Origin of the sequence: Cognatiyoonia sp. IB215182 (genome assembly GCF_033963905.1) — a bacterium.
Classification (GTDB): Bacteria; Pseudomonadota; Alphaproteobacteria; order Rhodobacterales; family Rhodobacteraceae; genus Yoonia.
This window is the reverse complement of record NZ_JAXBMB010000003.1, coordinates 114,406-169,748: the sequence shown is the minus strand read 5'-3', so window position 1 is coordinate 169,748 and position 55,343 is coordinate 114,406. Positions and strand designations below refer to the sequence as shown.

At 58.5% G+C, this 55,343-nt stretch carries 57 protein-coding genes and 1 tRNA gene (2 of these 58 only partly in view); 22 read left to right on the top strand and 36 right to left on the bottom strand.

Annotated features, from left to right (window positions below):
• Together SLH47_RS06995 and SLH47_RS06990 are read right to left on the bottom strand one after the other, a co-directional pair.
• Positions 1 to 384, bottom strand: partial view of a TIGR02281 family clan AA aspartic protease gene (locus tag SLH47_RS06995; protein WP_320238751.1) — the 5' portion only. It extends 195 nt beyond the left edge of the window; the window shows 384 of its 579 coding nt (coding positions 1-384); it begins with the start codon at positions 382 to 384; the stop codon falls past the left edge of the window.
• A gap of 16 nt (positions 385 to 400) precedes the next feature.
• Positions 401 to 1,030 carry a MarC family protein gene (locus SLH47_RS06990; protein ID WP_320238750.1) on the bottom strand — a complete coding sequence of 210 codons (630 nt, stop codon included), beginning with the start codon at positions 1,028 to 1,030 and terminating at the stop codon, positions 401 to 403.
• A 141-nt stretch (positions 1,031 to 1,171) separates the two neighbouring features.
• Here SLH47_RS06990 and SLH47_RS06985 point away from each other — a divergent pair, with 141 nt between their 5' ends.
• Positions 1,172 to 2,320, top strand: coding sequence for a hypothetical protein (locus SLH47_RS06985; protein ID WP_320238749.1), 1,149 nt, complete (start codon positions 1,172 to 1,174; stop codon positions 2,318 to 2,320).
• Positions 2,321 to 2,383: 63 nt separating this feature from the next.
• Here the strand turns inward: SLH47_RS06985 and SLH47_RS06980 are convergent, their stop codons facing one another.
• Genes SLH47_RS06980 through SLH47_RS06970 form a run of 3 tightly spaced genes read right to left on the bottom strand, consistent with a single transcriptional unit; the run spans position 2,384 to position 4,981 of the window.
• Positions 2,384 to 2,722: a hypothetical protein gene (locus tag SLH47_RS06980; RefSeq protein WP_320238748.1), complete on the bottom strand. Its 339-nt coding sequence runs from the start codon at positions 2,720 to 2,722 to the stop codon at positions 2,384 to 2,386.
• The gene (locus SLH47_RS06975) at positions 2,715 to 4,562 is read right to left on the bottom strand and encodes an ABC-F family ATP-binding cassette domain-containing protein (protein WP_320238747.1); all 1,848 of its coding nucleotides are present in this window, start codon (positions 4,560 to 4,562) and stop codon (positions 2,715 to 2,717) included. Before SLH47_RS06975 ends, SLH47_RS06980 begins: the two co-directional genes overlap by 8 nt.
• 35 nt (positions 4,563 to 4,597) lie before the next feature.
• Positions 4,598 to 4,981 (bottom strand): DUF1304 domain-containing protein, encoded by a 384-nt coding sequence (locus SLH47_RS06970; protein ID WP_320238746.1) that lies wholly within the window; start codon positions 4,979 to 4,981, stop codon positions 4,598 to 4,600.
• A gap of 164 nt (positions 4,982 to 5,145) precedes the next feature.
• Between SLH47_RS06970 and SLH47_RS06965 the strand changes: the two genes are divergently transcribed.
• Positions 5,146 to 7,314: an esterase-like activity of phytase family protein gene (locus SLH47_RS06965; protein WP_320238745.1), complete on the top strand. Its 2,169-nt coding sequence runs from the start codon at positions 5,146 to 5,148 to the stop codon at positions 7,312 to 7,314.
• On the opposite strand, the gene SLH47_RS06960 is transcribed toward SLH47_RS06965, so the two are convergent.
• Positions 7,311 to 8,621 carry an MFS transporter gene (locus tag SLH47_RS06960; protein WP_320238744.1) on the bottom strand — a complete coding sequence of 437 codons (1,311 nt, stop codon included), beginning with the start codon at positions 8,619 to 8,621 and terminating at the stop codon, positions 7,311 to 7,313. The two genes, SLH47_RS06965 and SLH47_RS06960, sit on opposite strands and share 4 nt — an antisense overlap.
• Positions 8,622 to 8,730: 109 nt before the next feature.
• Here SLH47_RS06960 and ndk point away from each other — a divergent pair, with 109 nt between their 5' ends.
• A complete protein-coding gene (gene ndk, locus SLH47_RS06955; RefSeq protein WP_320238743.1) occupies positions 8,731 to 9,153 on the top strand; it encodes a nucleoside-diphosphate kinase in 423 nt (140 codons plus the stop codon).
• On the opposite strand, the gene SLH47_RS06950 is transcribed toward ndk, so the two are convergent.
• The 4 genes from SLH47_RS06950 to SLH47_RS06935 all read right to left on the bottom strand — a co-directional run bounded on the left by SLH47_RS06950 (position 9,150) and on the right by SLH47_RS06935 (position 11,616).
• Entirely contained in the window at positions 9,150 to 9,569 is a 420-nt protein-coding gene (locus SLH47_RS06950) for a DUF4112 domain-containing protein (RefSeq protein ID WP_320238742.1), read from the bottom strand. The genes ndk and SLH47_RS06950 overlap by 4 nt on opposite strands.
• Before the next feature lie 41 nt (positions 9,570 to 9,610).
• Complete coding sequence (locus SLH47_RS06945) at positions 9,611 to 9,943, bottom strand: TfoX/Sxy family protein (protein WP_320238741.1); 333 nt, start codon at positions 9,941 to 9,943, stop codon at positions 9,611 to 9,613.
• A gap of 633 nt (positions 9,944 to 10,576) precedes the next feature.
• A complete protein-coding gene (locus tag SLH47_RS06940) occupies positions 10,577 to 10,960 on the bottom strand; it encodes a hypothetical protein (protein WP_320238740.1) in 384 nt (127 codons plus the stop codon).
• A 2-nt stretch (positions 10,961 to 10,962) separates the two neighbouring features.
• Complete coding sequence (locus SLH47_RS06935; RefSeq protein ID WP_320238739.1) at positions 10,963 to 11,616, bottom strand: alpha/beta hydrolase; 654 nt, start codon at positions 11,614 to 11,616, stop codon at positions 10,963 to 10,965.
• 164 nt (positions 11,617 to 11,780) lie between these two features.
• Between SLH47_RS06935 and SLH47_RS06930 the strand changes: the two genes are divergently transcribed.
• From SLH47_RS06930 to SLH47_RS06890, 9 genes are all read left to right on the top strand, one after another.
• Positions 11,781 to 12,245, top strand: a complete 465-nt coding sequence (locus SLH47_RS06930) for an Rrf2 family transcriptional regulator (protein WP_320238738.1) — start codon at positions 11,781 to 11,783, stop codon at positions 12,243 to 12,245.
• Positions 12,242 to 13,276, top strand: a complete 1,035-nt coding sequence (locus tag SLH47_RS06925) for a cysteine desulfurase family protein (protein WP_320238737.1) — start codon at positions 12,242 to 12,244, stop codon at positions 13,274 to 13,276. The genes SLH47_RS06930 and SLH47_RS06925 overlap by 4 nt, the downstream gene beginning before the upstream one ends.
• Before the next feature lie 13 nt (positions 13,277 to 13,289).
• Positions 13,290 to 14,813, top strand: a complete 1,524-nt coding sequence (gene sufB, locus SLH47_RS06920) for a Fe-S cluster assembly protein SufB (RefSeq protein WP_320239084.1) — start codon at positions 13,290 to 13,292, stop codon at positions 14,811 to 14,813.
• A 115-nt stretch (positions 14,814 to 14,928) separates the two neighbouring features.
• Positions 14,929 to 15,447 (top strand): hypothetical protein, encoded by a 519-nt coding sequence (locus tag SLH47_RS06915; protein ID WP_320238736.1) that lies wholly within the window; start codon positions 14,929 to 14,931, stop codon positions 15,445 to 15,447.
• Positions 15,448 to 15,546: 99 nt separating this feature from the next.
• Positions 15,547 to 16,302, top strand: coding sequence for a Fe-S cluster assembly ATPase SufC (gene sufC, locus SLH47_RS06910; protein ID WP_320238735.1), 756 nt, complete (start codon positions 15,547 to 15,549; stop codon positions 16,300 to 16,302).
• Positions 16,303 to 17,589: a SufB/SufD family protein gene (locus SLH47_RS06905; protein ID WP_320238734.1), complete on the top strand. Its 1,287-nt coding sequence runs from the start codon at positions 16,303 to 16,305 to the stop codon at positions 17,587 to 17,589.
• Positions 17,589 to 18,092, top strand: a complete 504-nt coding sequence (locus tag SLH47_RS06900; protein WP_320238733.1) for a YIP1 family protein — start codon at positions 17,589 to 17,591, stop codon at positions 18,090 to 18,092. Before SLH47_RS06905 ends, SLH47_RS06900 begins: the two co-directional genes overlap by 1 nt.
• Positions 18,089 to 18,682 (top strand): YIP1 family protein, encoded by a 594-nt coding sequence (locus SLH47_RS06895; RefSeq protein ID WP_320238732.1) that lies wholly within the window; start codon positions 18,089 to 18,091, stop codon positions 18,680 to 18,682. The genes SLH47_RS06900 and SLH47_RS06895 overlap by 4 nt, the downstream gene beginning before the upstream one ends.
• On the top strand, positions 18,682 to 19,902 hold the full coding sequence (locus tag SLH47_RS06890; RefSeq protein ID WP_320238731.1) for a cysteine desulfurase: 1,221 nt from the start codon (positions 18,682 to 18,684) through the stop codon (positions 19,900 to 19,902). Before SLH47_RS06895 ends, SLH47_RS06890 begins: the two co-directional genes overlap by 1 nt.
• Positions 19,903 to 19,928: 26 nt before the next feature.
• Here SLH47_RS06890 and SLH47_RS06885 read toward each other — a convergent pair whose 3' ends face one another.
• Positions 19,929 to 20,261, bottom strand: coding sequence for a hypothetical protein (locus tag SLH47_RS06885; protein WP_320238730.1), 333 nt, complete (start codon positions 20,259 to 20,261; stop codon positions 19,929 to 19,931).
• 185 nt (positions 20,262 to 20,446) lie between these two features.
• Complete coding sequence (locus SLH47_RS06880; protein ID WP_320238729.1) at positions 20,447 to 21,931, bottom strand: peroxidase family protein; 1,485 nt, start codon at positions 21,929 to 21,931, stop codon at positions 20,447 to 20,449.
• Positions 21,932 to 22,099: 168 nt separating this feature from the next.
• On the opposite strand from SLH47_RS06880, the gene SLH47_RS06875 reads away from it, so the two are divergent.
• A tRNA-Arg gene (locus SLH47_RS06875) sits at positions 22,100 to 22,176 on the top strand.
• A 1-nt stretch (position 22,177) separates the two neighbouring features.
• Here the strand turns inward: SLH47_RS06875 and SLH47_RS06870 are convergent.
• The 12 genes from SLH47_RS06870 to SLH47_RS06815 are packed head-to-tail and all read right to left on the bottom strand — an operon-like array spanning position 22,178 to position 32,322.
• Positions 22,178 to 23,230 (bottom strand): glycosyltransferase 61 family protein, encoded by a 1,053-nt coding sequence (locus tag SLH47_RS06870; RefSeq protein WP_320238728.1) that lies wholly within the window; start codon positions 23,228 to 23,230, stop codon positions 22,178 to 22,180.
• A gap of 54 nt (positions 23,231 to 23,284) precedes the next feature.
• Positions 23,285 to 24,208, bottom strand: a complete 924-nt coding sequence (locus tag SLH47_RS06865) for a dihydrodipicolinate synthase family protein (protein WP_413785629.1) — start codon at positions 24,206 to 24,208, stop codon at positions 23,285 to 23,287.
• Positions 24,195 to 24,866: an aspartate/glutamate racemase family protein gene (locus SLH47_RS06860; protein ID WP_320238726.1), complete on the bottom strand. Its 672-nt coding sequence runs from the start codon at positions 24,864 to 24,866 to the stop codon at positions 24,195 to 24,197. Before SLH47_RS06860 ends, SLH47_RS06865 begins: the two co-directional genes overlap by 14 nt.
• Complete coding sequence (locus tag SLH47_RS06855) at positions 24,863 to 25,252, bottom strand: VOC family protein (protein ID WP_320238725.1); 390 nt, start codon at positions 25,250 to 25,252, stop codon at positions 24,863 to 24,865. The genes SLH47_RS06860 and SLH47_RS06855 overlap by 4 nt, the downstream gene beginning before the upstream one ends.
• Positions 25,253 to 25,260: 8 nt before the next feature.
• The gene (gene hydA, locus SLH47_RS06850) at positions 25,261 to 26,676 is read right to left on the bottom strand and encodes a dihydropyrimidinase (RefSeq protein WP_320238724.1); all 1,416 of its coding nucleotides are present in this window, start codon (positions 26,674 to 26,676) and stop codon (positions 25,261 to 25,263) included.
• Between the two features lie 58 nt (positions 26,677 to 26,734).
• On the bottom strand, positions 26,735 to 27,031 hold the full coding sequence (gene mnhG / locus SLH47_RS06845; RefSeq protein ID WP_320238723.1) for a monovalent cation/H(+) antiporter subunit G: 297 nt from the start codon (positions 27,029 to 27,031) through the stop codon (positions 26,735 to 26,737).
• Positions 27,024 to 27,326 (bottom strand): monovalent cation/H+ antiporter complex subunit F, encoded by a 303-nt coding sequence (locus tag SLH47_RS06840; RefSeq protein ID WP_320238722.1) that lies wholly within the window; start codon positions 27,324 to 27,326, stop codon positions 27,024 to 27,026. Before SLH47_RS06840 ends, mnhG begins: the two co-directional genes overlap by 8 nt.
• Positions 27,323 to 27,802, bottom strand: a complete 480-nt coding sequence (locus tag SLH47_RS06835; RefSeq protein ID WP_320238721.1) for a Na+/H+ antiporter subunit E — start codon at positions 27,800 to 27,802, stop codon at positions 27,323 to 27,325. Before SLH47_RS06835 ends, SLH47_RS06840 begins: the two co-directional genes overlap by 4 nt.
• Positions 27,799 to 29,292: a Na+/H+ antiporter subunit D gene (locus SLH47_RS06830; protein ID WP_320238720.1), complete on the bottom strand. Its 1,494-nt coding sequence runs from the start codon at positions 29,290 to 29,292 to the stop codon at positions 27,799 to 27,801. Before SLH47_RS06830 ends, SLH47_RS06835 begins: the two co-directional genes overlap by 4 nt.
• Positions 29,289 to 29,648, bottom strand: a complete 360-nt coding sequence (locus SLH47_RS06825) for a Na+/H+ antiporter subunit C (protein WP_320238719.1) — start codon at positions 29,646 to 29,648, stop codon at positions 29,289 to 29,291. Before SLH47_RS06825 ends, SLH47_RS06830 begins: the two co-directional genes overlap by 4 nt.
• Positions 29,648 to 30,067, bottom strand: coding sequence for a Na+/H+ antiporter subunit B (locus SLH47_RS06820; RefSeq protein WP_320238718.1), 420 nt, complete (start codon positions 30,065 to 30,067; stop codon positions 29,648 to 29,650). Before SLH47_RS06820 ends, SLH47_RS06825 begins: the two co-directional genes overlap by 1 nt.
• A complete protein-coding gene (locus SLH47_RS06815; protein WP_320238717.1) occupies positions 30,064 to 32,322 on the bottom strand; it encodes a putative monovalent cation/H+ antiporter subunit A in 2,259 nt (752 codons plus the stop codon). The genes SLH47_RS06820 and SLH47_RS06815 overlap by 4 nt, the downstream gene beginning before the upstream one ends.
• Positions 32,323 to 32,554: 232 nt before the next feature.
• Between SLH47_RS06815 and SLH47_RS06810 the strand changes: the two genes are divergently transcribed.
• Positions 32,555 to 33,487 (top strand): hydrogen peroxide-inducible genes activator, encoded by a 933-nt coding sequence (locus tag SLH47_RS06810; RefSeq protein WP_320238716.1) that lies wholly within the window; start codon positions 32,555 to 32,557, stop codon positions 33,485 to 33,487.
• Positions 33,488 to 33,494: 7 nt separating this feature from the next.
• Here SLH47_RS06810 and SLH47_RS06805 read toward each other — a convergent pair whose 3' ends face one another.
• Complete coding sequence (locus tag SLH47_RS06805; RefSeq protein WP_320238715.1) at positions 33,495 to 34,064, bottom strand: YcbK family protein; 570 nt, start codon at positions 34,062 to 34,064, stop codon at positions 33,495 to 33,497.
• A 343-nt stretch (positions 34,065 to 34,407) separates the two neighbouring features.
• Here SLH47_RS06805 and SLH47_RS06800 point away from each other — a divergent pair, with 343 nt between their 5' ends.
• The 4 genes from SLH47_RS06800 (at position 34,408) to SLH47_RS06785 (ending at position 38,661) form a co-directional block, all read left to right on the top strand.
• Complete coding sequence (locus SLH47_RS06800; RefSeq protein ID WP_320238714.1) at positions 34,408 to 36,021, top strand: L,D-transpeptidase family protein; 1,614 nt, start codon at positions 34,408 to 34,410, stop codon at positions 36,019 to 36,021.
• Positions 36,022 to 36,050: 29 nt separating this feature from the next.
• The gene (gene lpxD / locus SLH47_RS06795) at positions 36,051 to 37,112 is read left to right on the top strand and encodes a UDP-3-O-(3-hydroxymyristoyl)glucosamine N-acyltransferase (protein WP_320238713.1); all 1,062 of its coding nucleotides are present in this window, start codon (positions 36,051 to 36,053) and stop codon (positions 37,110 to 37,112) included.
• A gap of 76 nt (positions 37,113 to 37,188) precedes the next feature.
• Positions 37,189 to 37,449, top strand: a complete 261-nt coding sequence (locus SLH47_RS06790) for an acyl carrier protein (RefSeq protein ID WP_320238712.1) — start codon at positions 37,189 to 37,191, stop codon at positions 37,447 to 37,449.
• A complete protein-coding gene (locus SLH47_RS06785) occupies positions 37,450 to 38,661 on the top strand; it encodes a beta-ketoacyl-[acyl-carrier-protein] synthase family protein (RefSeq protein WP_320238711.1) in 1,212 nt (403 codons plus the stop codon).
• A gap of 3 nt (positions 38,662 to 38,664) precedes the next feature.
• Here SLH47_RS06785 and SLH47_RS06780 read toward each other — a convergent pair whose 3' ends face one another.
• Positions 38,665 to 39,267, bottom strand: coding sequence for an invasion associated locus B family protein (locus SLH47_RS06780; protein ID WP_320238710.1), 603 nt, complete (start codon positions 39,265 to 39,267; stop codon positions 38,665 to 38,667).
• Positions 39,268 to 39,675: 408 nt separating this feature from the next.
• Here SLH47_RS06780 and SLH47_RS06775 point away from each other — a divergent pair, with 408 nt between their 5' ends.
• On the top strand, positions 39,676 to 41,211 hold the full coding sequence (locus SLH47_RS06775; RefSeq protein ID WP_320238709.1) for a helicase HerA-like domain-containing protein: 1,536 nt from the start codon (positions 39,676 to 39,678) through the stop codon (positions 41,209 to 41,211).
• Between the two features lie 241 nt (positions 41,212 to 41,452).
• On the opposite strand, the gene SLH47_RS06770 is transcribed toward SLH47_RS06775, so the two are convergent.
• The 6 genes from SLH47_RS06770 to SLH47_RS06745 form a co-directional block, all read right to left on the bottom strand.
• Positions 41,453 to 42,454: a hypothetical protein gene (locus SLH47_RS06770; RefSeq protein ID WP_320238708.1), complete on the bottom strand. Its 1,002-nt coding sequence runs from the start codon at positions 42,452 to 42,454 to the stop codon at positions 41,453 to 41,455.
• 385 nt (positions 42,455 to 42,839) lie between these two features.
• Positions 42,840 to 44,645 carry a gamma-glutamyltransferase gene (ggt, locus tag SLH47_RS06765; protein WP_320238707.1) on the bottom strand — a complete coding sequence of 602 codons (1,806 nt, stop codon included), beginning with the start codon at positions 44,643 to 44,645 and terminating at the stop codon, positions 42,840 to 42,842.
• Positions 44,646 to 44,706: 61 nt separating this feature from the next.
• Entirely contained in the window at positions 44,707 to 46,008 is a 1,302-nt protein-coding gene (locus SLH47_RS06760; protein ID WP_320238706.1) for an HlyC/CorC family transporter, read from the bottom strand.
• Positions 46,009 to 46,060: 52 nt separating this feature from the next.
• On the bottom strand, positions 46,061 to 46,981 hold the full coding sequence (locus tag SLH47_RS06755) for a site-specific tyrosine recombinase XerD (RefSeq protein WP_413785628.1): 921 nt from the start codon (positions 46,979 to 46,981) through the stop codon (positions 46,061 to 46,063).
• An 8-nt stretch (positions 46,982 to 46,989) separates the two neighbouring features.
• Positions 46,990 to 48,378, bottom strand: a complete 1,389-nt coding sequence (locus tag SLH47_RS06750) for a hypothetical protein (protein WP_320238704.1) — start codon at positions 48,376 to 48,378, stop codon at positions 46,990 to 46,992.
• A 115-nt stretch (positions 48,379 to 48,493) separates the two neighbouring features.
• Complete coding sequence (locus SLH47_RS06745) at positions 48,494 to 48,646, bottom strand: hypothetical protein (protein ID WP_320238703.1); 153 nt, start codon at positions 48,644 to 48,646, stop codon at positions 48,494 to 48,496.
• 151 nt (positions 48,647 to 48,797) lie between these two features.
• On the opposite strand from SLH47_RS06745, the gene SLH47_RS06740 reads away from it, so the two are divergent.
• Both SLH47_RS06740 and aroB read left to right on the top strand, forming a co-directional pair.
• Positions 48,798 to 49,358, top strand: coding sequence for a shikimate kinase (locus tag SLH47_RS06740; RefSeq protein WP_320238702.1), 561 nt, complete (start codon positions 48,798 to 48,800; stop codon positions 49,356 to 49,358).
• Positions 49,355 to 50,467 carry a 3-dehydroquinate synthase gene (gene aroB, locus SLH47_RS06735; protein WP_320238701.1) on the top strand — a complete coding sequence of 371 codons (1,113 nt, stop codon included), beginning with the start codon at positions 49,355 to 49,357 and terminating at the stop codon, positions 50,465 to 50,467. Before SLH47_RS06740 ends, aroB begins: the two co-directional genes overlap by 4 nt.
• Here the strand turns inward: aroB and SLH47_RS06730 are convergent.
• Together SLH47_RS06730 and ssb are read right to left on the bottom strand one after the other, a co-directional pair.
• Complete coding sequence (locus SLH47_RS06730; protein ID WP_320238700.1) at positions 50,464 to 50,778, bottom strand: hypothetical protein; 315 nt, start codon at positions 50,776 to 50,778, stop codon at positions 50,464 to 50,466. The genes aroB and SLH47_RS06730 overlap by 4 nt on opposite strands.
• Positions 50,779 to 50,781: 3 nt before the next feature.
• Positions 50,782 to 51,282, bottom strand: coding sequence for a single-stranded DNA-binding protein (gene ssb, locus SLH47_RS06725; protein WP_320238699.1), 501 nt, complete (start codon positions 51,280 to 51,282; stop codon positions 50,782 to 50,784).
• Positions 51,283 to 51,419: 137 nt separating this feature from the next.
• Here ssb and SLH47_RS06720 point away from each other — a divergent pair, with 137 nt between their 5' ends.
• On the top strand, positions 51,420 to 52,001 hold the full coding sequence (locus SLH47_RS06720) for a lytic transglycosylase domain-containing protein (protein ID WP_320238698.1): 582 nt from the start codon (positions 51,420 to 51,422) through the stop codon (positions 51,999 to 52,001).
• 10 nt (positions 52,002 to 52,011) lie between these two features.
• Here SLH47_RS06720 and SLH47_RS06715 read toward each other — a convergent pair whose 3' ends face one another.
• Both SLH47_RS06715 and SLH47_RS06710 read right to left on the bottom strand, forming a co-directional pair.
• Positions 52,012 to 54,093: an ABC transporter ATP-binding protein gene (locus SLH47_RS06715; protein ID WP_320238697.1), complete on the bottom strand. Its 2,082-nt coding sequence runs from the start codon at positions 54,091 to 54,093 to the stop codon at positions 52,012 to 52,014.
• 46 nt (positions 54,094 to 54,139) lie between these two features.
• Positions 54,140 to 55,343: the 3' portion of an ABC transporter permease gene (locus SLH47_RS06710; RefSeq protein ID WP_320238696.1), read on the bottom strand. 242 nt of this gene lie beyond the right edge of the window; 1,204 of the gene's 1,446 nt are visible here — the last part of the coding sequence; its start codon lies off the right edge, out of view; its stop codon occupies positions 54,140 to 54,142.

The following is a 55,343-nucleotide window of genomic DNA, read 5'->3' as shown; positions in this document are numbered from 1 at the left end:
CGCACCAAAATAGCTAAGCGTATCAGGGTCGATCCCAATGCGCCGCGCGTCGTCCCGGCTGAGCACCACCTGGCTCGCCCCGGTATCAACGACGAAGCGGATCGGGACGTCGTTAAGGTCCAATGTCAGATAATAATGCCCGTCCGGGCTGCGCGGCACCGCGATCTGTCCGTCATCCATCACGGTCTGGCGGGCTGCGACGTCGCCACTGATATCCTCCCACAAGCCGTAAGCGCCGATCACACCGATGAAAATCAGCGCCCAGATGGCGGCTTGCTGGGCCATTTTGCCCATATTGTTGCGCCCCGCGACAATGGCAGAACCGCCAATGGCTGCGCCCAGCAGGACGAGGTAGGTCAATTGCATGATCTGATCTGTACTCATGACGGTGATATAGGCGCTAGCCGCCGATCCCAAAACCCCTGAGCCCATCGAGCACGAATTGTACAGCGAGTGCGGCCAGCAACATGCCGAGCACGCGCGTGACGATGTTGAGGCCCGTCTTGCCCAAGGCCCGTTCGATGGATGGGGCGGCCAGGAAGGCCATGAAGACGATGAACAGAACGGCCAGAAGGACGCCCGCTATCGCGCCGAAATCCGCAGCACCTTGCGCCTCACCCGCCAGCAGGATGATGGTTGTGATGGCGCCCGGCCCGACGATCAGCGGCAGGGCGAGGGGAAAGACTGACGGGTCATCGTGATGGTCTGCCTGACCCTCGGCGGCGTTTTCCTCACGGCGCGCCTGACGCTTCTGGAAAAGCATGTCGAGAGCGGTCAGGAATAGAAGGATGCCGCCCGCGATGCGGAATGCGTCCATCGAGATGCCGATAAAGCCGAGGAGCGTTTCGCCGAGGAAGAGAAACAGTACCATCAGCACCGCTGAGACTACGCAAGCCCGCACCGCAATCGCCCGCCGCTGCGCCGCGCTCATGCCTTGCGTCAGCGCAATGAACACAGGCGCCAGCCCCGGCGGGTCGATGATGATAAACATCGTCGTGAAGGCTGCGATGAGCGCGGGGAGTTCGGTCATGGAATGGATGATTGGTGGGTTTTCGCATCGGGGGCAAGTGGGCAATGCGTTGAACGGCTTGGCGCCCTGTCCCATACTCCAACTATGGAAAGATTTCAGGCTTCAATTCTGCGAGTGTTCGCATTTGCGTTTTTTTGCGTAGTGATCGCCGTTTCGCCCGCCAAAGCAGAACCTATTCCGGGAGCAGACGATCCCGCACTGCGTGAAGCTGCCTTGATGTGGTTGGCGGAGGATCAACCAGAATCCGCGTTGCGGACGATTGGGGAACTCGCTGCTGATGGGAATGTTGCTGCGCGACTGTTTTTGAATCAGGTTTTCGTGCGGCGGACTTTCCACAACGAAGGACTAACGCGAGAGGCATTTCTCGCACTGCTTCCAGCAGTCTCGTCAGAAGACGAGCGTCGTTTGCGTCCCTTCAATGTGGATCATGAAAGCTATCCGGCCCTGCGCGCTTTACGCCGCATTGCACAGGCAGAGACTTCGGAAGAATGGATCGACAACGCTGAAGTGATAATCGCCGCTGGAATGAAATCGCGGCTCGCCCCATTTGTCGAATTAGGCATCGTAAACAATGATACGATTGATATCGAACTGGCCAAGTTCGCTGCGGAAAACCTCCAGGATGATCCTGACGTGTCGCGTATTGTGACATGGTTTTTTGGCTATTCCCATGTAACTGCAGATTTAGTCGCGGAGATGAATCCCGCAAAAGCCGAGGAAAATACGTCCCGTTGGAAAGGGGAGTTTTGGACAACTGAACGTGCAGAGGCGTTTCAGCAGGCATTGATTTCGCGCAATTGGATGGCGTTAGAAGTAAGAGGCATGTTGCGCTGGTTTGATGAGGGCAAAAGAGGGCTCGCAATGCAATCCGAGATAGGCGAGCATACGCTCCGATTGGCCGAACTGATCAGTATCGGGCCTTATGGACCGGACTATGCGCCTCAGCCTCCGACCACTGAGGAGATTGACACCTTGGCGACCAACTACCGTCGATATGCGGAAGGATATCCCTGGGCAACGCCGAACGTCCGACTGTGTGAAGAGCATTGTCAATCACAAGCCGCGACATGTGTGGCTATGCTTGGGTTGCTTGGTGATGCTGGCCTGGGCACACAACCAAATTACACCCCGGTTCTGACGGTGGGAGAATACTATCAGTCAGATCGCGCAGCTGCAGAAAGGCTTATTGCATTAGGCTTGGTTGATCTGCCGCCGCCACGTTATCCAGAGTGGTTGGAATTGCCACGATGCCTGATGGAGCCAGCGCGCAGGGCAGCGGGTACAAGGTGAACTGAAATCAGATTTCCAGAAATCTGAAGTCTCCGGCAGAAGATATTGTCGGATGACAAAAAACTAATTGGACTGTCCTGACGCTGTGCTTTTCTGATACTCAGAAACAAGATCAAAAAAGACATCCAAGTGCGGCGCAGTTTCTCGCGTATTCTCTTCAATTGCAAAGCTAAAGCCGAGATTGGTACTCCAACCCTTCGTTTCGTACAGCCACTCTGAGAACGAGGAGACGGTAAACCGCCTTCCGTGATGCTCTTCAACAATGCCGTGGTTGTTGAGGGCGACTTCATAGCCGAATAGTAGGTTTTCAATAGGAGCTAGAGAGCCGCCTGTGAACATCTCCGGACGTTGACGCATCTGTTCAATGTAATCGTAAATGCTGATGCTCTTGCTTTCAGGCATTTTCCGCCTTCTCCAGTTTCTCAAGGGCTGCCATCCAGAGCCCCTCGGCCCGCTCAAGCCCGTCCATGACTTCGGCGTATTTCTTGTTCCAGGTCTCCAGCTCGCCTGCCTTGCCGTCCTCGTAGAGCGCGGGATCGGCGAGTTTTTTGGCGAGTTTGTCGCGCATCTCGTTGATTTTATTCACGCGGTCTTCGCTTTTGCGGACTTCTGCCCGCAGGGCGAGGATCGCATCGCGGCTGGGTTTGGGGGTTTTGGCCGGTTTGGGTTTCTCCGCAGGCTTTTCGGGCGTCAGTAGCATTTTGCGATAAGCCTGCAGGTCGTCCTCATAGGGTTTGACCCGGCCGTCTTTCACCAGCCAAAGCCGGTCGGCGACCATGGACAGAAGGTGCATGTCGTGGCTGACAAGGATCACGGCGCCGGAATAGGCGGTCAGCGCCTCGACCAGCGCCTCGCGGCTTTCGATGTCGAGGTGGTTGGTTGGCTCGTCGAGGATCAGAAGGTGCGGCGCGGGCAGGGTGGCGAGCAGGAGCGACAGGCGGGCCTTCTGGCCGCCGGAGAGCCGACCGACCTCGGTTTCGGCCTGATCGGCGCCGAGGCCGAACCCGGCGAGGCGGGCGCGGAGTTTGGCCTGGCCTTCGTTCGGGCGTTCGCGGAAGAGGTGGTCGAGCGGGGTTTCTTCGATCCGCAACTCATCCACCTGATGTTGCGCGAAGAACCCGATACGCAGTTTGTTTGACCGCACCATTTTGCCGCGCGCGGTGGGCAGCCGGTCAGAGAGCATCTTTGACAGTGTCGATTTACCCTCACCGTTGCGGCCCAGCAGGGCGATCCGGTCGTCCTGATCGATCCGCAGGTCGAGATCGTGCAGCACGATGTGGTTGCCATAGCCCACAGCCGCTCCTTCGGTCGCGATGATCGGCGGCGAGAGCTCTTCGGGTTCGGGGAAGGTGAAGACCGTCCGCGCGGCGTCTTCGGGCGCGCGGATCGTCTCCATCCGCTCCAGCATCTTCACGCGGGACTGGGCCTGTTTGGCTTTGGACGCCTTGGCCTTGAATCGGTCCACGAAGGCTTGCAGATGGGCGCGCTGCGCCTCCTGTTTCTTGGCCGCTGCGGCCTGCACGGCGCGCTTGGCCGCGCGCTGTTTGGCGAAGCTGTCATAGGGGCCGGTGTAGTAGGTGAGCGATTTGTCTTCGAGATGCAGTATGCCGCCGACGGAACGGTTCAGAAGCTCGCGGTCATGGCTGACGATCAGCACTGTGTGGGGGTATTTGACGAGATAGGCCTCAAGCCATAGCGCGCCTTCGAGGTCGAGATAGTTGGTTGGTTCGTCGAGCAGCAGAAGGTCCGGTTCGCTGAAGAGGACCGCGGCGAGTGCGACGCGCATGCGCCAGCCGCCGGAGAAGGCGGAGCAGGGCATTTTCTGTTCGTCGTTCGTGAAACCAAGTCCGCGCAGGATCGTGGCGGCGCGCGCCTCTGCCGACCAGGCGTCGATATCGGCGAGGCGGGTCTGGACCTCGGCGATGCGCTGCGGGTCGGTGGCGGTTTCGGCCTCGGCGAGGAGCGCCGCGCGTTCTGTGTCGGCGGCGAGCACGGTGTTGATCAGGCTGACCTCGTTACCCGGCACTTCTTGGCTCACACCGCCGATCTTCCAGCCTTGCGGCAGACTGACAGAGCCGGTGTCGAGCACCATCTCACCACGGATGACCCGAAACAGCGTCGTCTTGCCCGACCCGTTCCGGCCCACGAGGCCCACCTTGTGCCCGGTCGGGATCGTCACGGTCGCGTTTTCGACCAACGTGCGGCCTTCGACAGAATAGGTGATGTCGGAAATCTTGAGCATGGGCGGGCTTTGCCTGATCAGCTCTGCAGGGTCAATCAGACAATTGCGGTTTTCCGGGGTGCTAACAAGAGCAGGATGAGTGCAATCAGCGCAGGCACCGATTGCACAAAGAAAATGCGGATCGATACGGTCGCCATACCCATCAGCCCTGCCGCGATCACAAAGAGCAGAAAGCAGGTTGCCACATTGCGTTGCCAGACATCATCGCGGATCAACAGCGCCCAGAGCAGCCCGGTGGCAAGGAAGGCATTGTAGACGCCCTGATTGGCGGCGATCGCTGTGGTTTGGCTGAAAAGCTCTGGCGGGAAGGACGCGAAGACACGGGGGCCGGTCACCTCCCAAGCGAAGATCTCGAAATAGGCGATGTAGACATGCAGGGCGGCGATCAAGGCAATGAGGACAAGGGCCAGAATTCGCATGGTATTTGTCCCAAGTGTTGCTGATCCTCCGACCTTAGCCCACCACGGGCCTCCGTTCAAATGGCGGTCCGCACGGGTCTCTGTCACAAAATCTTCATTCCTTTGTTACGTTATCGTTGCCCCCACGCTGCATGGGATGCGGCACGAGAAATTTGGGGACCTTCATGACTTATCGTACCATTGGCCTGACGTCTGTCTTGGCGCTTACTGCTGGTGTGGCACAGGCGGACGCATTCAACCGCATAGCATCCTTTCCAACCCATCTGAATATCGGCGACGGTGATCAAGCCGTTGAAACCTCAGCCGAAATCATCGCAGTAACCGCGGATGGCATGACGTTGGTCTATACGGACAGCCCGCTGGGGGTGATCGGGCGGATTGAAATCACTGATCCTGCGAACCCAGCGCCTTTGGGCAATGTTGCTCTGGATGGTGAGCCAACCGCTGTGGGGATCGCCGGTGCGACGGCCTTTGTCGGTGTGAACACATCCGAGAGCTATACGGATCCATCCGGTCATCTGGTTGCCATCGATGTGGCGAGCGGCGACGAGCTTAGCCGCTGTGATCTGGGCGGTCAGCCGGACAGCATTGCAGTCGCGCCCGATGGCAGTTTTGTTGCCGTCGCCATCGAGAATGAGCGGGATGAGGACTTGGGCGATGGCCGCACGGGTCAGCTGCCTGCCGGCGCATTGGTGATGGTTGATGTCAGCGAAGCGGGGGCCGATTGCGCAACTTTGCAGACGGTCGCGCTGACGGGCCTTGCCGAGGTTAGCCCCGAGGACCCCGAGCCTGAATTTGTCGACATCAACGCGGCAGGTGATGTGGTCGTCAGCCTGCAGGAAAACAACCACATGGTGGTGGTGAACCGTGCGGGCGAGGTGACCTCGCATTTCAGTGCTGGCGCAATTGATCTGGAGAATATCGACGCGACCGACGAGAGCGGCGCGCTGATCTTTACCGAAAGCCAGACGGGCGTTGTGCGCGAGCCAGATGCGGTGAAATGGGTCGATGAAGACCACTTTGCCACTGCCAATGAAGGTGACATGGACGGCGGCTCTCGCGGCTGGACGGTCTTCAACCGTGACGGCACGGTTGTCTACGAAAGCGGTGTCAGCTTTGAACATGCGATCATTCAGGCGGGGCACTATCCAGACAAACGCTCTGACAGCAAAGGGGTGGAGCCGGAAAGCATCGAGACGGCCACCTTTGGCGATACGCGGATGATCTTTGTGGGGTCTGAGCGTGGGTCGATGGTCGGTGTCTATGACGCGACTGACTTGGCGAGCCCGGTGCTGACGCAGCTGCTGCCATCGGGGATCGGGCCAGAGGGCTATGTGTCGATCCCGGAGCGGAACCTGCTGGTCTCGGCCAATGAGGTGGACCTGATCGAAGATGGCGGGGTGCGCAGCCATGTGATGATCTTTGAATATTCTGACGCCGATCCGGTTTACCCGCATCTGACCTCGGCTGGCGCGGATGAGCTGATTGGCTGGGGCGCGATTTCCGGCCTTGCCGCGGTGGGTGACGAGACGCTGGTGGCCGTGAACGACAGCTTTTATGGCTATCAGCCGACAGTCTTTACCATTGATGTCAGCGCAACGCCTGCGCGTATCACAGATGCGCTGCCGATCACACGTGCGGGGCGTCCGGCGCAGAAGCTGGATATGGAAGGGATCACCTCGGATGGTGAGGGTGGTTACTGGGTCGCCTCGGAAGGTCGGATTGATCGGATGGTGCCGCATGGTCTCTATCATGTGAATGCTGATGGCGAGATCGCGCAAGAGATTGGCCTACCCAATGAATTGCTGGCGGTTCAGCGCCGCTTTGGCTTTGAGGGGCTGACGCTGGTCGGTGATACGCTCTGGATGGCTGTGCAGCGGGAATGGGAAGATGATCCGGCAGGGTTGGTGAAACTGGTGGCCTACAACCTGGAGACTGAGGAATGGGGTGCCGTGCACTATCCGCTCGACGCACCGACCGCCGGTTGGGTTGGCCTCTCTGAGATCGTGGTCCAAGGCGACCATGTCTACCTTCTGGAGCGTGACAACCAGATCGGTGCAGCGGCAGTGACCAAGCAGATCACGCGCGTCTCGCTCGACCAAATGGTGCCTGCACCGCTGGGTGGTGACCTGCCGGTTGTGACCAAAGAAGTTGTCCGCGACCTGATCCCCGATCTGACAAGCACCGGCGGCTATGTCCTCGATAAGGTAGAAGGTCTGACCTTCACCCCGGATGGCCGCGCCTGGGTGGCGACGGACAATGACGGGGTGGATGACCATTCCGGTGAGACGATGTTCTTCGCTGTGGAGGGCCTGACCGACAGCGGAAGCTAACCGTTTGTCGGCCACGCATGGTGTTCGTCATCAATGATCAGGGGGTGGGCATGGCTGTGCCCGCCCCCTTTCAGATGCGGATGATCGTCGGGCAGGTCCGGATGGCTATGTGCCACGATCACCGGATCGCCTGCAGGCCAAAGCCTCCATGCGAGTGCGACGCCGGTCAGCCCAAGGACACCCAGCGCGGCAAAGGTCACCTGTGCGCCGTACTGCGTCATCAGCGTACCGGCTAGTGGATAGGTCACCAGCCAACAGGCATGTGACAATGCGAATTGCGCGGTAAAAACTGCGGGCCGGTCATCAGCATGGGCCGACCGGCGGATCAACCGCCCTTGCGGAGTGATCGTCGCGGAATAGCCAAGACCCATCAATGTCCAAAGACCCAGAAACAAGGGCCAACTCGGGGTGATGGCGGTTTGTAGCCCCATCAGCAGCGTCAGGAGCGTGGCACCGGTCAGCATCACCGGGCGGTCATTGCGGTTCTGCAGCAGGCGCGGCAGGGCGAGCGCGGCCAGCATTGACCCTCCGCCAAAAGCGGCAAGTGCGATGGCCACGTCGCGGTCGCTTCCGGCATAAAAACCGCGCACTACAACAACAGTGTTCACGATGACAAAGGCGCTCGCCGCAGCGGCAGGCAGGGTGAGCGCCAAAAGGCCGCGCAGGCGTGGTGTGGCCAGATAGATCCGGACGCCTCGCGTCAGCCTTTCAGAGAACGAACGGTCCTTGCCCGCGCGGCGCATAGGCAGTGCGGTGGCTTGTATCAAAAGGGCAGAGATCAGAAATCCGATCACCGTACCTCCGAACAGCCAGTGATAGCTGATCAGCAAGAGCAGGAGACCAGCGAGCGCGGGGCTCAGCAGGTTTTCCAGATCATAGGCGAGGCGCGAAAGCGAAAGGCCCTTGGCATAGTCATCCTCGTCTTCCAGCACGTCGGGGATAGTTGCCTGAAAGGTCGGGGTGAAAGTGGCGGAAGCGACCTGCAGCAGGAATATGGCCAGATAAATCTGCCAGACCTGCGTGATGAAGGGCAGCGACAGCGCGACCACGGCCCGGACGATATCCGCCCCGATCAGCACCCGTTTGCGCGGGATCTTGGCGACCAAAGCGCCGGCAATCGGCGACAGCCCCACATAGGAGATCATTTTGATCGCATAGGCCGTGCCCAGAACGGCACCTGCAGCCGCGCCCGCCAGATCGAAGGCCAAAAGGCCAAGCGCCACGGTCAGAAGGCCCGTGCCCAGAAGTGCCACGACCTGTGCCGCAAAGAGCCGCCCGAAAACAGGGTGGAAAACCAGCTGCCACATAGGCCAAGGCTAGCGCCCCGATCTGCCCTGCGCAAAGCCCCTTTTCTCTGCTTGGGCACCATGCTAGGGGCGACGCAAATGTAAACCTATCAAGGAAAGACCAGAGATCATGGCAATCCAGCGCACATTTTCGATCATCAAACCTGACGCCACCAAGCGTAACCTGACCGGTCAGATCGTCGCCAAATTCGAAGAGGCTGGCCTGCGCGTTGTCGCCTCCAAGCGCATCCAGCTGACCCTGGCGCAGGCGCAGACATTCTATGGTGTGCACAAGGAACGTCCATTCTTTGACGAACTGTGCGAATTCATGATCTCGGAGCCGATTGTGGTGCAGGTCCTCGAGGGCGAAGACGCGATTGCGAAGAACCGCGAAGTGATGGGTGCCACGAACCCCGAAGACGCGGCCCCCGGCACGATCCGCAAGGAATTCGCCTTGTCGATCGGCGAAAACTCCGTTCATGGCTCGGACGCGCCAGAGACCGCAGCCGAAGAGATCGCCTTCTTCTTCTCCGGTCTCGAATTGGTTGGTTAACCGATTAGCGTGGGTTTTGCCCACCTCACAGGATCATGGGTCGTCCGCACCGTTTTGGCGCGGGCGACTTTTTTGTTCAGATTGCGCTCAAGCGCGCGGTAGTTGCGGATATTGGCGCAATAGAAAACGTCGAAGACGTCACCAACGACCGGGAACATGCCAATGGCCGTATCAAAGGCCGTATTGAGCACCATGTAAGCCAGCGTGCCGGGTGAGGCGCCCAGCCTGCGCGCCTGATTGATCGTCCAAAGGCCGGGCAGGGCGGTCAACAGGTCACCGACGACCGGCATGAGGCCTATCAGGTTGTCAAAACCAATGCAGATCCGCGTACCGGGGATCGTGACAAGGGCGTCCATCCGAAAGGCGAGCTTGCGCAGGCGGTCGAGTTCGAAATCAATATCCTGTTCTATGTTCATACCTTTTACATACACGATTTCCATCGTTATGTGAAGGGTATTCACTTTACTTTGCGATCAATGACACCAATTTGGTTCAGTATTCTCTCAAGTTCCGACCGATTCTGGTCGAAACTGCGGGCCTTGATCGCGTCGAATTGCTTGCGCAGAGCCTGTTTCTCGGCCCCCTTGCAATCGTTCCAGGGACGGCCTTGCAACGCCATGTGCAGAACGTAATAGCCGATGAAATGAGGTTTGCTGCCGTTTTCGAGCAGTTTGGCGTAGGCCGCATCGGCGCCGAGTGCATGCAGCTCTTCTGCCGATGTGATGCCAACCGCGGTCAACGCCTCTGCAAAAGCGGGACCAATGTTGCGGATCGTTGTCAGTGCTGCCATGCGGCCAGTCTATGCGGCCTGCGAAAAAAGGGCCAGTGAGGGGCAAGGCGGGATCGGGGAGGACGATCCTGGCAGCAACGACCTCACCGGCCATCTGCAACTATGTTAACCGTTAGATACTCGCAAAATCAGTATAAACGGGTGTCTGCGGCTTGCTTTGCCCCTGTTGTGCAGGGGTGGCTGGTTTTGCCGCCGCGGCGGGCTTGGGGATATTGGGTTTTGCGCTGGCCATTTCATGGTCCTTTCGCTTGCTCGTACATTTACTCTATCCAGCTTACCTTTGATCTGACGAGGCGGCTGTGGCCTGAACGGGCTTGTGACGTGACAAAAATGTGACGAATAGATCCGGTTTTATCTGTGCTGATCGTCACATTAGTTTAAGAGTGTATCGGAGGTATTTGAAAAAGAATAATAGTTTTCTGCGCTTGCCTAGTCGGCTTACCCTGATTTCATGTAACGCTTGGCAAGTTTGGGGCGATTTTGCAGGGCAGACCGTCGCCGCTATGTGTCAGAACTGAAACCTGTTTGATCAAGTATTGCAGCTTTCTGCCTGAGGGATGACAGCGATGAACCAGGCCGAGAGGTCATGTTTGCGCAAATAGTACAGAGATTTTTGCGAACTGATTCCCCGGATCAACGCCGCCCCGGCCGGGTCGGTTTGATCAGGTTGTCGATTTCTTCCATCACCGCCTCGGTGTCGCTGTCGCCTTGTGCAACGGGGGCCGTGTCTTCTGCGGGCTCATCAACCACCTCGGCATCTGATGCCTCATCCTGCGAGATGAGCGGCGTGGCCTTGTTCATTTGCTCGGCGGCACGTTCGGCCAGCATTTGCCGGGCGCGGGCTTCGGCCCGGCGGACACGCACGGCGGTCAGAAACGCCTCTTGCAGTGTTTGCGACGAGGCGCCGACGATTTCACCAATCTCATCAACGATCCGATTATCGGCACTGCGCCTTTCGTCGGCCAGCGCAAGATCGGCCAGTTCACCCGCAACACGCTCAAGGTAATCATCAGCCATGGTTAGCGCGTGGTCTCCGTCAATCGCCGCCGGACATAGGTTTTCACGGTCTCGATCATCGGATCCATATGCGGATCTTCGAAGAAATGCCCGGCACCTTCCATGCATTCATGGGTGATGGTGATGCCCTTTTGCTCGTGCAGTTTGTTGACGAGGTTGACGGTGTCCTGCGGGGGCGCAACACGGTCATTGGAGCCATTGATGATCAGCCCCGATGATGGGCAGGGGGCCAGAAAGCTGAAATCATACATGTTGGCCGGTGGGCTGACCGAGATGAAGCCGGTAATCTCGGGCCGCCGCATCAAGAGTTGCATGCCGATCCAAGCGCCGAAAGAGAAACCGGCAACCCAGCAATGCTTGGAATTGTTGTTCATCGATTGCAGGTAGTCGAGCGCGGAGGCCGCATCGGAAAGCTCACCAACGCCTTGATCATACTCACCTTGGCTACGGCCCACGCCGCGGAAATTGAACCGCAGCACGGTGAAGCCCATGTTGTAAAAGGCATAGTGCAGGTTGTAGACCACGCGATTGTTCATCGTCCCACCAAATTGCGGATGCGGGTGAAGCACGATGGCGATGGGGGCGTCACGGTCTTTTTGGGGGTGATAGCGCCCTTCGAGGCGCCCTTCGGGTCCGGGGAAGATAACTTCGGGCATTCGTATTCCGTCTGTTCTGGCCCGATTGCATTGTTGACGAAAATGCTCAGGCACTTTAGAAGAATTCTAAACTTGGGGATTGGCCCAGATTCAGTTTTCACGGTGAAGTAATGACGTGAGGCTGCGCCGTCAATGGAATTGCGTCGTGGTCTGGGGGAGGCTTTATGAAACTCAGCACGAAAGGTCGTTATGCGATGGTTGCCCTTGCAGATCTGGCGCTGCAAGAGAGTGATGACCTCGTGAACCTGACAGAGATTTCCAAGCGCCAGGATATCTCGCTGCCGTATCTTGAGCAGCTTTTTGTCAAGCTGCGTCGGGCCGGTCTGGTGGAGTCGGTGCGCGGTCCGGGTGGCGGCTACCGTCTGGCGCGCCCGGCTTCGGATATCCGTGTGTCGGAAATTCTGGGTGCGGTGGATGAGACGGTGTCAGCCATGCACAAGGGCGCCGGCGCGTCGGGGGCAACTTCTGGCAGTCGCGCGCAGTCCATGACCAACAGGTTATGGGAGGGGCTGAGTGCCCATGTCTATGTGTTCCTGCATCAGGCCCGGCTGTCTGATGTGGTCGGCAATGAACTGGCGCCATGTCCAGCCGTGCCCGCCTTGTTCGAAGTTGTGGATGCGGACGCGTGAGCCGCGTTTATCTGGATCATAACGCGACGGCTCCGCTGCGGGCCGAGGCCCGCGCTGCGATGCTGGCGGCAATGGATGTTGCAGGCAACCCATCTTCGGTGCACGCCGAAGGTCGTGCGGCGAAGGGGGTGATCGAGAAGGCGCGCGCGCAGGTGGCCGAGGCGGTTGGCGCATCCGGTGCGGATGTCGTCTTTACCTCTGGCGCGACCGAGGCGGCGGCGCTGGCGCTTGCGGGGCGCGGTTTGAAGGCCGCACCGATTGAGCATGATGCGGTGCATGCCTGGATTGATCCTTGCCTGCCCGTTGTGGACGGGGCGGTAATTGTCGACGATCCGGCATCGTCCGTTGTGCAGTTGGCCAACTCGGAAACGGGGATTGTGCAGGATTTGCCGCAGGAGCTGGCGGTGTCAGACATCACTCAAGGGTTCGGCCGCATCCCGTTTGCTTTCAACTGGTCCGGCGTCGGGATGGTGTTTTTGTCCGCTCACAAGTTTGGCGGCCCAAAGGGTGTGGGTGCTTTGATCTTCCCGCAAGGCACTGATGTTGCTGCACAAATAAAGGGCGGCGGGCAAGAGATGGGTCGCCGCTCTGGCACGGAAAACGTGGTGGCGATTGCCGGAATGGGTGCTGCTGCCGCGGCGGCACAGGCTGATCTGGCGGCTGGAAAATGGGACCGCGTGCAGAAACTTAGAAATATTCTAGAAAGTGCTATTGAGGCTGCCGAAAACAGGACTATTTTTGTCGGGAAAGACGTTAAGCGGTTGCCGAACACAAGTTGCTTCATCACCGAAGGGTGGAAGGGCGAAACCCAGGTAATGGCGATGGATTTGGCGGGTTTTGCTGTTTCAGCGGGGTCCGCCTGCTCCAGCGGCAAGGTCAAGGTCAGCCGGGTTTTGCGGGCTTTGGGCCTCGAAGATGATCAGGCGGCATGCGCTTTGCGCGTCTCGCTGGGTCTGGAGACAACAGAGGAGGAGGCCATGCGCTTTGCGCAGGCCTGGACGGAAAAACATGCCCGCAGGCGGGCTGCTTGAACGAGAGGATGCCATGAACGCGATGGATACAGTCGAAGTCAAAGAAGGTGTCGATCAGGAAACGGTTGATGCGGTAAAAGAGCTCTCGGGCAATTACAAATACGGCTGGGAAACCGAGATCGAGATGGAATACGCGCCCAAGGGCGTGAACCCCGAGATCGTGCACCTTATTTCCGAGAAGAACAATGAGCCGGACTGGATGACCGACTGGCGTCTGTCGGCCTTTTCGCGGTGGGAAAAGATCGAAGAACCGACCTGGGCGATGGTCAATTACCCGGATATCGATTTTCAGGACATCTATTACTACGCGCGCCCAAAGAGCATGGAGGAGAAGCCGAAGTCTTTGGACGATGTCGATCCGAAGCTGCTCGCCACCTATGAAAAACTCGGCATTCCGCTGAAGGAACAAATGATCCTTGCCGGTGTGGAGGGTGCTGAGGAGGCACCCGCCGAAGGTCGCAAGGTTGCTGTGGATGCGGTGTTTGACTCTGTCTCCGTCGGGACGACCTTTCAGAAAGAGCTTGAGAAGGCCGGGGTGATCTTCTGCTCAATATCAGAGGCGATTGAGAAACATCCGGAGCTGGTGAAGAAGTATCTGGGCAGCGTCGTGCCGCCGTCGGATAACTTCTATGCGACACTGAACAGCGCTGTCTTCTCGGACGGGTCGTTTGTCTATGTCCCGCCGGGCGTACGCTGCCCGATGGAGCTGAGCACCTATTTCCGGATCAACGCAGAGAATACGGGCCAGTTTGAGCGGACGCTGATCATTGCCGACAAGGGATCGTATGTCTCTTATCTGGAAGGCTGCACGGCGCCCCAGCGTGATACGGCGCAACTGCATGCAGCAGTTGTTGAGATCATCGTCGAGGAAGATGCGGAGGTGAAATACTCCACCGTCCAGAACTGGTATCCGGGCGATGAGAACGGGAATGGCGGGATCTATAACTTCGTGACCAAACGCGCCGATTGCCGGGGCGACCGGGCCAAGGTGATGTGGACCCAAGTTGAGACCGGTTCTGCCGTGACCTGGAAATATCCAAGCTGCATCCTGCGCGGCAATGACAGTCAGGGTGAGTTCTATTCCATCGCCATCGCCAACAACATGCAACAGGCCGATACGGGCACGAAAATGTTGCATCTGGGCAAGAACACGAAGTCGCGGATTGTGTCGAAGGGCATCAGTGCGGGCAAGGCGCAGAACACCTATCGCGGGCTTGTCTCAATGCACCCGAAGGCCAAGGACAGCCGCAATTACACGCAATGCGACTCCCTTCTGATCGGCGACAAATGCGGGGCGCATACGGTGCCCTATATCGAGGTGAAGAATAACTCCTCGCGTGTGGAGCATGAGGCGACCACGTCCAAAGTGGATGATGACCAGCTTTTCTACTGCCGTTCCCGCGGTATGGACGAGGAAGAGGCGGTTGCGCTTGTCGTGAACGGGTTCTGCAAAGAGGTCCTGCAGGCCCTGCCCATGGAGTTTGCCATGGAGGCGCAGGCATTGGTCGCGATTTCGCTGGAAGGCTCCGTCGGCTAGCAGATGTCGCGACAGTTCCGCATACATCGTCGCGAGACGGTCATCGGGTGGCCCCGATCTTGCCGCAGTTGGATGGCAATTGAGATGTATTGGAGACATCTCGGGGTTGCCGCCGATGGCGAACACAAAGCAGGACATCAACGACTTCAATCGGCGGATCAAGAAGATCAACAATCCGCGCAACAAGTCCTACTACGACCCCGATCTGAAGATGCACATCCCCAAGCGGGTGCCGCGCGACAAGATCAAGAAGCCGAAAGTGGCCGACGACGAGAATGTCATTGGGCCGTTTATCGTGTCAGTCGTGATCGGCGCGTTTTGCCTCGCGGTCGCGCAGCTTTTCCGCGTCCGGTATTTCGAGCTGATCGAGACGACGCCGATCACGATTGCGATCGATCTGATCGCGGGGCTTTGGGTTCTTTTGGTTTTGACCGCGTTAATCAAACGCAATTCATGGGGTGCACGGTTTTCCCAGATCGTCGGCGTTTGCGCAATGCTGGCGGCAGGACACAATCTGTTCTGGCGCTGGCCCGAACAGATGGCGACGATCTACACGCCCGAATACGCGGCCTATATCGAACAGACAACACAACCGCCATCGGTCGTGATCGGGTCGACGGTCTACAACTTTTAGTCCCTAAACGTCCAAACTCTGCAGGCACCACCCTTTGCGCGACCGCGCGCAAGGGGCCAACTGGCGTGCCGCAATCATTCGCATTCTGAGGAGAGAACAATGCTGGAAATCAAAGACCTGAAGGTCCAATTGGAAGAAGAAGACAAGCAGATCCTCAAAGGCGTTGATCTGACGATTGAACCCGGCACGGTCCATGCGATCATGGGGCCCAACGGATCCGGGAAATCCACATTGTCTTATGTGCTGTCGGGGCGCGATGGCTATGAGGTCACCGAAGGATCGGCCACGCTGGATGGCGCTGACCTGATGGAGATGGAGCCCGAAGAGCGTGCAGCAGCGGGCCTTTTTCTGGCGTTTCAATATCCGGTCGAAATTCCCGGAGTGGGTAACATGACCTTCCTGCGGACGGCGGTGAACGCACAGCGCAAGGCGCGTGGCGAGGAAGAACTCAGCGCGGGTGATTTCCTGAAGGCTGTGCGTGAAAAGGCCAAGAGCCTCAAGATCGACGGCGATATGCTCAAGCGCCCCGTCAATGTGGGCTTTTCAGGTGGTGAGAAAAAGCGCAACGAAATCCTGCAGATGGCGATGCTGGAGCCAAAGATGTGCATCCTGGATGAAACCGATTCCGGTCTGGACGTGGATGCGATGAAGCTGGTGTCGGAGGGTGTGAATGCTTTGCGCTCGGAGGGCCGGGCATTCCTTGTGATCACCCACTACCAGCGCCTTCTGGACCATATCAAACCCGATGTGGTGCATATTATGGCGGACGGGAAGATCGTGAAATCCGGCGGCCCCGAACTGGCGTTGGAGGTCGAAAACAACGGCTATGCCGACATTCTGGCAGGGGTGGCGTAAATGGCCCTTCCACAAGTCAAAATCGATGCGACCGAGGCGCGTCTGAGCGGCGTAACGCTGCCCGATGGCGCCGCCTGGGCGAAAGAGGCGCGGTCGGCCGCACTCGCGCGCGTGCGGCAGATGGGCCTGCCCAGCAAACGGGACGAGTATTGGAAATATACCGATCCGACGTCGTTGAATGCCCCAACAGCGCCAGAAGCTGCCCTTTTTCACAATGATGAAGGCCCGCTTTTCGCGGATGTGGATCGCGTGCGGATCGTCTTTGTCGATGGGGTGTTTGACGCGGACGCCTCGGACGATCTGAGCGCGGAAGGCGTTGAGATCGAACGGCTCGCGGATGCGATGCAGGCCGACATCCATTGGGTCAAGGACATCTATGGTGTGCTTGAGGCACGCGGCCAGAAACCCGTTGAACGCCCCTTGGCCGCGTTGAACACGGCGTTGGCCACAGATGGTGTTGTTATCCGCGCCACGGGCAAGGTCTCAAAACCCATCAACTTCATCTATCTGCATCAGGATGTTGCCTCTGATGCGGTGCTGCATAACGTGGTCAAAGTCGATGCGGGCGCCGAGGTCACATTGCTCGAAACCGGCCCTGCCGCCGCGCGTTTCTCCAAGCAGCTTGAAGTCGAAGTGGCCGAAGGTGGAGTGTTCCACCACGTCCGCGCGCAAGGCCGCGACCATGAACGTCGTGCCTCAACCCATTGTTTTGCAAGGATTGCGGCGAATTCCAGCTTCAAATCCTTCACACTCACCTTCAATGGTGTGCTGACGCGGAACGAATGTGTGATCGAGATTGTCGGCGATGAGGCTGTGGCCCATGTGGCCGGAGCCTGCGTCGGGGATGGCAAGGATTTTCATCACGATGACACGGTGTTTATCACCCATGACGCAGTCAATTGCGAAAGCCGTCAGGTCTTTAAGAAGGTCCTCCGCAACGGCGCGACGGGCGTGTTCCAGGGCAAGATCCTCGTCAAAGAGGGCGCGCAGAAGACGGATGGCTATCAGATCAGCCAGTCGCTTCTGTTAGATGACGACAGCCAGTTCCTCGCCAAGCCGGAGCTTGAAATCTACGCCGATGACGTGGCCTGTTCGCATGGCTCCACCTCCGGCGCGATTGATGAGACGGCGCTTTTCTATCTGCGTTCGCGCGGGGTGTCGGCGACGGATGCGCGGAACCTTCTGACGCTATCCTTCCTCGCCGAAGCACTGGACGAGATTGACGATAGCGCCCTGGCAGATGAACTGCGGGACCGGCTCGAAAGCTGGTTGTCGCGCCATAGCTGATGCCGGTCACGACGGACATCGTCCGCACGTGGCGCAGGCCACGGGCGGTGATGCGCGACCTCTTGGATCAGGGGCGGCGCGAGGATCGGGCCATTGCCTATCTGATGATCGCCTGCTTTCTGATCTTCGTGGCGCAATGGCCGCGCTTGTCGCGCCTCGCGGCGGGTTTTGACCTACCGCCCGGTGCCGATGCGCCAGCACTTGATCGGTTGATGGCCTATGAGTTCATGGCGTGGCTGATGATCTGGCCCTTGTTTCTTTATATCTTTGCCGCGCTGACGCATGTGATTGCCCGGGCGTTGGGCGGGCAGGGGGATTGGTACGGCGCGCGGCTGGCGCTCTTCTGGACGATGCTGGCGACGACCCCGCTTTTGCTGCTTTATGGACTGACCGCCGGTTTCATGGGGCCCGGGGTTGAAACCCGTCTGGTCGGCGCGATATGGGTAGCATCCTTTTTGATCATTTGGGTGCAGTGTCTGCGCGAGGCGGAAAGCAAAGCATGACGATCAGTTTCCAAACCTGGATGCAAACGGTCTGGATCAGCGTGACCCAACCCGCCGAGATGGCGGGCAAGGTGCTGTCGATGCAGTTTTCGCGCGATGTCCTGTGGACCGCGCTGGCGCTGGTCGCTGTGCTGAACGTGCTTTTGTTGGGCGTGCTGCAGCTCATTTCGCCCATGTCCGCCGATGCACCCGAGCAGGTGATCACCGTGTCGCCCTTTGGCTATTTGGCGATTATCGGCGCTTTTCTCACCTTCATGATTTTCATGCTGGTCCATGCCGGACGCATGATGGGTGGTGATGGCACGATTGAGGGGACGCTGACCCTATTGATCTGGTTTCAGGCGGTCAGTCTGACACTGGAAGGGATGCAGGTCTTGCTTGTCCTGCTCAGCCCCGCGATTGCCGCGCTTTTCGGGCTGATGTCGCTGGGTGCGATCATTTGGGTCTTTGTCAATCTGGTGAATGTCCTGCATGGTTTTGCGAATCTGGGCAAAGCCGTCGTCGTGATTTTCATGGCCCTGATTGGCACCGTGCTGGGCACAGGGTTGGTGATGGGCATGCTGGGGATCACCCCACCGGGAGCATTATGATGTTTGATGTCGCAAAGGTCCGCGCAGACTTTCCGATCTTGTCGCGCGAGGTGCATGGCAAGCCGCTTGTTTATCTCGACAGCGGTGCGTCGGCGCAAAAGCCGCAGGTGGTGATTGATGCGGTCGCACAGGCCTATTCGCAGGAATACGCCAATGTGCATCGCGGGCTGCATTACCTCAGCAATCTGGCCACCGACAAATATGAAGGCGTCCGAGGCATCATCGCCAAGTTCCTGAACGCCCCGTCCGAGGATTGCATCATCTACAATTCCGGCACGACTGAAGGCATCAACATGGTGGCTTACGGCTGGGCCATGCCGCAGATGCAGGCCGGTGATGAGATCGTGCTGTCGATCATGGAGCATCACGCCAATATCGTCCCCTGGCATTTCCTGCGTGAGCGGCAGGGTGTGGTGATCAAATGGGTGGATGTGGATGCCAATGGTGACCTTGACCCGCAAAAGGTGATCGATGCTATTGGTCCCCGGACCAAGCTTGTGGCGCTGACCCATATGTCGAACGTGCTGGGCACCATTGTCGATATCAAGGCGATCACCGCCGCCGCCCATGCCAAAGGCGTGCCAGTGCTGGTCGACGGATCGCAGGCCGCCGTGCACATGCCGGTCGATCTGCAGGACCTAGGCTGTGATTTCTATGCGATCACCGGCCACAAGCTCTACGGACCTTCAGGCTCCGGCGCGATCTATGTTTCCAAGGAGCGGATGGCCGAGATGCGCCCCTTCATGGGTGGCGGCGATATGATCCGCGATGTCACGCGCGATACTGTTACATGGAACGATCCGCCCATGATGTTTGAGGCAGGCACGCCCGGGATCGTTCAGATCATCGGGATGGGTGTCGCGCTGGAATACATGATGGGCCTCGGCATGGCCAATATCGCCGCTTATGAGCGGGAGTTGCGCGACTATACGCGCGACCGGCTCGACGGTCTCAACTGGCTGAATGTGCAGGGGAAGTCAGCAACGAAGGGGGCCATCTTTTCCTTCACGCTCGACGGGGCGGCCCATGCTCACGACATTTCAACCGTGCTCGACAAAAAGGGTGTCGCGGTTCGCGCTGGCACCCATTGTGCCATGCCACTGATGGAGCATATGGGCGTCGGCGCCACCTGTCGTGCATCCTTTGGGATGTATAACACCACCCATGAGGTGGATGTGCTGGTCGACGCGCTGGAGCTTTGTCACGATCTTTTTGCGTAGGCGAGCAAGTCCGGTTAGAGGCCATCCTACTGTTTATCTGCCTCACCTACAGGCTCGTACCAAACTAGAAAGCGGTCATCTAATTCCGTTTGAATTACCTTCAAAATGCCGCGTGCTTCGGTCTCGAACCTGTCAAAGTCTTCCTTAGACCAGAGGCTGGGTCCACCGGGGTTTGCGCAGTCTAACGCTCGATCGTGAACCTCTATTAGTTCAAACAGTTTGGCCTTTGTGTCTTCTGACAACGGCAAGGTATTCTCCAAGCCTGAATAGCCACCAAAAGCGGATTTCGCCGCTTCGTTCATGCCCCATAGACAAGGTCCTCCCCACTCAAACATTAACCGAACTTCAAATGTTGCCATTCAGTGGTCAAGCCCTGGGTTGAATAATGTGCTAGCTTTGCTACTGCCACGTCGGCATCTTTGTCAAAGTCAGCTTAGTCTCGCAACTCAGCCTCCTAACCCGAAAACCAAAATCATGTCTACTTTTGGGTTCCGCAAGTTGGCTGTGTGATAGAGCGCGCACGATTGCCGTGCGCGCTCAGTCTTCAGTGTTTTTCTGGACCGCAATAGAGGTCTTCTCGGTTCTTCACGTGATCACGGTGTTTTTCGACGAATTTCATGACATTCGCCATCGTGCATTCGTCGCCGAAACCGGACCAGGGTTCAAAACCGTGCAGATTCAGGATGCTTTCAGGATCCTCACGCAGCAGCCTGACAAAGACCGAAGCGACGATCTTGCCGCCCACGCCGCTCAGACGCCCTTTGCCTTTCTCCTGCGCCTCCTGCAGCAGATAGAACCAAAGCGGTGTCTTGTCGATGTGACGCTCTTTCAGCGCCTTTGGCGTGTCCAGTACATGCAGGCCCAGCTTGCGCGCCATCTGCTGACCTGAGGGGATCTGCATCGCCGTCCGGTCGCGCAGAATGTTCCGCAGACCCAGCTTCTTTGCCTGCTCAAGCGGGATCTCATGCTCGCCCCATGTCAGGCCGGACCCGACAATATTGTCAGGCAGCTCGAACAGGGTTTCCGCCATCTTCGTGCCGACGGGCAGGGCTTTCTGCGCGTGTTTGCCAAAGAACTGATCCAGCTCAATCGTGGCACCGGGGTCGCGGGGGCCGAAGCCGCGCAGGGCAAAGAGATCCAAGGGTGCCTCACCCTTGCGCATCACATATTGCGGCTGCACGGTCGCATGCCCGAACCGGAAACCGGCGACCGAGAACTCGGCAGGCATCATCGGCGCATCCGGGAAGATGTCATGGGCCAGCGCGTGATCAATGTCATCCTGATCGACAAAGGCGGGCAGGAATTCATGCAGCACAAGCCATTGATAATGAAGCCGAATGAAGCGGCGGACCTGCTCAAACCCTTGTAGCTTCGGCGGCAGGATATGGTGCCACACCTCGCTCCGCACACCCATCTGGGCACAATCGGCGATGTCATGCGCCTGATCATCACCCTCATGAATATGCGTCATCAGAATGTTGTGCAGGCAGATGAACGCCCCCTGGATCTGGCTGACGATGATGTTCTCGTCATTGCGGAAGTCACCAATCAGCGCGGTCCCCTTGCAATTGCGCGCAAGGTCGTAAGGGTTGTCCTTACGTCCAAAAAGCAGAAAGTTTTCAGTACCTTCTGCATGGGAGTAGAGGTAGTTCGATGCCTCTGGTCCATCACCGTAGACGCAATCAAGGTCAAGATTGGGCGTGCGCACATTTCGGATAGAACGTGGATCAATGGCGGTGCCAATCGCGCTTGTTGTGTCGAGCGTGATGTCGTGGTCGATGAACTGACCAAAGAAGGTCATGCCCGCATCGGCCGGGCCATCTTCCACCTTCGTCGTGCGCATGGTTTCGACAAGGGCGTCAAATGCATCGACAATATGCGCCTTGGTCAGGTTGCCCGTGACAGGGTTTTGATGGCCAAGATAGCCGAAGACCTGAGGTAGAGGGCGGGGATCATTCGTTCCGTGCTGCTTGAGACATTCGTTTAGAAACAGATCGTAACGGGACATCCCATGGGCTGTCTTACTCATATCTTTTCTCCAAAAATGGTTTTTCAAAAAGAGCACGTGCGAGCGGAAAACAAGAATGCCGCACGATGAGCGCAGCATGGCATCGCTGACCGATCCTGCAAGTCAGGTTTCCCAGACCTGCGATTGCCCATTGCAGGACGGTTAGGGCGATGCTAGTTGGGCGGTTAGGCACCCGTAGCTCAGCTGGATAGAGCGCTGCCCTCCGAAGGCAGAGGCCAGAGGTTCGAATCCTCTCGGGTGCGCCAGCTACACCACTTTTGATTTGGCTTGTATCGACGATGTGCCGTCAATTGCTTCGGCAAATGCATCGAAATCCATCACATATCCATCTTGACCGCTTCCGGACAGAACACAGAAACCGCAGGTATTGCCCACAGCGCGTGCAAGGCCAAGATGGACCATGTTGAAATGGTCATGCGGCACCAGGATGATCTGTATCGTGCCCGGCTTGGTGCAGAAATGCACATGATTGAGGTGGCTCCCCTCCATTCCTGCGACGATCTGGGCCCCTGACAGCGCCTGATAGAGGGTGGCGAGAGGTGCAGTCACTTCCACCATGTGCCAGCCATCCGCGACCAAACGGTCATAGACCTGTTGTGGGTCGCGAAAGTTCCGGCTCGCGCCTGCATTGCCGCGCCACAAAAACACCTTGGGGTGATCCTTGGTCGGGGCGGGCAGTGTGTCGGCCAGACACGCCTTCATCTTCTGATAGCGCTTCCGTTTCAGGCTGCCTTGAGCAAAATCAGAGAAGGTAACGATCTCATCGGCATATAGGTATTCCGTATCCCGCGGACGCAGCTCGAGTATCTCACGATACTCCGTGCAATGATGCCATGATTCAGGGTTCGAAAAGTAGTAATGCCCATCATCCGCAAGGAATGTCTGCGGTACGCCGTCTTTCAGCCAGTGTCCGAAATAAAGATGCGTTGAAAGGTCGTTGAGATAGGCAATCTGGGGTGCGTGGCCAGCGCGCGCGGTCAATGCATTTTTGCCGAATGTATTACCCAGTCGTTGGCGGCTAAAGCGTGTGGCAAATCCATCGGGTCCGACGATTCCGGGACCGTGATTGATGCGGATGACGGGCATATGTGTCGCGGTGCGCGCGTCAGCCAGCTCAAGTTCAAATGCCGGATTTGTCCAGGGATGAGTTGCGGTGACAAGGGCGCGCGATGTGTCGCTGAGAAATGGTGGCTCAACCTCTTCGACCTCCTCGGCTTGCAATATGTCGCGAGATAGAACGCCGTCAGATCGGCTCAGACGCGCGATGAGGGGTGCTGCTATCGGATAAAATCTGCGCAACCTTTGCGCTCCTTCAACTGATCGGCGACTTTCCACAATCTACCCAAGCATGGGTCAATGGCCAAGCAGTTGCAGCCTTTGTGTCTGGCGTTCCGCAAGCGTATCAATCTCTGCTTGCGTTGATTTGCTGAGGCCAGCGCCGGGTTTGCGCAAGGTTGGATGCGCGATCACGCCCCGTTTTGCCAATGTGTGTTTGCGAATGGCAAGGCCAAGGCCCGGCTGTGCCTCGTACCGGATCATCGGCATATAGGCGTCAAAGATATCGCGGGCACGCGCAACATCGCCCTTTTTGAAGGCAGCGACCACCTGTGCCATCATCTCGGGGTATCCAAAGCCTGTCATGGCCCCATCTGCGCCGCGTAGCATTTCCTCAAGCAGGTATAAACCGCCATTGCCGCAAAGGATCGAAATCCGCCGGGCACCGGCCTCGGATGCAGCGCGCAATGCGGTTATCTTGTCCAAGCCCGGCCAATCTTCGTGTTTCAGCATCACGCAGGTTGGGCAATCCTCCACAACTTGCAGGATGACCTTCGGCGTGATCTGCACCTTTGTCACCAGCGGGAAATCCTGTAGCACGAATGGCGCTGCGCCAAGCGTTTCAGCAGCGTTGTGATAGTAGGCGACGATTTGATCATCCGTTTGCAGCGTGCTTGGCGGGGCCACCATCAGGCCTGCCGCGCCAAGGTCCATCGCCGCGTCGCCGAGCGTTTTCATGGCTGCAAATCCGGGCGCGGAGACACCAACGACGATAGGAACAGTGCTGCGCTTGGTGACGCGTTGAACGAGGGCAATCGCCTCTTCCGCCGTCAATTTGCCCGCTTCCCCCATCATGCCCAGGATGGTCAGGCCGGTTGCACCCTTTTCGATGTAGAAGTCGACCATCCGGTCGACACTGTCCCAATCCAGCGCCCCATCGGGAAGGAATGGTGTGACGGCGATGGTAAAGACGCCTTTTGCCGTTTCATCAAGCATGCTCATTTCCTCTTTTGCTGAGCTTCAGCGCAATATGCCCCAGTGCCATGGCGACAGCGGCCTGTGTGGGCTCAACCACTGGCAGGTCGGTTTCACCTTCAAGCACTTCGCGATATTGTGCCATGCCCGCGCAACCCATGATCAGCACATCCGCGCCGTCCCGGTCGCGCAGGTCTTTGGCTGTTGCGACCATGGCATTGCGGCTGCGTGCGGGGTCAGCCAGATCCGCAACGCTCAGGCCTAGGGCGCGGTCACCGGCCAGACGGTCTGAGACACCCATCGCCCCAAACGCGCGCAGATGGCGCGGAATGGATTGCGGCAGGATCGCGATAACGCCAAAGCGTTGGCCGAGGGTGAGCGCGGTCATCACAGCGCTTTCCTGAATGCCAAGCACGGGCAGGGTTGTCTGGTCGCGCAGGGCATGCAGGCCCGGATCGCCAAAGCAGGCGATGACATAGCCGGACGCATCCGGCTGCGCAGCGGCGAGACGCAGCATCGGCGCGATGGTCAGATCGGCCTGGAGCTGGCTCTCAATACCCGGCGGGCCTTCGGTAAGTGTTATGCATCGGATCGGGGTGCCGAAGCGGCGCAGTGGTTCGACGGCTTGATCAATGCCCGCGGTGACCGTTTCCGAGGAATTGGGATTGATGACAATGAGGGTCATGCGCCCGCGCGCGTCGCTGACTGGATTTCGATCTGATAGCCTTCGGGGTCATCAAAGACGAAGGCTTTGATCCCGATTTCATCATTCACGAACAGTTCTGAAAGGTTATCCAGCGTCTTTTCCTGCGCATAGTCGTACCAGCTGGCCACATCGGGCACACGAATACACAACTGGACGGGCTTGACCGGCGCCCATTTGTTCATGCCCTTTGTTTCATCCACCAGTCCCACATGGGCACCGGGGCAGATCTGGTAGATCTTGCACCAGCCCTGATCGATGGCGAGCGGCAGGCCCATGACATCCTCGTAAAAGCGCATCGCACGGGGGAGGTCGCGGTAATAGAGGAATGTAATGGCAAGCTGGTTATCGGTTTGAGCAGGCGGCATGAAGAATCCTATGCAACAGGCGTTGTCGGTGCGAGGGGCAGGGTGGGGCGGTCAATCTTTTGGCCGGTGCCGGCTGCGCCCATGAACTGGCCGTCTTGGACAAGATGCGCACCGCGCAGGAAAACGTCTGTCGGCCAGCCAGTCACGCCGTACCCGACCCAGGGGTTGTAGCCGACATTGTCGTGCAGATCGTTCTCGCTGTAGGTCACTGTCTTGTCCGGGTCCCACACCGCGATATCGGCGTCGTTTCCGACGGCCAGCGCACCCTTGCCCGGGAGGCCGTAGATTTCGGCTGGGGCTGTTGCGGTCAGTCGCGCAAACGCTTCCGGCCCGCCCCGCCCACGGCTGACCATTGCGTCGAACATCAGCGGCAGCCGGGTCTCCAGCCCCGGCAGGCCATTGGCGATCTGATGAAAACCGGGGGTCGGGCCAGCGCTGAGCTTGCCCGTCTCGTCAAACCGGTAGGGCGCGTGATCGGAAGAGACGATTTGCAGATCATTCTGATCGAGCGCCCGCCACAGCGCATCTTGATCCGCTTCCGTCCGCTGCGGGGGGGAGCACATCCATTTCGCCCCATTGATCCCGTCTTTCTTCAGGATCTCTTCAGTCATGAACAGATAATGCGGGCAGGTCTCGGCCCAGACCGGTGCGCCGCGCTGTCTTGCATCGCGTACGATCGCGGCCCCTTCGGCGGTTGAGATATGAAACAGCATCACCGGCTGACCGAGATGTTCGGCAAAGCGGCAGATGCGGGCAACGGCCTCGACTTCGGCCATGCGGGGATGCGAGGCGGCGTGGAAATGCGGCGCGATGTTGCCTGCTTCGATCAAAGAGGCCTTGGCGCGGGCAATGATCGCGTCGTTTTCCGCATGCACGCAGACGAGTGCCCCATGTGCGCGCGCGACCGACATAACACGCAGGATCTCTGCATCGTTGAGCTGGATGTTGTATGTTGTGAACACCTTGATCGAGCGGTTGCCCGCATCAATCAGGGCGCCAAGATCCTGATCCAGATCTGGGGCATCGGTGTCAGACACGATCATATGAAATGCGTAATCGATCATCGCGCCGCGCGTCGCGCGCGCGCTGTAATCGGCCATGGCGTCTGACAGCCTTTGGCCCTCGGCCTGCGCGATAAAAGAGATCACGCTTGTCGTGCCACCCATCGCGGCAGAACGTGTCGCCGTCTCAAATGTGTCGGCATTCATCAGGCCCATGCCCGACATCTGCTCGATATGGGCATGCGGGTCGACCCCGCCTGGCATCACCCATCGTCCGCTTGCATCGATATCCTTTGTGGCAGGGCCAAGTGTCGGCGCAATCTCTGCGATCAATCCATCACGCATGCCAAGATCGCCGGTGACAATGCCATTGGGCGTCACGATTTGCCCTTGCCTTATGGCAACGTCGAACTGATCAGGCATCCACAGGCTCCACTACTTTCGTCGATGTTGCCTTTGATTGGCGGATGCCTGCAAGGGGCTAATCCGTCTTCTTTTTTGTGTATTCGTGCCGCGCGGCGGCGCGGCCAATCATATGCGCGCCAATCGGGGCGGTCAGCATCAGAAACAGAATGATCGCGACGACGCGCACGGTGACAGCGGCATCGCCATAAAGGATTGCACCCCCGATCAGGATCAGGCTGCTGCCCAACGTGCCCGCCTTGGTCGAGGCATGCATCCGGGTGAGGACATCAGGCAGACGCAGCACGCCAACAGCCGCGATCAATGCGAAAAAGCCGCCCAGCAGCAGGAAGATGGCGATGATAATCTCAGTCATCCTGATCCTCCTCGCCATTGGCATCGCGCCTTTCGGCATAACGGGCAAGTGCCACCGTGGCGAGGAACCCAACCAAGGCCAGAACAAGCGCCACGTCCAGCAGCGCGAGTTCGCCGGTGCTGATGGCGAGGATACCGCAGACCGCAATGAGCGTAACGGTCATCATATCCAGGGCCACGACACGGTCGGCGAGGCTTGGACCACGGGCCAGTCTGACAAACGCCACGGCAAGTGACAAAACAACGGCGACCAGCGTGATATCTTTTGAGAGGATCAGAAATTCATTCAGCGTCATTCTTCAAATACCTCTTTGACCATGCGTTCCATCCCCGATTTCAGATCGGCGATCACCGCGTCGGGATCATCGGCAAACATCGCATGCACGATCAGTGTCTTTCGGTCCGGCGTGACATCAATGCTGAGTGTACCCGGTGTCAGCGAGATCAGGTTGGTGACCAGCAGGATCTCGATATCCGATTTTACATCCAGTGGCATCTCAAGGATGGCAGGGTTGCTGAGATCTTTTGGTGTCAGCACGTCATAGGCGACGCGGATGCTCGAAACGCATAAATCATAGATGAAGAAGAGTATCAGGCGCACGATCCGCCAGGCGCGCAGGAAATAACCGCTGGGGCCACCAAAAAGCGGCTGTGCGATCCAAAGGGTGATGAACCCGATCAGAAACCCCACCAGAAACTGTGCCTGCGTAAAACTGCCCCACAGGGCGGCCCAGATGACGGCAAGCAGGATATTCAAGAGAAAGAGGTTCATGACGTCTCTCCCAACACCACAGCGATGTAGGCTGCAGGATCAAGCAGTTGATCGGCTGCGCGTTCTGCGAAGACCACGAACGGCTCTGGCATCAGGCCGATGACCATTGTCAGGACAGCGAGTGCTGCGACGGGGATAAGCAGCGGTGCGCGATTGGCGAGACCGGATAGGGCCGGTTCACGTCCGTCAGGATGGTCTTTCCAAAACGCCTCTGCCCAGATTTTTGTCATGGAGTAGATTGTCATTAGTCCCACCGCCAAGGCAATGAAGGCAACAAACCACATCTCAATGTCCAACGTGGCCTTCACGATAATATACTTCGCCCAAAAACCCGAGAGCGGCGGAAATCCGGCGAGTGAAAATGCAGGGATCAGGAACAAAAGCGCAAGAAGCGGGCTCGACTTGTATAGCCCACCGATTTTGTAGACTTCGGTTCCGCCTGTCAGTTGTCGTGCGATGCCTGCAATCAGGAAAAGGTTCGCTTTGACGATGATATGATGCACCAGATAGAAAACCGCTCCAACAATCGCCAAAGGTGTCATCAGGGCAAGGCCCAGGATCATATATCCGATCTGACTGATGATGTGGAACGACAGGATCTTGCGGAAATCCGATTGCGCCGCTGCACCCAAGACGCCTGTGACCATGGTCAGACAGGCCACCCACAAAAGCACCGTATGCGTGTAGCCAATGTCATGGTCGAAGACCATTGTGAACATGCGGATCAGGGCATAAACGCCTACCTTGGTCAGCAAACCCGCAAAGACTGCAGAGACTGAAAAGCTGGGCGTGTGATAGGCGGCAGGCAGCCAGAAAAACAGCGGAAATACCGCGGCTTTGACGCCAAAGGCCACCATGAACATCATCGCGACCACGGTCAGCATCCCCTGATCCTCGATCAGGTCGACTTTCACCGCGAGGTCGGCAAAGTTCAGCGTGCCTGTCATACCATAAAGCAGGCCGATACCGGTCAGAAACAGAATGGTTGAGATAAGGTTGAGCGCCACATACTTGACGCCTCCATCAATCTGTTCGCGGTCGCCATTCAGGATCAGAAGCCCGAATGAGGCGATCAGCATCACCTCGAACCAGACATAAAGGTTAAAAAGGTCGCCCGTCAAAAACGCGCCGGTCACACCTGCCAGCAGGATCTGGAAAAGTGCGTGATAACCAAGCCGCTCATGCCGTGCGGCCACGTCGCCCATCGCATAGATCGCCACGGCAAGCCCCGTGATCGCCGTGATCAGAACCATGACCGCCGACAACAAATCCGCCACCAGCGTGATGCCAAAGGGTGCGGCCCATTGGCCCATTTGACCGGCCAGCACACCCTGATCCAGCACGACGACCATCAGAGCGATGGCAGCACCCAGCGCTGCAGTTGAGCCTGCCACAGACACCCAGCGCCCATATGCGCCGTTGCGCAGCAGGAATGCAGCAATTGCGGTGATGAATGGGATGACCAGCGGAAGGGTCAGATACCAGCTCATGCCTGATCTTTCGGTTCGGCGACGCGCATGTCGTCAGTATTCAATGTGCCCAGGCTGTAATAGGCGCGCACAGCGAGGATCAGAGCGAAAGCAAAAAGGCCGAAACCGATCACGATGGCCGTCAGGACCAGCGCTTGGGGCAGGGCGTTTGCGACCGCACCCACCGGTGCATCAAGACCGTCAGGTACGAGTGGTGGTGCGCCGGGGGTGAGCCTGCCCGCCACGAAAATGGTCAAGTTGGCCGCGTTCGACAAAAGTATTAGCCCAAACAGGAAACGCAGCAGGTTGCGCCCCATCATCAGGTAAACGGATGCAGCGACGAGAACGCCGATCAGGATCGATAACAATTGCTCCATCAGCTTGTCTCTTCCAACGCAAAGACAATCGACAAAACAGACCCTAGAACAACAAGATAGACGCCGACATCAAAGACCAAAACGGTCGAGAGCGGCAGGCCCTTGTCATCCTCGGTTTCGCCGATGAAGAGCCATTGTCCGGTGAACAAGGCATCACCCCAGATCGCGGCCATCACCCCGGCCAGCAAAGCAATACCCAGACCGAGACCCGCGATATTTGCGGGGTCAAATCTCAGTGCGGCGCGTGCGTCCTTGGTCCCGCAGGCGATCGCATAAACCACGAAACCGGTCGCGGCAATCAGCCCGCCGATGAACCCGCCACCGGGTGCATTATGGCCGCGCAACAGCATGTAGGCCGAGAAAACCAAGAGCAGGACCACCTGCAGCCGGGCACCGGCAATCAGGATGACGGAGTTCATGTCTGGTCCTTTTCTGGTTTGCTTTTGAGAAGCGCGTAGATGCTGATCGCTGCGACAAGGACCACCGCGATCTCGCCGAAAGTGTCTAGCGCCCGGAAGTCGACGAGGATCACATTGACGATGTTCTGTCCAAAGGCTTGCGGCCAGCTAGCGGTCTGGAAGAATTCGGTCAGTTCCAGATCAATGGGGCCTGCGGTGACCACCAGCAAGACCGCTGTTGTCGCGACCCCGAGGCCGATCGCCAAAAGAGCATCCCAAGGACGGCCGCGCAGTGGCTCGGCACCCAGATGCGGCAGCCGCAAGGCAGCCGCTGCAAAAAGCACGACAATAAGCGTCTCCACCAGCAACTGGGTGATGGCCACGTCCGGCGCGCTGTAGAGGATGAAGATCATCGCGATCCCGATCCCGACAACACCGAGGCCCGCAATGGCCGCGATGCGCGAACTGGTCGCCGCCGTAAGGGCCGTGCCCAGCAGCACCAGCAAGAAGACCAACCAGTCCGCAGCCGTCACGTCAGGCACATTGATGGCGGGAAGAGCCACATCCCTCAGCCACAATGTCCCGGCCAACGCCGCGAGCGCGGTGGCAAATGTCAGAAACATGTAGCGGCGCAACACGCCGGTCTGAATCAGGCGGGTTTGCCATTTGCAAGCCGCCAATAGCCCAGCCAACAGATTGTCCCAGCCGCGATCAAAACTCGGGCTGCGGTTCACAAGATCAATCAACCAGTTCCGCAGGGCGATCTTGTAATAATAGATCGTGAAACCCAGCACGAATGTCGCAATGCTGAGCATAAGCGGCAGGTTGACCCCCGCCCAAAGCTGTAGGGGTCTTGCCTCTTCCGCGCCAGCGAGGATGGCGTCAACCGTCGGATTGACAAGCGTATTGGCCATGAGGTCCGGGAAAATCCCGAATATCGCGCCCAGAAGCGCTAGTATTAATGGGCCCGCGAGCATTGGCCACGGCGCCTCGGTGATGTTTGGCAGCGGCTCGCCCGATTTGCTCCAGAACGGGCGGAATGACACGATGCCCGCAATTGCTACCATCAAGGCGCTCGCAATCAAAATCGCGCCAGCAACCAGGATCGGCTCGGAGGCGACGGCGATTGCGCCCGCATATTTCAGCTCTTTCCCGATGAACCCGAGGAAGGGCGGAAACCCGGCCATCGACAATGCCGCAATCGCCGCTGCGGTTGCCGTGATCGGCATAGAGGGCGCGAGACCGAAAAGTTTGTTTGCATCACGCGTGCCCGTCTGATGGTCAAGGATACCGACGACGAGGAAAAGTGCTGCTTTGTATAGCGAATGCACAACAAGAAACGTCGCAGCGGCGGTAATGGTGTAGGCCGTGTCATTGCCGAGAAGTAGCGTCAGCGCACCCAGCGCCATCAAGGTTGTATAGGCAAGCGCCTGTTTGAGGTCCGTCTGGCGCAGTGCCATGACTGACGCAAAGACCATTGTGACCGCTCCCGCGATGGTCAAAGTCCAGAGCCAGACTTCGGTTCCGCTAAGCGATGGATGCATCCGCGCCATCAGGTAGACGCCTGCCTTCACCATTGTGGCAGAGTGCAGATAGGCGCTGACGGGGGTAGGTGCTGCCATCGCATTGGGCAGCCAGAAATGAAACGGGATTTGCGCCGATTTCGTGAATGTGCCGAGCAGGACGAGGATCAGGATCGGTAAGTAAAGCGCGCTTTCCGTCAGCACGCCCGGCATTGCGCGAATTTCTGACAGTTCAAACGTGCCCGCCACATTGCCAATCATGATGATCGCCGCGAGCAGGGCGAGCCCGCCAACACCCGTGACCAAAAGCGCCTGCAAGGCAGAGCGGCGCGATTTTGGGCTAGCATGACCAAACCCGATCAATAGGTAAGAGGTGATGGTAGTCAGTTCCCAGAAAACAAACAAACCCAACAGGTTATCCGACAGAACGACACCCAGCATTGCCAGCATGAAGCTGGTCAGGAATAGCGAAAAGCGCGCCTGATGCTCATGCCCTGCAAGGTAGCGCGCAGAATAAAGCATCACCAGCGCGCCAATCCCGGTGATCAGCAATGCGAAAGTCAGGCTTAGCCCATCCACCAGGAAGCTGACATTTACGCCCAGGCTCGGCACCCAGGCCCAGACAAGCCGCAAGCTTTCCCCCGCCGAGATGGCTGGGATCATCTGCGCAAAATAGACAAAAAGCACACTTGCGATCAGGACGGGCAGGATGCCAGCAGGCGTAACCCAGCGCGACGTGGATGTTGAATTCACTCGATTATTCCGGGCGGTCTAGAATTTCACTCTTGCTGCGACGTAGCGCCATCTTGAAGGGAAACAACTGATTGACCCGCAAACAAGGTTTCCTTTGCCGACATTGATCCGATGCTCATTTTTTGTCCCCGATAGCATGCATTAGACCGAGAAATAGGCGCGAGGTATTCCAAATAAAGGCAATCATGTTAGAAGGTTTGATAGGAAAAAGCTATCAACGGAACCTGCACCGATGCTCCCCAGTTTGCGCCAGCTTCGCTATTTGATTGCTGTGGCCGAGATGCGCCATTTTCGTAAAGCGGCCGAGATGCTGGGGATCAGTCAGCCGTCACTGAGCCTGCAGATCAGCAATCTTGAGGCTTTGCTGTCGGTCCGGCTGGTCGAGCGGGGCAGGGGCCCGGTCACGCTGACGCCTGAAGGGCGCGAGGTGCTGACGCGTGCACGCCGCGCTGTGGATGAGGTGCGTGGGATTGTCGACATGTCTGCGCATATACGCGGCGGCATGGCCGGAACGATCCGCCTGGGCACGACACCAACGATTGGCCCCTATCTGCTGCCTTTTGTTGTCGAAAGGCTGCACGCCCAATACCCTGACTTGCGGCTTTACATCCGCGAAAGCGCGGCGCCCGATCTGCGCAGCGGTCTGATCGAGGGGCAACACGATGTGATCCTGACACAATTGCCGGAGCCGGGGGCGGATCTAGCGTCAAAGCGGCTCTTCCGGGAACCATTTGTGCTGGCCGTCGCGTCAGATCATCCGCTGGCACAGAAACCGAGCGTGGCCGAAAATGCGTTATCGGGCGAGACGATGTTGTCGCTGGGTCCGGATCACGCCATGCATGCGCAGATTGCTGCCCTATGCCAAGAGCACGGTGCAGTGTTGGCGCGCGATTATGAAGGCACCAGCCTTGATGCGATCCGGCAAATGGTTGGTATGGGGATGGGGGTGGCGTGTTTGCCGCGACTTTACGCGCGGTCCGAAATTGACGGGCGCAGCAGCAATGTCACCGTCATTCCGTTTCAGCGCAATATCATGATGCGGGCCATTGGCCTTGTCTGGCGGGTAAGCTCGCGCGCTGACATGTTTGAGCAGCTTTCACAGACGATCATGCGCGCCGCACGACAGGATCTGCGCGATGGGCCGTCGCCCATTCTCGTGGACTAGGCGGTTCTTACCCGCGCCAGCTGCGAATGGGGCCGCAATCCATATGGACGAAGTTAGAGCGTGCATACCGCCCAACGCCACCGGCACGGCAGGCGATTGCGGCATTCGCCATCTGGGTTGGTGTGCGGCTGGTCAGTCGCAGATCGGCGGCCTGACCGCGCATGTGCAAAGAATTGCGCGCCACGCCGGATGAACGCGATCGCAGCATGTTGTTTGTCTGTGGTGATCTGTAGCCCGACAACAGCAGATAGGGCTCACTTGTGTCCATCAGGTTCAGTGCGGCCGACATAATGTCAATTGTACGCAGATCCATCTGTACGGCTTCGCCAGTACGCCAATCCCGCATGTGCACGTTAATCTCGCGCACGGCTTCGGCGATATACTCACCTTCGATCCAGTAAATCGTATCGAGATATTCGCCGGTTCGCCCGGAGTGCATTCCGATACGGCGAATGTCGCCTGCGCCACGCAAAAAGCCAGCTGCTTTGGAATATGTTGGTGCTGCGGCAACCGCTGTTGCGGCAAAAGCACCCAACAATCCACGCCGGGATATACCCGCGGAAGTCGTTTTCGTCATGTTTATTGCGCCTGTCCCGTCGCCCATCTTTATCCGCTTTGAAGCGGATTACTGCCGTTAGCCCCCAAGATGTTCTCACTTTATGACATGTTTTGATTCGTTGACCAAGCATTGTTTACCACGTTGGGCGTTAACGTCGGGCAAATCGGCGAGAATCTGCGCAAGATTGGTAAAGTTTTTTTACCTCTTGGGGTCGATTGGCTGCATTTCCGCAACATCTGGGCGGGCGGGGTTCGGGTTCAACGGTTTATGAATAGACTTACGCAAGGTATGGATATTCATACTCACATCGAAGCTGCCACCACATTACCGTGCTTTTAAGTCTTACCAAGGGTTAGCCATTATGCGATTTGTCCCATTGCAGAACCAGTTGTTTTTATTGCGTTTTCTTTCTGTTTTTTCCGCTTTCCTTCTTGTCGTTTTGTCGGCAGCACCAGTGCAGGCAAGAGTGACAGAGTTCAATCAGGCCGTCGCCGAAGCTGCTTCCCGCGACCCCGATCTTGCTGCGTTCTATCGCGCGCGAAACTTCGAAGGGATTTGGAGCAATCGCGGTGACCGTGCCCGTCGCAACGCCCTGATCACCGCGTTTTCGTCGGCGGGCGATCATGGATTGCCTACTGCGCGCTACGATGCAGAGGCGCTGATGGCGCAATTGCAATCCGCCCAGACGCCAGCCGAACAAGGCCGGCTCGAAGTCGAACTCAGCCGACTCTTCTTAGAATATGCGCGTGATGTGCAGACGGGCATGCTGATCCCGTCGCAGGTGATCGGGAGCATTCACCGGCAGGTCCCTTACCGGCCGCGGTTGCAGACTTTGCAGGCCTTCGCGCAATCCAATCCGGCGGCTTTCCTGCGCGCATTGCCGCCCAACTCACCCGAATACACGCGCCTGATGCGGCAAAAAATGGCGATGGAGCGTCTGGTGGCGACAGGCGGCTGGGGCGCGGTTGTTCCTGGAAACAAGCTGGAGCGTGGGGATACGGGATCAGGTGTCGTTGCGCTCCGTAATCGTCTGATTGCAATGGGTTTTCTTGGTCGGACCAACACTCAAACCTATGACGACACAATTGTCGCAGCGGTTCAACGCTTTCAACAAGCGCATGGCCTTGCCACCGATGGCACGGCAGGTCCAGGCACGTTGCGCGAGATCAACCGGAGTGTTGTGGAACGCCTGCAATCCGTCATTGTCGCAATGGAGCGGGAAAGGTGGATCAACCGCCCAAAGGGCGAACGCCACATCTGGGTGAACCTGACAGATTTTTCGGCACAGATTATCGACAACGATGTGGTGACGTTCTCGACCCGATCGGTGATCGGCGCGCGCGAGGATGATCGGGAAAGCCCCGAATTCTCGGATGTCATGGAGTTCATGGTCATCAATCCCAGCTGGTACGTCCCACGCTCCATCATCACCAAGGAGTATCTGCCGCAGCTTCAGCGTAATCCGAACGCGGTCAGCCAATTGATCATCACCGATACACGTGGCCGCGTGGTTGATCGCAATGCTGTTGATTTCACGCGCTACAGTCGGACGAACTTCCCGTATTCCATGCGTCAGCCACCCAGCCGGGGGAATGCATTGGGTCTTGTGAAGTTCATGTTCCCGAACCGTTATAACATCTATCTGCACGACACTCCGGCCAAGAGCCTGTTTAGCCGCGAAACCCGTGCCTACAGCCATGGCTGCATTCGCCTCGCGGACCCGTTCGACTTCGCTTATGCGCTGCTGGCACCGCAAACATCTGATCCCGAAGGTCTTTTCCAGGCTGAGTTGCGGACGGGTCGCGAGCGTCGGGTTGATCTGGCCGATCCTGTGCCGGTGCATCTGGTCTATCGCACGGCCTTTACTCAAGCCGAGGGCCCAATGCAGTACCGCCGAGATGTCTATGGTCGTGACGCCCGCATCTGGAACGCGCTGGCGCGCGAAGGGGTGGTGATCCGCGCCGTGGGCGGCTAAATCAGCCCCCAAACCAACGCGGGGGCATCATGGCGCATTCGATCAAGGACATTGCGGCTGCACTGGGGGCCGAGGCTCTTGGGGCAGTCGATTTGCGCGTCGTCGGTGCCTCGGAGCCTGGCAATGCAGGACCTGACGACCTCGCCTTGGCGATGAGCCCGGCCTATGGTGACGCCTTGCGCAATGGCAATGCGCGCGCTGCTGTTTTGTGGGCGGGCGCTGACTGGCAGGAGTTTGGGCTGGAGGCTGCGATCATCGCGCCACGTGCGCGTTTGGCTATGGCTCGGCTGACGCAAATGCTAGATCAGCCTTTGCCGCGTGACGGTATATCACCACATGCCCTGATTGATCCGACGGCCAGAATTGGTGCGGATGTCTCAATTGGCCCGTTCAGCGTGATTGGCCCGGATGCAGAAATCGGGGCGGGGGGTTGGATTGGCGATCAAGTGAGCATCGGGGCAGGCGTCACCGTGGGTGAGGAGGCATGTATCCACGCCGGTACGCGGGTGCAACGCGGGGTGAAGATTGGGGCGCGGGTGATCCTGCAGCCCAATGTGGCCATCGGCGGTGACGGGTTTTCCTTCGTTAGCGTGGAGCCGGCCAATGTCGAAATCGCGCGCAGCACACTTGGCAAGGACTCCATGACGCCGCCGGAGGATCCGACATGGCACCGCATCCACTCGCTGGGCAGTGTTGTCATCGGCGACGATGTTGAGGTTGGGGCAAATGCCACCATTGATGCGGGCACGATCCGTGCCACGCAGATCGGCGACGGCACCAAGATCGACAACCTTGTTCAGGTCGGTCACAACGTTATTGTGGGCACGCATTGTCTACTCTGCGCGCAGGCCGGTGTCGCCGGGTCAACCGTCATCGGTGACCGTGTTGTCGTGGGCGGCAAGGCCGGGGTGGCGGACAACCTGACGGTTGGGGACGACGTGGTTTTGGGCGGCGGCACTGTCGTCCTGTCAAACGTGCCTGCCGGGCGGGTCATGATGGGCTATCCCGCCACGCGCATGCAGACCCATATCGATAGCTACAAGGCCCTGCGCCGCCTGCCACGCATTCTGCGTGATCTGACAAAACGCTAAAACGGTATTTCAAACGCGGATCAAAGTGACTACATCACGCGCGGGAAGAGGATCATGCAAGGGTGGATCGGGCGAGATGAGCATCAAGGACAAGGTCATCAGCATTCTCGCCGAGCAGGCGCTGCTGGAGCCCGGCGATATCGCACTTGATCAGACGCTTGATGATATCGGTCTCGACTCCATGGGACTTGTCGAGAGTATCTTTGCGATTGAAGAGGCCTTCGATATCTCGGTGCCGTTCAACGCCAACGAACCCAATTCCGGCGATTTTGACATCTCATCCATCGGCGCGATTATCGACGCGGTAGGCAAGCTTGTGGCGGCGCAAGGCAAGTAGATGCGACGCGTCGTCATCACGGGGGCTGGCACGATCAATCCGCTTGGCGCGGATGTTGCCCAAACCTTTGTTGCCATGCGCGAAGGGCATTGCGGGATCGGCAAGCTTGAGATCGCTGATGTCGACCGCCTCTCAATCCAGATCGGCGGGCAGATTAAGGGCTATGATGAAGCGGCGCATTTCAATCGCCAGCAAATCGCACTTTACGACCGTTTCACCCAGTTCACGCTACTCGCCGCGCGTGAGGCGATTGCACAATCCGGCCTCAGCTTTTCGGGCGCTCTCGCGGACAATTCGGGCGTCGTGTTGGGCACTTCAGGCGGCGGGCTAAACACGCAAGACGACAATTACCGTGCCGTCTACGAGGCGGGCAAAAACCGCGTGCACCCGTTCATCGTGCCCAAACTCATGAACAACGCCGCCGCGAGCCATGTGTCGATGGAATGGAACCTACGCGGCCCGTCTTTCACCGTGGCGACTGCCTGCGCCTCATCAAACCATGCGATGGGGCAGGCTTTTAATATGGTGCGCTGCGGCATGGCCAAGGTTATGATCACCGGCGGGTCCGAGGCGATGCTGTGTTTTGGCGGGATCAAGGCCTGGGAAGGTCTGCGCGTGATGTCCAAGGATGCCTGCCGCCCGTTTTCAGCCACGCGCAACGGCATGGTGCAGGGCGAAGGCGCGGGGGTCTTCGTCTTTGAAGAATATGAACACGCCAAGGCCCGTGGCGCAGAAATCCTGTGCGAGGTTGTCGGCTTTGCCATGTCCTCTGACGCGTCCGACATCGTCATGCCGTCAAAACAGGGCGCCGCACGGGCGATCGCGGGTGCTTTGAAAGATGCTCGGCTGCCCAAGGAAAGCGTCGGCTATGTGAATGCCCATGGCACGGGAACTGCGGCGAATGACAAAACCGAATGCGCAGCGGTTGCAGATGTCTTCGGCGCGCACGCCGATATGCTGATGATGTCGTCCACCAAATCAATGCATGGGCACCTGATCGGCGGCACCGGGGCGGTGGAGCTTTTGGCCTGCATCATGGCGCTCAAGGACGGGATTGTTGCCCCAACAATCGGTTATGAAGAACCCGATCCTGAATGCGCTCTGGATGTCGTACCCAATGTGGCGCGTGATGCCGATATTGATGTAGCACTCACAAATGCTTTCGCATTTGGTGGACTTAACGCGGTGCTGGCCCTGCGCAAGCACGCGTAGCGCTTACTCGACCACCGCGCTGCTATCAAAACCTGCGGTAAAACCGATGAGCGAGACATCGAGAACAACGTCTTGATCGGGGTCGGCGGCAGGTACAAGCCGGATCGTCGCGACGTTACCACGCTTGAATTGCTGCACTTCTGCCTCGGTAAAACCAAGCCGCGCGACACACCCACCTGGATTGCAGAAAGTGAACGGATAGCGCCGTGCATTTGCCCCATCGACGGCCAGCGTCAGTTGTTGCGTCAGCAATGTCTCTAGCGGGACAACAATTGTGGCCCCCGCAGCGGCGCGTGAACCGGGCGGCAGGCGGAACAGATTGAACTCGGCGACCGCAACGCCAGCATCGTTCTCAAGGAGCTGATAGAGGTTGCAAGGATCGTCCTGACCTTCAGGCGTCTTGACGCACCGCATCTCCCAATCGCCAAATTCCTGCCGCACATAGGCCTGGCCAACTTGCGGGCCAACCGGCTCACCAAGGTTCAGATCGGGTGGTGTTGTATCCGTCGCTTCATCTGCTGTTGTTTCTGTCGCTTCTTGCGCGATTGCGGTCCCTCCAAGCGCGATCAACAGAATAAGCGGTAGAGATTTCAGCAGTGGATGCATTGACGTTTGTCCCTTCGATCTTTCGCGGCGATGTAGCATGGGGTCAGGGCCATGTCAGGGCCAAAACACCGGGCGCGGGCAAAGTCTCGCTCACTTTTTCGCGGGGTGGAAAACAAGAAAAAGGGCCCAAACAGGACCCTTCTTCATGTTCTCCCTGTCGGACTTGGCCGACGAATTGCGGAGAAGCTACGCAATGGCATGGTGCCCGTCAACTGGGAATCTTTGACAAAACTGTTACGAACCTGGCAACGATCGCGCCACGAAAAAAGCCGTGCCCGAAGGCACGGCCAGTCTAACAGGGAGGAAGTATGGCCTGCCGGACAACAAAGCCGGAAAGCCATGCTTGGACACTGGCACGAACTGGTTAAGAATGTATTTTGACTGAGAATTTAGTGGGGACCCCTTTACATGAGCGATCATATTTTCATGGGTGGCGGCGGTGAGGCGTACGGCGCGCCGCAGGTTTTGCGCCTGGACAAGGCGAACCGACATGGCCTGATTGCCGGTGCGACAGGCACGGGCAAGACCGTGACATTACAGATCATGGCCGAGGGGTTTTCGGCAGCTGGCGTGCCGGTGTTCCTCTCTGATGTCAAAGGTGATCTGTCGGGTCTTGCCGCCTCGGGCACGGCGGAGTTCAAGCTGCACGAGGCCTTCACCAAACGCGCCGACACAATAGGGCTTGACCTGACTTATGACAGCTTTCCGGTCACGTTTTGGGACCTTTTCGGCAAGCAGGGCCATCCGATACGCGCTACGGTTGCCGAGATGGGGCCGCTTTTGCTCGCCCGTTTGATGGAATTGACCGACGCGCAAGAGGGTGTCCTGAATGTCGCCTTCCGCGTGGCCGATGAAGAGGGGCTGCCGCTTCTTGATCTGAAGGATCTGCGCGCGCTTCTGGTCTGGGTCGGGCAGAATGCGAGCGAATTGTCGCTGCGCTATGGCAATGTCGCATCCTCGTCTGTGGGTGCAATCCAACGTCAATTGCTTGTGCTGGAGAACCAGGGCGGTGACGCACTGTTCGGTGAGCCCGCCTTGCAACTCTCCGACATGATGCGCACGCGCGACGGGCGGGGCGAGATCAACATCCTTGCCGCCGATCAGCTCATGGGCAGCCCACGCCTTTATGCGACATTCCTGTTGTGGCTGCTCTCCGAACTCTTCGAGGAACTGCCTGAGGTCGGCAACCCAGACAAGCCAAAACTGGTTTTCTTCTTCGATGAGGCGCATCTGCTTTTTGACGACGCGCCAAAGGCATTGGTGGACAAGGTTGAGCAAGTGGCACGTCTCATCCGGTCCAAAGGCGTCGGCGTCTATTTCGTGACGCAAAATCCTGGCGATGTCCCCGAAGACGTCCTCGGCCAGTTGGGTAATCGCGTGCAGCATGCCTTGCGTGCCTTCACCGCCAAGGACCGCAAAGAGCTGAAAACAGCCGCCGAAACCTATCGCGACAATCCCGCCTTCGACACAGCGGAAGCCATTCAGGAGGTCGGCACGGGTGAGGCGGTGACGTCATTCCTCGACAAAAAGGGAATCCCCATGATCGTGGAGCGCACCTTGATCCGGCCTCCATCCTCACAGCTTGGCCCGATTGATGCGCCGACCCGCAAGGCAATCATGGCAGCCTCGGATATGGCAGGCAAATACGATCAGGCTGTCGACCGCGACAGTGCCTTTGAAATGCTCCGAAAACGCGCAGATGCGGCGGCGCAAGCTGCGGAGGAGGCTGAAGCCGCCGAAGCATTGTTGGACGAAAAGGCGCGCGAGTTCAAAGCCGCGCGCCGCTTCAGCGCAGGTCAGCCTCGTAGCACGCGCGCATCTAGCCGGTCATCAGGTGACAGTTTCGGCAGCGCGCTCGCCTCGGTCGTTGTGAAGGAACTGAAGGGCACAACCGGTCGCAGACTGGTCCGCGGTGTCCTGGGTAGCTTGTTTAAGGGGAGATAGGTTGGACGGTCGATACTAGAATGGCCCTATGTGGTGCGCAGTGAAGCCGCAGCAGGCCACGCAAATTGCGGTCAAATTCCTGACAAATGCGGTGCTGGCGTCGCGTAACACGGTTGCGGTATCCTCGCTAAACACATGATGCGCGCGCAAGCCGTGTCTTGCGCGCGACATTTTTCCGCTTGATGGCAGTTAATGGTTTCTGCCGAGTCACGATGAGTGCAGTTTCTTGACTTGCTGCGCACTACCTCGTTGGCCTTTTCGGCGGCGTCGGCGCGTCGCCAGAGGGTGATCGCATTACACCTGTCACGGTTGTCGATGGGATCTCAAGTTCATCAATAAGCGCGCTGTCCAGTTCTGCCCTGAAGTCATCGCTTACGCGAGAGCCGTCTTCAGATGCTGGCCGGGCGCTCAGCTCTTCCAAGAGGATCTCCAACTGCTCGATCTCGTTGTCAATCTTTATGAGATCTATGAGAGTACCGTCCTCCCATCGTGGCAGTTCTGGTGGCGTGAGTTCTGGTGTTTTCCTGAACATCGACATGGGGTCCTTTGCAAAGGACATGAGCGATGTTGCTGCGCCGTTAAAGAGGCCGACTAGACGTTTGCCCAGGTCTGAAATGGACCTAATTGGCGGCTGTTCACGCTTATATGCGCCAGTCTGCTGGTTGTATTCATGTTTCTCTTTGATGAATTCGGCGACCCGTTTATGCGCTTCTTCCCCCAATGCTTTGAGTTCAGCAAGATCACGCTCTGGGTCAAGGCTGTCAGCATGGGTCCGTGTGTCCCGATCGCTGAAATCGAGGTGGTCTAGCCGATAGCTGTCAAAGTTCGGCCTTATGCCAAGACCGACCCCAGAGCCACGCTCATCTACACCTTTTTCAGGGATCCACAGCAGGTTGTTATAGTCTTCGTTCGCATCAGTACCTTTGATATTGACCGTATCGCCAGAGCCGAAGCTCTGAATGCTCAAACGGTTCGGTAAATCGCCATCGCGTTGATTGGCGACAATGCCTTTAAATTCGGTGCCGGATCCGGACTGTGTATTGGCCATTGCGCGCTTCTCAAAGGCGCTTAAGGAGTATCTTCCACTGTCCGTCGCCACAGGCGGTGCTCCCTTCTCGAAAGAGCTGATTTTTAGGTTGGCAACGGTCGGGTCTTTAACGCCGGTGTTTGCTGCTTCCGTGTCGACGTGCTGCGTTGGTATCAGTCCTGTCGTGCCAGGTACGTTTGTCGTTGGGGCGCTCACCTTAAATACTCCTTTCTGCTGAATTGACCCAACGATAGCGCAGTCAATCATCGCTGCTGTGTCGTTTAGGACTGTGAGGCAGGTTCGCTAGCTGCTTTTGTGGAAATAGATCAGGGCGATGACCATCGCATATCCGCACCGGCAGATGCGGAAGGCGCTGTGTCTATTTGTGCTGTCTGGAAGCCGTGTTCGTGATGGCGCAAAGTGGGACAGCTCAATGCTGTAACGGCGATTTGGCCGCTGCGGTATTCTGCGCGTATGAAGGCAAGCGCGGGTCTGTCGCGAGCGGCATCGACTAGCAAATTACGACCGAATGTCAGAGCGACGACATCCAATATCGCTTCGGAACAAACAGGCACCCGAAGTTTTCCGGGTGCCCGCCTATTCAATTGCCAATGGCGATCCCTTCGCGCCGCGGATCGGCCCCGCCTGAGAGCGTGTCCCCGATGCTGATCGCATGCAGGCCCGAGTTCAGGCCGCGTATGTTTACCTCGTAGCCCAACTCGGTCAGTGGCGCTTCGAACGCGACAGCATCCGTGCCTTCCTCCAGATCATAGGTGCCGAACCGGTTGACGAGATGCGGCATCGCGATAGCGGCCTGAACGTCCATACCCCATTCCAGATGGGCCATGATCGTCTTGGCAACATAGCCGATGATGCGGCTGCCGCCCGGGCTGCCGATCACCAGAACAGGCGCGCCATCCTCCATCACAATGGTCGGCGACATGGATGAGCGGGGGCGTTTGCCGGGTTCCACGCGGTTGGCGATAGGATAGCCGTTGCTGTGTGTGGCAAAGGAGAAGTCCGTCAGCTCGTTATTCAGCAGGAACCCTCGCACAAACAGTCGAGAGCCAAAGCCGTTCTCGATCGTCGTCGTCATCGACAGGGCGTTGCCGTAGCTGTCGACGATGGAGATATGCGAGGTCGACGGGAATTCTAGGCTCACATCATCGCCCCAGAGCTGGGCATGGTCCCATTCGGGCTCACCGGGGCTGACCTCTGGCAGGGCAACGAAGCCATCGGTGCGGTCCCCCTCGATCAGGTTTGCGCGTTCTTCCAGATAGAAGGGGTCAACCAAGCCTTCCGTCGGCATGGGCACAAAGTCACTATCCGCCATGTAGCGGCCGCGATCCGCAAAGGCGAGGCGGGAAGCATCGCCGATCAGCCGCCAGACATCGGGGTCCGTCGGGTCATCGAAAACGAAGTTGTCCATGATCCCCAGGATCTGCCCAACCGTCAGCGCACCGGATGAGGGTGGGCCCATGCCGCAGACCTCGTAGGCGCGGAAGGCAACGCAGACCGGGTCCCGTTCAGCAACGTTATAAAGCGCTAGGTCAAGCGTGGACAGAACACCCGGATTGCCTTCGGCATTGCGCACAGTGGCCACGATATCCTCGGCAATCGGGCCGGTATAGAACGCCTCCGTCCCCCGGGCCGCGATCTGGCGTAGCGTGTCGGCATAGGCCGGGTTCTGCAACGTGTCTCCAGCAGCGAGAGCGGTACCGCCGGGGTAGAAGTAATCGGCAGTGGCCGGGAAGCGCTGCAGCCTTTCTTCATCGCGCGCTACCATCATCGCAAGGCGGGGGGACACGACAAATCCATCTTCGGCCAGCGTGATTGCGGGTGCCAAGAGGTCCCCCCAATTCGCACGTCCCCAACGCCGATGTGCATCTTCCATGAGTTTCGGCGTGCCAGGCGTGCCGACAGAAAGGCCGCCGACTACCGCATCAAAAAATCCAAGGCGTTCGCCGTTTTCATCCTGAAACAGGGTGGGTGTGGCGGCGAGCGGAGCGGTTTCGCGTCCATCAAGCGTGGTCACTTCGCCGGAAGCGGCATCATACCAGACGAGGAACGCACCACCGCCTAAACCGGATGATTGCGGCTCAACAAGGCCCAGAACGGCTTGGACCGCGACCATCGCGTCCGCCGCAGTGCCGCCTTCGGCCAGAACCTGGGCCCCGGCCTCAACAGCCAAGGGGTTTGCGGCGGCGACCATCCAGTCATCGGCCGTGACAGGCACGCCTTCCGCCTTGGCGGCAAGGGCTGCCTCGGCTGCCTCTGACAGGTTTTCAAAGGCGGATATGCCGGTGTCTTCTTCGGGGGCGACGGCGTCTGCGGCCTGTTGGGCAAAGGCCGGGGTGACAAGAAACAAGGTTAACAAACACGATGGAAACAATTGGCGTAAGGTCATGATCGTCCTCGTTTTGATAACAATAGGGCGAGCATTGACCCAAGGGCAGCCAATGGCAAGGTTAGAGCTTGCGGATTTTCAGCGTCGCGATCCGGTTTTCTTCCTTGCTCAGCACTTCAAACCGAAAGCCGTGGAAGGAAAAGACCTGCCCCTCAAGCGGGATCATCTGTGCCTCATGGATCACAAGGCCCGCAATCGTGTTGGCTTCATCATCTGGCAGGTTCCAGTCATGGGCACGGTTTAGGTCGCGGATCGTCATGACACCGTCGACGATATAGGCACCGTCGGCGGTGGGCGCGATCTGCTCTTCCTCATGATCGTCAAACTCATCGGCAATCTCGCCGACGATCTCTTCGAGGATATCTTCCAGCGTGATCAGTCCCTGCAGACCGCCATATTCATCCACTACCAGCGCAAAATGCGTCTTCCGTTTAAGGAAGTTGCGCATCTGATCGTCGAGCGTTGTCGTCTCCGGCACGAAATAGGCGGGCATCGCCACTTTCATGACGTCAAACGCTTCGAGGCCTTGCGCATCCTCTTCACCGCCCGCGAGCAGCTTGTGCATCGCGCGCAAGAGATCTTTGGCATGGATGACGCCCACGATGTTTTCCGGCTCGTCCTTGAAAAGCGGCAAACGCGTATAGGGGCTTTTGAGGATCTGCGCGAGGATATCCTGCGCGGGCAGGGCGGCATCCAGCATCTCGATCCCCGAACGGTGCAACATGATCTCTTCCACCGCACGTTCATTAAGGTCCAGCGCGCCCAGGATGCGGTCGCGGTCTTCCTTTTCAACGATACCTTCGGAGTGGCCCAGCTGCAGCGCCCCCGCGATCTCTTCACGCACCGCCAGAATGTTGCTGTCAGGGTCGGTGCGCACACCAAAGACGTAAAGCACACCGCGCACGAGGTAGCGCACCGCCGTGACGATGGGCGAAAAGACCAGCACGACAAAACTGATCGGCCCCGCCACGCGCGACGCGACGGATTCAGGGTAGGTGATCGCAAAGGTCTTGGGCAGCACCTCGGCAAAGATCAGGACCAGCAAGGTCATGATCAGGGTGGCCGCTGCCACGCCGTTTTGGCCAAAAAGCTTGGTGAGCACCGCGGTGGCAAGGGACGTGGCCAGAATGTTGACAACGTTATTGCCCAAGAGGACCGAGCCGATCAGACGTTCATTGTCTTCGGTGATCTTCAGCGCCCGCTCGGCCCCTTTTGAGCCCTTATCTGCGTTCGAGCGCAGCTTGCCACGCGACGCTGCCGTCAGCGCGGTTTCAGAGCCGGAAAAAAAGCCCGAGAGGACAAGAAGGATCAGGATTGCGCCGGCGGTCACCCAGAATGCGGCGTCAAGTGTGGCGGTTTCCATCAGATACTTTCACGCAATATCACGATTGTTATGTAGTCTCGGCTGCCCGTCATCAAGCCTTCGCAGCTTTTGCAAGCGGGTGGTGCTCCAGCACCAGATCCTTGAGCCGTTCATCAAGGACATGGGTGTAAATCTCGGTGGTTGCCACATCCGCATGGCCCAGCATGGTCTGGATCGACCGCAGATCAGCACCGCCCGCCAAAAGATGCGTGGCAAAGGCATGGCGCAAGGTATGCGGCGTGACTTTGGCCGGAGAGACCCCACCCGCCACGGCAAATTCCTTGATCAGGCCAAAGAAGCGGTGCCGGGTCAGGTGCCCGGACTTGCCGCGCGACGGGAACAGGAATGGGGAGGCCGGTTTGCCGTCCTTGCGCGCCGCCTCTTCCGCCTCATCGCGCGCGCTCAGGTAAGCCGCCAAGGCCACCCGCGCCGGTGGTGACAAGGGCACGAGCCGTTCTTTGCCGCCTTTGCCGCGCACCAGCAACATGCGCGGGTCGCCGCGCGCTGCAGAGACAGGCAGGCTGACAAGTTCGGTCACGCGCATGCCGGTCGCATACAGCAATTCCATCAGGCAGGTATTGCGTAGCTTTTCCTTGGGCGAATTGCGGGCCGCCTCCAATAGCCGGTCCACTTCGGCGATATCAAGGGTTTTAGGCAGGCGTTTGGCGCGCCCTGGCCCCTTGATCTGAATGGCGGGGTTGTCGTCGCGCCAGCCTTCCTCGAAGGCAAAGCGATAAAGCTGTTTTATCGCAGACAGCCGCCGTGCGCGTGTGGATTTGGCGAGCCCCTCCGCCTCACAATCGATCAGGTAGCTTTCGACATGATCGCGCGTTGCTGTTTCAAAATGCTGCGCCCTGTCATCAAGCCAGCCGCTGAAATCGTGCAGATCACGGGCATAGGCCAGTTGCGTGTTGGTGGCGGCGTCAAGCTCGGCTGCCTGCGCCTCAAGAAAGGCCTGAATCCAATGTGCCATGGCGGCGGTCATGGGGTGCGGTCCAGGATCAGCATCTGCAAGGCCGCGCGACGGGCGACATCCTCGACCCCGACGGACCGTAAAAGCGCCAGCGCATCGGTGACCAGCCTGCTGTCACCCACATAACCCGCATTGAATTGCGCGATGGCGCGCAAGAGCGCCTCACCTAGCTTGCCTTCGCCCACGAGGGCTTCAATCGCGGCCGACGGGGCGGCTCCGTTAAAGGCCGCCTGGATCGCGATTTCTTCCGTTGTACGTGCGGGCACCTCTTGCGGAACACCCCGCGCCAACGCGACCAAAAACGGATCAAAGCCCAGCCCGACCTCTTGCGCGGCCAGTGCCACCTCTTCGTAGCCCGGCGATAGCAGCCCTATGTAGAAGGCGATTTCCGCTGCTTGACCCTCCAGCGGCAGATCCTGCAGGTCGTCTGCATAAAGCTTGGCAAAGGGCACTTCGGTGCGTGCATCCTGCATCGCCTGCCACGCAGCAGGCAGGGTTTCGCGCAGCCGCGCAGTATCCCTGTCGCGCAAGGCTGCATCAAACCGCTGGATCGCTGCGGCCCTGTCCCAAACGCCACCCGATGCCGCCGGGATCCGCGCAGTATAGAATTTCTGCAGTGTGTTTTCTGCGACAGAGCCATGCCGCGCCAGGCGTTCCGCCGCCTCCAACTGCGATTTCCACGCGGTCGTCGGGCGTAGATCGGCGTGGGCAAAGGCAAGGGGCAGCGTGGCGGTGATCAGCGGCTCCCCAATTGCCTCATGCATGCGGAAGGTCAGTGGGCTGACCCGCGCGGGTGGCGCGAGCGGCGGCTCCCCTTCAAACAATTCCGGATCAAGAAAGCGCGACAGCAAAGCCTCTTCGGCTTCAGAGATATCGCCCAGAACCCGGTTTGTGTTCAGTGTCAACGCAGCTGCAGGCCAGTCACCGTTGCGGGCGAGACAGAAGATGCGCGCCGGATATGTCGGCGCGACAGAGGCATTGGCGCGCATCACATCGCAGACCCGATCCTCGGTGCCTGTGAGGAGTGCCACATCAAACCAGCGTCGGAAAAGCGCAATTGTGTCGGGGTCCGCCTGTTCGATCAGGGATTGCGCGGGTTCCAGCGCGCCTAGGTCCAAAAGCTTGTCGACCCGAGCCAAAAACAATGCCCCTTCCGCGTCAGCATCAAAGGGCGCATCCGCCTCGGCGAGCATCAGCACGCGCAAAAAGTCCTGCATGGCCGGCAAGGTCTCAACCCGTTCCGCGCGGACAAGGTCGACCAAGGTCGCCTCATCGCTGTTGGCCCAGATCGTGCGCGGCAGTCCCGTGACTTCGGGCGGTAAAAGACCGACCGGGTCTTTCGAAGGGCGGTCCAGCGGCGTGACCGTGACTGAGGGGGAGGCAGCCGTATCCGTCACCGGCGGTTCTGCGACCCGCGACCGCTCGACGCTTTCCGATAGCCAATCAATGGCCGAAAGCGGTGCACCGTCCTGCGCGGTCGCGGCCCCTGCGAAAAGGCAAAGCGCAAGGGCGTTAATTTGTGTCCAGCGTAACAGGGCGCGTCACCTCTTCTGAGGGGGCTGCAAAATCAGCGGGAAAGAAGACCGGCCCGATATAGGCATAAGCCACCAAACCTGCCCCGCAAATGACAATCAGATACAGCACCGCTTTGATGAGACGCCACATGACCTGCCCAAACCTTTCAATTCTGCCTCAATATGTGGTCTACATGCCACCTTTGGCAGGGATTATATATGGCCTTTTGCGCAAGATCACGGCATTCATTCATTAAATTTTGCGTGCGACACTTTTGGTCGCATTTGAGGGATCACACTGCATGACAACAGCGTCGCATTATCGCCTGCACCGGACGGTGGTTCTGGTGGGGATGATGGGCTCTGGCAAGACGGCGATCGGACGCAGCCTTGCCGCGTTCTTGGACGTGTCCTTTGTCGACAGCGATGCAGCGATTGAGGAGGCGGCAGCCCTGACCATCCCCGAAATCTTCGCCCGTGATGGCGAGGCATTCTTTCGCAAGCGCGAGGCTGAGGTTTTGCGTCGGCTACTGTCCGGTCCGCCCGGCATCGTCTCAACCGGCGGCGGGGCGTTTCTGGCGGCCGAAAACCGCGATGCGATTGCCGAGATGGGCATCGCCCTTTGGCTTGATGCCGATCTGGAAACCTTGTGGGAGCGGGTGCGTCACAAGGATACGCGGCCTTTGCTGCGCACCGACGACCCGAAAGCCACGTTGACCGCGATCTATGAAGAACGTCAGCCGATCTATGCGCTGGCCGGATTGCGGCTGCCGGTGAATGGCACGGCAAGCATCGATGAAACGACGCGGGCCGTTATTCAGACCCTGCTTACACGCCCCGAAATACTAGAGGGAAATTCATGACCGCCAAAGTGCATGTCGATCTGCCGGGTCGGGCTTATGACATCCTGATTGGTCCGGGCGTCATCACAGAAGCGGGCCAGCGTGTGGCGGCACTTGGCGGGCGGCGGCATATCTGCATTCTGACGGATGAAAATGTCGCTGCAGCCCATCTTCCAGCCTTGCAAACAGCCTTATCCGATGGCGGTCTGAACAGTGACGCACTTATCCTGCCCGCTGGCGAGGCCACGAAATGCTGGGCGCAGTTGGAACGCGCGGTGGAATGGCTGCTCGCCCAGAAGGTGGAGCGCGGCGATGTCGTTGTCGCTTTCGGTGGAGGGGTCATCGGCGATCTGGCTGGTTTTGCCGCTGCGATCCTCCGGCGCGGTGTGCGGTTTGTGCAGATCCCCACGAGCCTTTTGGCGCAGGTCGACAGTTCCGTGGGCGGCAAGACCGGGATTAACTCGCCCAGTGGCAAGAACCTGATTGGGGCTTTCCATCAGCCGAGCCTTGTGCTCGCAGACACTGCACTGCTTGGTAGCTTAGCCAAGCGTGATTTTCTTGCAGGGTATGGCGAAGTGGTCAAATACGGGCTGCTGGGTGATGCGGATTTCTTTACTTGGCTTGAGGCGCAAGGACCTGCTTTGGCTGCGGGTGACATGGATGCGCGGGTGCGTGCGGTGGAACGATCCTGCCAGATGAAGGCCGAGATCGTGCAGCGCGATGAGACCGAGCAGGGCGACCGCGCGCTTTTGAACCTCGGTCACACGTTTTGCCATGCTTTGGAGGCGGCGACGGGCTATTCCGGCCGACTGCTGCATGGGGAAGGGGTGGCGATTGGTTGCGCTCTGGCATTTGAGCTCTCATCCCGGCTGGGCCTTTGCAGCCAGGAGGACCCGAGCCGTGTCCGCGCCCATCTGCGCGAAATGGGAATGAAGGTGGATATCGTCGATATTCCCGGCGATCTGCCGGATGCGGCGGGCCTTCTCGATCTGATGGGGCAGGATAAAAAGGTGCTGGATGGCAAATTGCGCTTCATCCTCGCGCGCGGGATTGGTGAGGCGTTCATCACCTCAGTCGTACCGCGCGATGCCGTTATGTCGGTGCTGGAGGACGCGCTCGCCGCGCGCTAGCGCTGATCGTCGTCAAACAGGTTGATCCCGTATTTCTTCGCGAAATTCAGGAAAAGCGGCACTTCCATGATCATCAACGTAACAATGGTGAATACGGCCCAGTTCACCTCAAAGAACAGCATACTGAACGGCACGCCGCTGCCCCAGAACAGCGCGCCCGCCACGAAAAGCGCAAGCGCTGAAAGAACCAGATCAATCGTCATGATCCGGTTCAACGTCTTCTCTTCAAGGCTGGGATAGATACCCAGATAAGCTACTGCGAGGATCACGCCGTTCAGGATCAGGATCTGAGCTTCAGGCGCGAATTGCATGATTTAGAACGGAATTTCGTCATCCATATCGCTGCCGCCTGCGGGCGCGTTGCCGCCACCGCCATAGCCGCCATCATTGCCGCCGTAGCCACCGCCGCCGTAACCGCCGCTGCTGCTCCCGCCGCCGTAATCGCCGCCCCCGCCGCCTTCACCGCGGCTGTCGAGCATGGTCAATTCGCTGCGATAGGGGCGCAGCACCACCTCGGTCGAGTACCGGTCCTGACCGCTCTGATCCTGCCATTTGCGGGTTTCCAATTGGCCCTCGATATAGACCTTGGAGCCTTTGCGTAGATATTGCTCGGCCACCCGGGCCAGTGGTTCGGAAAAGATCGCCACCGAATGCCATTCGGTTTTCTCGCGCCGCTCACCGGTATTGCGGTCTTTCCAGTTCTCGGAGGTGGCGATGCGCAGGTTGCAGACTTTGCCGCCGTTCTGAAAGGTCCGCACTTCGGGATCGGCGCCCAGATTGCCGATGAGAATGACTTTGTTCACTGATCCGGCCATTCTGGCACCTCCCGCGATTCTAATTTGCGCTTTTGTGACAGAGACGGGATGCCGCAACAAGGTTAACAGAAGGTGACCTTGGTTCTGCGGGCGCGAGGCACTATGTTCGGCAGGGTGGACAGGTGGGGAGCCAAACCATGCGCACTGTGCGAACACTTGGATTTCTGTGCGGCCTAAGCGCGGCCTTTCCCGCTTTGGCGCAGGAACAAGTCTCGACCATGTCGCGTAGCGGGCTTTTGCAAAGCCAGATCGATGTGCTGGAGGGGCGCGCGGCAGGGCAATATGCGAATTCGGTGCGGCTGCAGCCCCCGCGTGATGCAGGTCTGACCGCGATACCGCGTTACACCGGCAGCTATGCGGGGCCGTTTTTGAACAGCGCAAGGACAGCGGCGACACGTCATGGTGTGCCCGCTGATCTTTTCCTGCGCCTGGTGCAGCAGGAGAGCGGCTGGAACCCCAATGCAGTATCGTCCAAAGGGGCGCTGGGGTTTGCGCAACTGATGCCAGCGACAGCGCGCGCTTTGGGTGTCGACCCTCTCAACCCTGAACAAAACCTGGATGGCGGCGCGCGGTATCTACGTACGCAATATGAGACCTTTGGATCATGGCCGCTCGCGCTTGCCGCCTACAACGCCGGGCCAGGCGCGGTGACGCGCTACGGCGGCGTCCCGCCCTTTGCGGAGACGCGGCATTATGTGCAGGTGATCTGGGGTCGCTAGGCCCCCGAACCTATTCCGCTGCGATCTGGATCACAGGCTGCATATCGGCCAGATCAGCGTCGCTCAGATGACATTTGATCTGATGACCATCAGCCAGCATGCGCACCGGCGGCACCTCGCGTTCACACAGATCACCCACTTTCGACTTCCAGCGGCATCGTGTCTGGAACGGGCAACCACTGGGCGGGTTCATGGCTGACGGGATATCGCCCTCCAGAACGATATGCTGCTTTTCCACACTTGTATCGGCGATGGGCACGGCCGACAGCAGCGCCTCGGTATAAGGATGATAGGGCGGGGCGAAGACCTGATCGGTTGTGCCCAATTCTACCACGTGACCCAGATACATCACCATCACCCGGTCGCTGAGATAGCGCACGATGGACAGGTCGTGGCTGATGAAGAGGAGCGTTGTCTTATGTTCACGCTGGATTTCCATGAGCAGGTCTGTCACCGCCGCCTGTACGGACACGTCAAGCGCCGAGACAGGCTCATCCGCCACCACGATCCGTGCGTCACCGGCAAAAGCACGTGCGATTCCAACGCGTTGCTTCTGGCCACCGGAAAGCTGGCGCGGCATGCGGTCGGCAAAGGCACGGGGCAGTTTGACGAGATCGAGCAGCTTCAGCATCCGGTCCTTGCGTTCGGCGTCGTTTTCGCCAATGCCAAAGATTTCGAGCGCCCGGATGATCTGCCGCCCGACCGTCATGGAAGGGTTCAGCGTGTCAAACGGGTTCTGGAACACCATCTGGATGTCGGACACGGTTTTGGTGTCCCGATCCTCAATCGCGGTTTCGCCGATGGAGCGGTTATCGAGCAGGATTTGGCCGTCCGTTGCAGTCTCTAACCCCATGAGAACCTTGGCGAAAGTGGATTTGCCGCAGCCGGATTCGCCGACGATGGCCAGCGTCTCGCTCTCGCGGGCCTCGAAACTGAGCGTCTCATTCGCCTTCACGACCTTCTTGTCGCCGCCACCGAAGAGGGCGTTGGCCGCAACTTCATAGTACTTCTTGAGGTTGTCCATTTTCAGAACAACTGGCCCTGGTTCCGGCTTTTCGTGCGTTTCGGTCACGACAAGCGGTGCGTTCCAGTCAATTTCCTGGAATTTCAAACAACGCGTCTGATGTCGGTCATTGCCGGGCACGACTTCCATCGGGATAAAGCCCTGATCACAGCGCCCGGCTTCGAAATAGTCGCAGCGTGGCCCGAAATTGCAGCCTTGCGGGCGTTCGTGAGGCAGGGGGAAGTTGCCGGGGATGGCCACGAGGGGCCGCGCGTTTTTGTCGGCCCCGGGAAGGGGGATCGAGCGGAAGAGGGCCTGTGTGTAGGGGTGCTGCATCGTGTCGAAGACGTCTTCGATACTGCCGCGTTCGACCGCTTCGCCGGAATACATCACGCAAATCCGGTCACAGGTTTCGAGCACCAGCCCTAGATTGTGGCTGATGAAAAGCATCGATGTGCCGTATTTCTTGCCAAGGTCCTTGACCAGTTCGACCACGGCGGCCTCGACCGTCACGTCAAGTGCTGTGGTCGGCTCATCGAGGATCAAAAGCGACGGGTTTGCCATCAGCGCCATGGCGATGACGATACGCTGTTGCTGGCCGCCGGAAAGTTGGTGTGGGTAGCTTTTCAGCATGCGTTCCGGGTCGGGCAGTTTGACGTCGGTGACGACTTCCAGTGCTCGCGCATAGGCTTCTTTCTCGCCGATGCCTTCATGGATCATCGGGACTTCCATCAGCTGTTTGCCGATCTTCATGGCAGGGTTCAGCGATGCCATGGGCTCCTGATAGATCATGGCGATTTCGCTGCCGCGGATGTCGCGCAGCCGTTCGGGCGACATCTCGTTCAGGTCTTCGCCCTTGAACTTGATCGATCCGCCGACGATGCGTCCGTTCACACCCAGATCCTGCATGACGCCAAGGGCGACGGTGGATTTGCCGCACCCGGATTCGCCGACAAGGCCAAGTGCCTCGCCCGGCATGACGGTTGCGGAGAAGTCCATGACGGCCGGAATTTCACGCAGCCGGGTGAAGAAGGAAATGGACAGCTTGTCGATTTCAAGGATCGGTTGGGTCGGGTCTTGGGTGGCCATCAGCTGCCTCCGAATTCAGTGTAATGTGTTGTGACGGAGGCGCTCATCAGTCTTTCAGACTTTCTTCGCGCAGGCCGTCGGCCAGCAGATTGAGGCCCAGAACGAGGCTCATCAAAGCCAGCGCAGGGGGCAGGGCAGGGTGTGCGAAGACCAGAAGCAGCTTGCGCCCTTCGTTGATCGTGGACCCCCAATCGGGGCTTTCGGGGGGCAGGCCAAGACCGAAGAAACCCAATGTGCCGAGAAGGATGGTCGTATAGCCGATCCGCAGGCAGAAATCGACGATAAGGGGCCCGCGCGCATTTGGTAGGATTTCCCACAGCATGATGTACCACGCGCCTTCACCACGGGTCTGGGCGGCGGCCACATAGTCGCGCGTGCGCAGATCAAGCGTCAGACCGCGCACGATACGGAAGACCGTGGGCGCGTTCACGAAGACAACCGACACGAACACCACCAGCACGGTGATATCGAACCCATCGAGCCATGGCGGTAGGAAGTTGATCACCGTGCCACGCTGATTGATGACAGACAGATAAAGCCAGCCGAGGATCCCCAGAACCGGGATCATGATCGCCGTACGTTTCGCAGGCTGCGTGTAGTAGCGCGAGTTCAAGAGCACGAAGAAAAAGATCAGCGGGAAGAAGAACAGGAACGCCGCCATGTAGGACGGGATACCTGTCTGCACGATCTCCGGCGTGACCAGCAGATAGAAGAGCAGGATTACGGGAAAGGCTAGGATCAGGTTGGCAAGAAACGACAGAACGGTGTCGAGCTTGCCGCCATAATAGCCTGCAGGCAGGCCCAGCGTGATGCCGACCATGAACGCAAAAAGCGTGGCCAGCGGTGCGATCGCGATCACGAAGGTGGAGCCCGCCACCATCCGGCTGAACACATCACGGGCCAGGTTGTCACCGCCCAGAAGGTAGTGGGGCAGCAAACCTGCAGTCCCTTCTGGCACAGCCACGCCCGGCACTTTGTTCTTCAGACCCGAGACTTGCGTCAGGTAATCATGGGTGGCGATCCAGTCGAAGACGCCGAAGAAAAGGGCGGTAAACACCCAGAACATCACGAGCGCAAAGCCGATCATGCCCACGGTGCTGTCAAAGAGCTTGCCGTAAAGGCCGAGCCGCCGCTTATAGCGGATGGAGACAACGAACAGCACCACAAGTGCAATCCACACCGGCAGGAAACGTTTGGACATTTCGCCCACGATCCCGGCCTGTCCGTAGCCCATGAAAAGCGGGATCACG

Coding starts and splice junctions, on each gene's coding strand:
- SLH47_RS06990 (WP_320238750.1), bottom strand. CDS start 1,030: ATGACCGAACTCCCCGCGCTCATCGCAGCCTTCACGACGATGTTTATC.
- SLH47_RS06980 (WP_320238748.1), bottom strand. CDS start 2,722: ATGCCTGAAAGCAAGAGCATCAGCATTTACGATTACATTGAACAGATG.
- SLH47_RS06975 (WP_320238747.1), bottom strand. CDS start 4,562: ATGCTCAAGATTTCCGACATCACCTATTCTGTCGAAGGCCGCACGTTG.
- SLH47_RS06970 (WP_320238746.1), bottom strand. CDS start 4,981: ATGCGAATTCTGGCCCTTGTCCTCATTGCCTTGATCGCCGCCCTGCAT.
- SLH47_RS06965 (WP_320238745.1), top strand. CDS start 5,146: ATGACTTATCGTACCATTGGCCTGACGTCTGTCTTGGCGCTTACTGCT.
- SLH47_RS06960 (WP_320238744.1), bottom strand. CDS start 8,621: ATGTGGCAGCTGGTTTTCCACCCTGTTTTCGGGCGGCTCTTTGCGGCA.
- ndk (WP_320238743.1), top strand. CDS start 8,731: ATGGCAATCCAGCGCACATTTTCGATCATCAAACCTGACGCCACCAAG.
- SLH47_RS06950 (WP_320238742.1), bottom strand. CDS start 9,569: ATGAACATAGAACAGGATATTGATTTCGAACTCGACCGCCTGCGCAAG.
- SLH47_RS06945 (WP_320238741.1), bottom strand. CDS start 9,943: ATGGCAGCACTGACAACGATCCGCAACATTGGTCCCGCTTTTGCAGAG.
- SLH47_RS06940 (WP_320238740.1), bottom strand. CDS start 10,960: ATGGCTGATGATTACCTTGAGCGTGTTGCGGGTGAACTGGCCGATCTT.
- SLH47_RS06935 (WP_320238739.1), bottom strand. CDS start 11,616: ATGCCCGAAGTTATCTTCCCCGGACCCGAAGGGCGCCTCGAAGGGCGC.
- SLH47_RS06930 (WP_320238738.1), top strand. CDS start 11,781: ATGAAACTCAGCACGAAAGGTCGTTATGCGATGGTTGCCCTTGCAGAT.
- sufB (WP_320239084.1), top strand. CDS start 13,290: ATGAACGCGATGGATACAGTCGAAGTCAAAGAAGGTGTCGATCAGGAA.
- SLH47_RS06915 (WP_320238736.1), top strand. CDS start 14,929: ATGGCGAACACAAAGCAGGACATCAACGACTTCAATCGGCGGATCAAG.
- sufC (WP_320238735.1), top strand. CDS start 15,547: ATGCTGGAAATCAAAGACCTGAAGGTCCAATTGGAAGAAGAAGACAAG.
- SLH47_RS06905 (WP_320238734.1), top strand. CDS start 16,303: ATGGCCCTTCCACAAGTCAAAATCGATGCGACCGAGGCGCGTCTGAGC.
- SLH47_RS06900 (WP_320238733.1), top strand. CDS start 17,589: ATGCCGGTCACGACGGACATCGTCCGCACGTGGCGCAGGCCACGGGCG.
- SLH47_RS06895 (WP_320238732.1), top strand. CDS start 18,089: ATGACGATCAGTTTCCAAACCTGGATGCAAACGGTCTGGATCAGCGTG.
- SLH47_RS06890 (WP_320238731.1), top strand. CDS start 18,682: ATGTTTGATGTCGCAAAGGTCCGCGCAGACTTTCCGATCTTGTCGCGC.
- SLH47_RS06885 (WP_320238730.1), bottom strand. CDS start 20,261: ATGGCAACATTTGAAGTTCGGTTAATGTTTGAGTGGGGAGGACCTTGT.
- SLH47_RS06880 (WP_320238729.1), bottom strand. CDS start 21,931: ATGAGTAAGACAGCCCATGGGATGTCCCGTTACGATCTGTTTCTAAAC.
- SLH47_RS06865 (WP_413785629.1), bottom strand. CDS start 24,208: ATGAGCATGCTTGATGAAACGGCAAAAGGCGTCTTTACCATCGCCGTC.
- SLH47_RS06860 (WP_320238726.1), bottom strand. CDS start 24,866: ATGACCCTCATTGTCATCAATCCCAATTCCTCGGAAACGGTCACCGCG.
- SLH47_RS06855 (WP_320238725.1), bottom strand. CDS start 25,252: ATGCCGCCTGCTCAAACCGATAACCAGCTTGCCATTACATTCCTCTAT.
- hydA (WP_320238724.1), bottom strand. CDS start 26,676: ATGCCTGATCAGTTCGACGTTGCCATAAGGCAAGGGCAAATCGTGACG.
- mnhG (WP_320238723.1), bottom strand. CDS start 27,031: ATGACTGAGATTATCATCGCCATCTTCCTGCTGCTGGGCGGCTTTTTC.
- SLH47_RS06840 (WP_320238722.1), bottom strand. CDS start 27,326: ATGACGCTGAATGAATTTCTGATCCTCTCAAAAGATATCACGCTGGTC.
- SLH47_RS06835 (WP_320238721.1), bottom strand. CDS start 27,802: ATGAACCTCTTTCTCTTGAATATCCTGCTTGCCGTCATCTGGGCCGCC.
- SLH47_RS06830 (WP_320238720.1), bottom strand. CDS start 29,292: ATGAGCTGGTATCTGACCCTTCCGCTGGTCATCCCATTCATCACCGCA.
- SLH47_RS06825 (WP_320238719.1), bottom strand. CDS start 29,648: ATGGAGCAATTGTTATCGATCCTGATCGGCGTTCTCGTCGCTGCATCC.
- SLH47_RS06820 (WP_320238718.1), bottom strand. CDS start 30,067: ATGAACTCCGTCATCCTGATTGCCGGTGCCCGGCTGCAGGTGGTCCTG.
- SLH47_RS06810 (WP_320238716.1), top strand. CDS start 32,555: ATGCTCCCCAGTTTGCGCCAGCTTCGCTATTTGATTGCTGTGGCCGAG.
- SLH47_RS06805 (WP_320238715.1), bottom strand. CDS start 34,064: ATGACGAAAACGACTTCCGCGGGTATATCCCGGCGTGGATTGTTGGGT.
- SLH47_RS06800 (WP_320238714.1), top strand. CDS start 34,408: ATGCGATTTGTCCCATTGCAGAACCAGTTGTTTTTATTGCGTTTTCTT.
- lpxD (WP_320238713.1), top strand. CDS start 36,051: ATGGCGCATTCGATCAAGGACATTGCGGCTGCACTGGGGGCCGAGGCT.
- SLH47_RS06790 (WP_320238712.1), top strand. CDS start 37,189: ATGAGCATCAAGGACAAGGTCATCAGCATTCTCGCCGAGCAGGCGCTG.
- SLH47_RS06785 (WP_320238711.1), top strand. CDS start 37,450: ATGCGACGCGTCGTCATCACGGGGGCTGGCACGATCAATCCGCTTGGC.
- SLH47_RS06780 (WP_320238710.1), bottom strand. CDS start 39,267: ATGCATCCACTGCTGAAATCTCTACCGCTTATTCTGTTGATCGCGCTT.
- SLH47_RS06775 (WP_320238709.1), top strand. CDS start 39,676: ATGAGCGATCATATTTTCATGGGTGGCGGCGGTGAGGCGTACGGCGCG.
- ggt (WP_320238707.1), bottom strand. CDS start 44,645: ATGACCTTACGCCAATTGTTTCCATCGTGTTTGTTAACCTTGTTTCTT.
- SLH47_RS06760 (WP_320238706.1), bottom strand. CDS start 46,008: ATGGAAACCGCCACACTTGACGCCGCATTCTGGGTGACCGCCGGCGCA.
- SLH47_RS06755 (WP_413785628.1), bottom strand. CDS start 46,981: ATGGCACATTGGATTCAGGCCTTTCTTGAGGCGCAGGCAGCCGAGCTT.
- SLH47_RS06745 (WP_320238703.1), bottom strand. CDS start 48,646: ATGTGGCGTCTCATCAAAGCGGTGCTGTATCTGATTGTCATTTGCGGG.
- SLH47_RS06740 (WP_320238702.1), top strand. CDS start 48,798: ATGACAACAGCGTCGCATTATCGCCTGCACCGGACGGTGGTTCTGGTG.
- aroB (WP_320238701.1), top strand. CDS start 49,355: ATGACCGCCAAAGTGCATGTCGATCTGCCGGGTCGGGCTTATGACATC.
- SLH47_RS06730 (WP_320238700.1), bottom strand. CDS start 50,778: ATGCAATTCGCGCCTGAAGCTCAGATCCTGATCCTGAACGGCGTGATC.
- ssb (WP_320238699.1), bottom strand. CDS start 51,282: ATGGCCGGATCAGTGAACAAAGTCATTCTCATCGGCAATCTGGGCGCC.
- SLH47_RS06720 (WP_320238698.1), top strand. CDS start 51,420: ATGCGCACTGTGCGAACACTTGGATTTCTGTGCGGCCTAAGCGCGGCC.
- SLH47_RS06715 (WP_320238697.1), bottom strand. CDS start 54,093: ATGGCCACCCAAGACCCGACCCAACCGATCCTTGAAATCGACAAGCTG.